The 57,671-nt window shown below is 42.1% G+C and carries 44 protein-coding genes and 4 pseudogenes (2 of these 48 cut by a window edge); 27 read left to right on the top strand and 21 right to left on the bottom strand.

The genetic code is table 11. The features are described from left to right. The 6 genes from G399_RS0102105 to proB form a co-directional block, all read right to left on the bottom strand. Nucleotides 1-373: the 5' end (the start) of a polyprenyl-phosphate transporter gene (locus G399_RS0102105; protein WP_006009215.1), read on the bottom strand. The gene continues 572 nt to the left of window position 1, outside the view; the window shows 373 of its 945 coding nt (coding positions 1-373); the start codon lies at nucleotides 371-373; the stop codon falls past the left edge of the window. 86 nt (nucleotides 374-459) lie between these two features. Beyond that, nucleotides 460-1,695: a multidrug effflux MFS transporter gene (locus tag G399_RS0102100; RefSeq protein ID WP_006009213.1), complete on the bottom strand. Its 1,236-nt coding sequence runs from the start codon at nucleotides 1,693-1,695 to the stop codon at nucleotides 460-462. 177 nt (nucleotides 1,696-1,872) lie between these two features. After that, entirely contained in the window at nucleotides 1,873-2,448 is a 576-nt protein-coding gene (can, locus tag G399_RS0102095; RefSeq protein ID WP_006009211.1) for a carbonate dehydratase, read from the bottom strand. A gap of 25 nt (nucleotides 2,449-2,473) precedes the next feature. Continuing rightward, a complete protein-coding gene (locus tag G399_RS0102090; RefSeq protein ID WP_226988915.1) occupies nucleotides 2,474-3,742 on the bottom strand; it encodes an energy transducer TonB family protein in 1,269 nt (422 codons plus the stop codon). Nucleotides 3,743-3,806: 64 nt separating this feature from the next. After that, the gene (locus G399_RS0102085) at nucleotides 3,807-5,057 is read right to left on the bottom strand and encodes a glutamate-5-semialdehyde dehydrogenase (RefSeq protein WP_006009207.1); all 1,251 of its coding nucleotides are present in this window, start codon (nucleotides 5,055-5,057) and stop codon (nucleotides 3,807-3,809) included. Between the two features lie 93 nt (nucleotides 5,058-5,150). Beyond that, nucleotides 5,151-6,263 carry a glutamate 5-kinase gene (proB, locus tag G399_RS0102080; RefSeq protein ID WP_006009205.1) on the bottom strand — a complete coding sequence of 371 codons (1,113 nt, stop codon included), beginning with the start codon at nucleotides 6,261-6,263 and terminating at the stop codon, nucleotides 5,151-5,153. 326 nt (nucleotides 6,264-6,589) lie between these two features. Here proB and G399_RS0102075 point away from each other — a divergent pair, with 326 nt between their 5' ends. From G399_RS0102075 to G399_RS0102055, 5 genes are all read left to right on the top strand, one after another. Continuing rightward, on the top strand, nucleotides 6,590-9,073 hold the full coding sequence (locus G399_RS0102075; RefSeq protein ID WP_006009201.1) for a M1 family metallopeptidase: 2,484 nt from the start codon (nucleotides 6,590-6,592) through the stop codon (nucleotides 9,071-9,073). A gap of 8 nt (nucleotides 9,074-9,081) precedes the next feature. Continuing rightward, a complete protein-coding gene (locus G399_RS19975) occupies nucleotides 9,082-9,699 on the top strand; it encodes a DUF6702 family protein (protein WP_006009199.1) in 618 nt (205 codons plus the stop codon). A 129-nt stretch (nucleotides 9,700-9,828) separates the two neighbouring features. Continuing rightward, nucleotides 9,829-10,110 carry a hypothetical protein gene (locus G399_RS0102065; RefSeq protein ID WP_006009196.1) on the top strand — a complete coding sequence of 94 codons (282 nt, stop codon included), beginning with the start codon at nucleotides 9,829-9,831 and terminating at the stop codon, nucleotides 10,108-10,110. A 169-nt stretch (nucleotides 10,111-10,279) separates the two neighbouring features. Further along, nucleotides 10,280-11,626 (top strand): ABC1 kinase family protein, encoded by a 1,347-nt coding sequence (locus G399_RS0102060; protein ID WP_006009194.1) that lies wholly within the window; start codon nucleotides 10,280-10,282, stop codon nucleotides 11,624-11,626. Beyond that, a complete protein-coding gene (locus G399_RS0102055) occupies nucleotides 11,623-12,093 on the top strand; it encodes an EVE domain-containing protein (protein WP_006009192.1) in 471 nt (156 codons plus the stop codon). The genes G399_RS0102060 and G399_RS0102055 overlap by 4 nt, the downstream gene beginning before the upstream one ends. Nucleotides 12,094-12,098: 5 nt before the next feature. Here G399_RS0102055 and G399_RS0102050 read toward each other — a convergent pair whose 3' ends face one another. Next, complete coding sequence (locus G399_RS0102050) at nucleotides 12,099-12,410, bottom strand: DUF6482 family protein (RefSeq protein WP_034895841.1); 312 nt, start codon at nucleotides 12,408-12,410, stop codon at nucleotides 12,099-12,101. Between the two features lie 185 nt (nucleotides 12,411-12,595). Here G399_RS0102050 and G399_RS0102045 point away from each other — a divergent pair, with 185 nt between their 5' ends. The 8 genes from G399_RS0102045 (at nucleotide 12,596) to G399_RS0102010 (ending at nucleotide 22,742) form a co-directional block, all read left to right on the top strand. Then, nucleotides 12,596-13,483 carry a DUF3014 domain-containing protein gene (locus G399_RS0102045; RefSeq protein ID WP_006009188.1) on the top strand — a complete coding sequence of 296 codons (888 nt, stop codon included), beginning with the start codon at nucleotides 12,596-12,598 and terminating at the stop codon, nucleotides 13,481-13,483. A gap of 1 nt (nucleotide 13,484) precedes the next feature. After that, on the top strand, nucleotides 13,485-14,048 hold the full coding sequence (locus tag G399_RS0102040; RefSeq protein WP_006009185.1) for a DUF1285 domain-containing protein: 564 nt from the start codon (nucleotides 13,485-13,487) through the stop codon (nucleotides 14,046-14,048). A 411-nt stretch (nucleotides 14,049-14,459) separates the two neighbouring features. Continuing rightward, the gene (locus G399_RS0102035) at nucleotides 14,460-15,770 is read left to right on the top strand and encodes a metal-dependent hydrolase family protein (protein ID WP_006014213.1); all 1,311 of its coding nucleotides are present in this window, start codon (nucleotides 14,460-14,462) and stop codon (nucleotides 15,768-15,770) included. Between the two features lie 323 nt (nucleotides 15,771-16,093). Then, nucleotides 16,094-16,639, top strand: coding sequence for a YqaA family protein (locus G399_RS0102030; RefSeq protein WP_051288461.1), 546 nt, complete (start codon nucleotides 16,094-16,096; stop codon nucleotides 16,637-16,639). Between the two features lie 165 nt (nucleotides 16,640-16,804). After that, the gene (locus tag G399_RS0102025; RefSeq protein ID WP_006014207.1) at nucleotides 16,805-17,563 is read left to right on the top strand and encodes a class I SAM-dependent methyltransferase; all 759 of its coding nucleotides are present in this window, start codon (nucleotides 16,805-16,807) and stop codon (nucleotides 17,561-17,563) included. A 281-nt stretch (nucleotides 17,564-17,844) separates the two neighbouring features. Next, nucleotides 17,845-20,196, top strand: coding sequence for a TonB-dependent receptor (locus G399_RS0102020; protein ID WP_006014204.1), 2,352 nt, complete (start codon nucleotides 17,845-17,847; stop codon nucleotides 20,194-20,196). Nucleotides 20,197-20,296: 100 nt separating this feature from the next. Further along, complete coding sequence (locus tag G399_RS0102015) at nucleotides 20,297-21,508, top strand: alkaline phosphatase family protein (protein ID WP_006014201.1); 1,212 nt, start codon at nucleotides 20,297-20,299, stop codon at nucleotides 21,506-21,508. Continuing rightward, nucleotides 21,501-22,742, top strand: coding sequence for an alkaline phosphatase D family protein (locus G399_RS0102010; protein WP_006014200.1), 1,242 nt, complete (start codon nucleotides 21,501-21,503; stop codon nucleotides 22,740-22,742). Before G399_RS0102015 ends, G399_RS0102010 begins: the two co-directional genes overlap by 8 nt. A 50-nt stretch (nucleotides 22,743-22,792) precedes the next feature. Here G399_RS0102010 and tusA read toward each other — a convergent pair whose 3' ends face one another. From tusA to rph, 3 genes are all read right to left on the bottom strand, one after another. Continuing rightward, nucleotides 22,793-23,044, bottom strand: a complete 252-nt coding sequence (gene tusA / locus G399_RS0102005) for a sulfurtransferase TusA (RefSeq protein ID WP_006014198.1) — start codon at nucleotides 23,042-23,044, stop codon at nucleotides 22,793-22,795. Between the two features lie 66 nt (nucleotides 23,045-23,110). Beyond that, nucleotides 23,111-23,767 carry an orotate phosphoribosyltransferase gene (pyrE, locus tag G399_RS0102000; RefSeq protein WP_006014197.1) on the bottom strand — a complete coding sequence of 219 codons (657 nt, stop codon included), beginning with the start codon at nucleotides 23,765-23,767 and terminating at the stop codon, nucleotides 23,111-23,113. A gap of 130 nt (nucleotides 23,768-23,897) precedes the next feature. Continuing rightward, on the bottom strand, nucleotides 23,898-24,611 hold the full coding sequence (gene rph, locus G399_RS0101995) for a ribonuclease PH (protein ID WP_006014195.1): 714 nt from the start codon (nucleotides 24,609-24,611) through the stop codon (nucleotides 23,898-23,900). Between the two features lie 269 nt (nucleotides 24,612-24,880). Between rph and G399_RS0101990 the strand changes: the two genes are divergently transcribed. The 3 genes from G399_RS0101990 to G399_RS0101980 all read left to right on the top strand — a co-directional run bounded on the left by G399_RS0101990 (nucleotide 24,881) and on the right by G399_RS0101980 (nucleotide 29,284). Further along, complete coding sequence (locus tag G399_RS0101990) at nucleotides 24,881-25,744, top strand: YicC/YloC family endoribonuclease (RefSeq protein ID WP_006014189.1); 864 nt, start codon at nucleotides 24,881-24,883, stop codon at nucleotides 25,742-25,744. 167 nt (nucleotides 25,745-25,911) lie between these two features. Then, entirely contained in the window at nucleotides 25,912-27,201 is a 1,290-nt protein-coding gene (locus G399_RS0101985; RefSeq protein WP_006014186.1) for a tyrosine-type recombinase/integrase, read from the top strand. Between the two features lie 334 nt (nucleotides 27,202-27,535). Continuing rightward, the gene (locus G399_RS0101980; protein ID WP_006014183.1) at nucleotides 27,536-29,284 is read left to right on the top strand and encodes a retron Ec67 family RNA-directed DNA polymerase/endonuclease; all 1,749 of its coding nucleotides are present in this window, start codon (nucleotides 27,536-27,538) and stop codon (nucleotides 29,282-29,284) included. 80 nt (nucleotides 29,285-29,364) lie between these two features. Here G399_RS0101980 and G399_RS19970 read toward each other — a convergent pair. Then, nucleotides 29,365-32,181: pseudogene (locus G399_RS19970) on the bottom strand (type I restriction endonuclease subunit R); the annotation flags it as partial. 546 nt (nucleotides 32,182-32,727) lie between these two features. Between G399_RS19970 and G399_RS19965 the strand changes: the two are divergent. Together G399_RS19965 and G399_RS21445 are read left to right on the top strand one after the other, a co-directional pair. Then, nucleotides 32,728-33,255 (top strand): annotated as a pseudogene (locus tag G399_RS19965) (IS6 family transposase); the annotation flags it as partial. A 6-nt stretch (nucleotides 33,256-33,261) separates the two neighbouring features. Beyond that, nucleotides 33,262-33,478, top strand: a pseudogene (locus tag G399_RS21445) (transposase); the annotation flags it as partial. A gap of 223 nt (nucleotides 33,479-33,701) precedes the next feature. Here G399_RS21445 and G399_RS0101965 read toward each other — a convergent pair. Genes G399_RS0101965 through G399_RS0101955 form a run of 3 tightly spaced genes read right to left on the bottom strand, consistent with a single transcriptional unit; the run spans nucleotide 33,702 to nucleotide 35,393 of the window. Beyond that, complete coding sequence (locus tag G399_RS0101965) at nucleotides 33,702-34,718, bottom strand: HipA domain-containing protein (RefSeq protein ID WP_006014175.1); 1,017 nt, start codon at nucleotides 34,716-34,718, stop codon at nucleotides 33,702-33,704. Next, complete coding sequence (locus G399_RS0101960; RefSeq protein WP_006014173.1) at nucleotides 34,715-35,071, bottom strand: HipA N-terminal domain-containing protein; 357 nt, start codon at nucleotides 35,069-35,071, stop codon at nucleotides 34,715-34,717. The genes G399_RS0101965 and G399_RS0101960 overlap by 4 nt, the downstream gene beginning before the upstream one ends. Beyond that, on the bottom strand, nucleotides 35,064-35,393 hold the full coding sequence (locus G399_RS0101955) for a hypothetical protein (RefSeq protein ID WP_006014171.1): 330 nt from the start codon (nucleotides 35,391-35,393) through the stop codon (nucleotides 35,064-35,066). Before G399_RS0101955 ends, G399_RS0101960 begins: the two co-directional genes overlap by 8 nt. Nucleotides 35,394-35,839: 446 nt before the next feature. Here G399_RS0101955 and G399_RS19960 point away from each other — a divergent pair. Both G399_RS19960 and G399_RS0101945 read left to right on the top strand, forming a co-directional pair. Next, a pseudogene (locus tag G399_RS19960) lies at nucleotides 35,840-36,424 on the top strand (IS6 family transposase); the annotation flags it as partial. 248 nt (nucleotides 36,425-36,672) lie between these two features. After that, a complete protein-coding gene (locus tag G399_RS0101945; RefSeq protein ID WP_006014165.1) occupies nucleotides 36,673-39,279 on the top strand; it encodes a TonB-dependent receptor plug domain-containing protein in 2,607 nt (868 codons plus the stop codon). 199 nt (nucleotides 39,280-39,478) lie between these two features. On the opposite strand, the gene G399_RS0101940 is transcribed toward G399_RS0101945, so the two are convergent. From G399_RS0101940 to G399_RS0101915, 6 genes are all read right to left on the bottom strand, one after another. Then, nucleotides 39,479-41,032, bottom strand: a complete 1,554-nt coding sequence (locus G399_RS0101940; protein WP_006014161.1) for a leucyl aminopeptidase family protein — start codon at nucleotides 41,030-41,032, stop codon at nucleotides 39,479-39,481. 253 nt (nucleotides 41,033-41,285) lie between these two features. After that, entirely contained in the window at nucleotides 41,286-42,287 is a 1,002-nt protein-coding gene (locus tag G399_RS0101935; RefSeq protein ID WP_006014159.1) for a YeiH family protein, read from the bottom strand. Nucleotides 42,288-42,291: 4 nt separating this feature from the next. Beyond that, the gene (locus G399_RS0101930; RefSeq protein WP_085949256.1) at nucleotides 42,292-43,281 is read right to left on the bottom strand and encodes a TauD/TfdA family dioxygenase; all 990 of its coding nucleotides are present in this window, start codon (nucleotides 43,279-43,281) and stop codon (nucleotides 42,292-42,294) included. Nucleotides 43,282-43,286: 5 nt separating this feature from the next. After that, nucleotides 43,287-44,252 (bottom strand): aldo/keto reductase, encoded by a 966-nt coding sequence (locus G399_RS0101925; protein ID WP_006014155.1) that lies wholly within the window; start codon nucleotides 44,250-44,252, stop codon nucleotides 43,287-43,289. A gap of 345 nt (nucleotides 44,253-44,597) precedes the next feature. Further along, complete coding sequence (locus G399_RS0101920; RefSeq protein WP_026843360.1) at nucleotides 44,598-45,866, bottom strand: serine hydrolase domain-containing protein; 1,269 nt, start codon at nucleotides 45,864-45,866, stop codon at nucleotides 44,598-44,600. A gap of 96 nt (nucleotides 45,867-45,962) precedes the next feature. After that, entirely contained in the window at nucleotides 45,963-46,712 is a 750-nt protein-coding gene (locus G399_RS0101915; protein WP_006014151.1) for a GntR family transcriptional regulator, read from the bottom strand. A 366-nt stretch (nucleotides 46,713-47,078) separates the two neighbouring features. On the opposite strand from G399_RS0101915, the gene G399_RS0101910 reads away from it, so the two are divergent. The 5 genes from G399_RS0101910 (at nucleotide 47,079) to G399_RS0101890 (ending at nucleotide 54,828) form a co-directional block, all read left to right on the top strand. After that, nucleotides 47,079-49,172 carry a glycoside hydrolase family 31 protein gene (locus G399_RS0101910; protein ID WP_006014149.1) on the top strand — a complete coding sequence of 698 codons (2,094 nt, stop codon included), beginning with the start codon at nucleotides 47,079-47,081 and terminating at the stop codon, nucleotides 49,170-49,172. Nucleotides 49,173-49,217: 45 nt separating this feature from the next. Beyond that, a complete protein-coding gene (locus G399_RS0101905) occupies nucleotides 49,218-49,772 on the top strand; it encodes a TRAP transporter small permease (RefSeq protein ID WP_006014147.1) in 555 nt (184 codons plus the stop codon). A gap of 1 nt (nucleotide 49,773) precedes the next feature. Next, nucleotides 49,774-51,060, top strand: a complete 1,287-nt coding sequence (locus tag G399_RS0101900) for a TRAP transporter large permease (RefSeq protein WP_006014145.1) — start codon at nucleotides 49,774-49,776, stop codon at nucleotides 51,058-51,060. A gap of 12 nt (nucleotides 51,061-51,072) precedes the next feature. Continuing rightward, nucleotides 51,073-52,110, top strand: a complete 1,038-nt coding sequence (locus tag G399_RS0101895; RefSeq protein ID WP_006014143.1) for a TRAP transporter substrate-binding protein — start codon at nucleotides 51,073-51,075, stop codon at nucleotides 52,108-52,110. A gap of 342 nt (nucleotides 52,111-52,452) precedes the next feature. Next, the gene (locus tag G399_RS0101890; RefSeq protein ID WP_006014141.1) at nucleotides 52,453-54,828 is read left to right on the top strand and encodes a TonB-dependent receptor; all 2,376 of its coding nucleotides are present in this window, start codon (nucleotides 52,453-52,455) and stop codon (nucleotides 54,826-54,828) included. Nucleotides 54,829-54,988: 160 nt separating this feature from the next. Here G399_RS0101890 and G399_RS0101885 read toward each other — a convergent pair whose 3' ends face one another. Beyond that, complete coding sequence (locus G399_RS0101885) at nucleotides 54,989-55,930, bottom strand: LysR substrate-binding domain-containing protein (RefSeq protein ID WP_006014139.1); 942 nt, start codon at nucleotides 55,928-55,930, stop codon at nucleotides 54,989-54,991. Nucleotides 55,931-56,185: 255 nt separating this feature from the next. On the opposite strand from G399_RS0101885, the gene G399_RS0101880 reads away from it, so the two are divergent. Both G399_RS0101880 and G399_RS0101875 read left to right on the top strand, forming a co-directional pair. Beyond that, nucleotides 56,186-57,094 (top strand): dimethylarginine dimethylaminohydrolase family protein, encoded by a 909-nt coding sequence (locus G399_RS0101880; RefSeq protein WP_006014137.1) that lies wholly within the window; start codon nucleotides 56,186-56,188, stop codon nucleotides 57,092-57,094. 10 nt (nucleotides 57,095-57,104) lie between these two features. Continuing rightward, nucleotides 57,105-57,671 carry the 5' end (the start) of a Zn-dependent hydrolase gene (locus tag G399_RS0101875; protein WP_006014135.1) on the top strand. It continues 663 nt past the right edge of the window, so 567 of the gene's 1,230 nt are visible here — the first part of the coding sequence; the start codon lies at nucleotides 57,105-57,107; its stop codon lies off the right edge, out of view.

Below are 57,671 nucleotides of genomic sequence, written 5' to 3'. Positions count from 1 at the left end.
CTATGTGCCTAACAAGCGACCAAATTGCCGCAAGAATGAGTCCAAAAAAGAAAGACCAAAGTAACTCGGGATAGGTGTCCAGAAAATAAACCACCACCCTGGACAGGGTAACGACACTGACCACTACGCCAGTAAACAACGTTAGCAGGAAATTACCGTTGATATGTGCCCACGCTGATACAAAACCTTGCTTAACTAAAATACTCAACGCCTGTGGGCCACACTGCTTCAAAGAATGGATTAACTCTTGGTAAATGCCAGTAATAAACGCAATAGTACCGCCTGATACGCCAGGCACTGCGTCAGCTGCGCCCATCATTATTCCTTTACCTGCTACGGCAAGATAATCGCGCCCAGTTCGCTGTGATTGCATGTTTACTCCAACTGCAATGTTGATAACCGATATTTTTGCCAGCAACCTTAGTAACTAAGCGAAGAGCTTGTCACTTTGGGTTAAGTTTACAGCTCTGGCGCTGGCGTCTTCTTCGCATACTGCACGGCAAAAAATGATAATACTGAAAATATTAAAAAACCAAAAGCAATGGGTGTTAGCTCGTCGCTTAAAAACAGATTGATGCCGGTAGCAATCGGCACCGCAATAACACTAGTAAGAGAGCCAATAAACGCAGCACCTAAACCGGCCATATGACCCACCGGCAGCATAGCTAAGGCATTCAAGTTACCAAACAACATACCAATAAAAAAGAAGCCAAAAAACATGATGCTAATAAATAACCACAGCGGCGGAATACCATCATAGTACAAAGTGATCGCCGTTAGTGCGACACCGAAAACCAAAGAGAAAAACAGTGCTCGGCCACAAATCGAGTGCATGCCCCATTTCATCACCATAAGGCCATTAAATAAAGAAGCCAGACCAATAGAAAACGCTAAGGTTGCAAATACTAACGGAAACCACTCACCGGTATCATAAATTTCTTGAAAAATGGTTTGCGAGCCACTGAGGTAGGCTAAAAAGGCACCAAATATACAACCCATGGCAATAGAGTATCCCATCACTTGTGGTTGTTTCAATAGCCATAAGCAAGAGCGAAAAAAATGATGCCAAGCGAATTTTTTGCGATTAGCTCTTATTAACGTTTCAGGTTGACGTAAGAAAAACCACCCGCCCGCAATAACCGCTACAATCCAAAAAACAGTGAATATTTCACGCCAATGAAAATACTGCATGACAGCTTGACCAACAAGGGGCGCAACCATGGGTACAAGTATGAATATAACGGTAATAAACGACATTACCCTCGCCATAGCATCACCTGCGTATTGATCGCGAATAACCGCCATTGAGGCGACTCTTGGTCCTGAAACACCAAACGCTTGTATCAGGCGACCAAACAATAAAACTTCTATCGATTGTGCAAAATAGCAAACGAAGGTACCCATAATAAATATAATCAGGCCAACTAATATAGTCAGTCGTCGGCCCCGCGCATCAGAAAATGGACCAAAGAATATTTGGCCCAAAGCCATACCACCAAAAAAAAGCGAAATAACCAGATAGGTTTGCTGCGTACTCTGGCTATTTAGGTCAGAACCAATTTGGTTTAAGGCAGGCAGCATTGCATCTATACTTAGCGCAACTAGCGAGGTTAATAGGGCCATTAATGCTATAAATTCCAATAACGGCAATGGAGGTTTAATAGCGATATTTGCCGTCGTTGTTGTTGTTGTCATGGAGAACTTAACCTAAACCGAGATGGACAAAAAATAGGCGCGGATTGTTCCATATTTCTTGCTCATGCGCAATTACAAGCAAGCGCCAAACCACAGTAGTTCATGACCAGTGGTGTCGCCTACTTTTTTATTTCGCGCAATAAGCTTAAATGGGTATTGCAGCTAGGCTTTGAATACTCATAACACTTTGATCTTGCCATTTCTCAAACTATAAATCCAACTGTGAATTTTAACGTCTTGTTCGCGTTTCATTGCATCGCGATAGACAGAAGTCCGACGGACATTTTCAGCTTGCTGCAGCACATTGAGTTCGCACAATTTGGCGGCTCTTTGTTCTGGTAAAAGCAAGTCTAATGCGGCTTTGTTCTGGTTTGCTGTATCTTTGATGTGAGCCAGCCAGTTATCAATTAATCCTAAGCTATCGTTACTCATTGCCGCTTCAACACCGCCACAACCATAGTGGCCACAAACAATAACATGCTTCACTTGCAACACATCAATCGCGTATTGCAATACCGACAAACAATTGAAATCAGTATGAATAACCATGTTGGCTACATTGCGGTGTACAAATATATCGCCGGGTAATAAGTCAACAATTTGATTGGCTGGAACGCGACTATCTGAACAACCAATCCACAAATATATCGGCTTCTGTTGTTCAGATAATTTATCAAAAAATTCAGGATCGAGTTTTTTGGTCTCTTCCGCCCAACGTAAATTATTATCTAACAGTTTCTTAATTTCTGGCATGTTAACTCGTTTCTGTGGGCATGGACTATTCTCTTAAAAAGTCGATCATAACGTCTAGGTCGGTTGCTACTGCAAATGCCCCATTGACAAATTTTGGCACGAAATACCATTGCTTTATATTTTTAATCGCGAACGCATTGAATTCAGAGTCCGTGCTGTCGGTAACCCTAATGTTAATAGGCTGCCCTTGCAGACTAATATCGCATGTTAGTGTGACAGAGGCTTCATTGGCATGCGTAATATTGGCTGGCGGAAATGTCGGAGGGACCTGGTATAAGGCCAATTGCTTAGGGTCCCAAGGTTTGATTTTGGCTATCGCTTGAGTATGAAAAATGGCGTTCTTTGTTTCTTTTTTACGTGCATACAGTGATACAAGATGGGCATGAGCAATCATCCCAAGTGGATGAGCGTCACTGTTTTGAGCTTGCAGTGACGTTAATACCTGTTCAAAAACACAACGCGCGTCTTTGTATTTTTTCATCCCAAAATACACTTTGCCAACATAAGCCAAAGACTCAATGTAAATCGATGAGTACTTACCTGCATTTTTGTTGGCATCCAAATTGTACTTTTTGGCCATATTGAGGAGTCGATTGTCCCTTTCAGCCCACTTATTAATGACGGCCGTTTTCACTGTGTGACCGCGAAACATTAAGCTATTTTCAGGCATTTTGACGATCAGCTCATCGGTCACTTTGAACAGTTTTACAATCGCTCTTTGACCACTAAATTGAGAAATACCCAATGCTTGAGCAGACAATTTCTTGGCTTTATTAGCGCTGTATATGACATTGATAATGTCGAGCAAGGCAAAATAATAAGCTTGGCTCTCGTCACCTTGCGTTTCTTCATAGTAATCAATAACCGATTCATAGTTAGTCGCAGACAATTTATATTCACCCGCTTCTAAATAAGCGTTAGCTAAGTTCTGCTGCAACATAAAGGTATTCTGGTGACGTGGACCGAACTTAGCTCGGCCTAATTGATAAGTTAGTTTTGCAACCCGCTCCAACTCATTTGCTGAGTACTTGCCGGATTTTATGCTTGATGTATATTCTTTATATGCTTGACTAAATGTGGGTACGGGCTCGCTTTCGTCAACCTCGACCTCTGCTTTTGTATTAGCGTGTTTTGTATTAGCGTGTTTTGCATTAACGTGTTTTGCATTGGCGTATTTTTCATTGGCGTGCCCTGAGCCAATAAACACCGTCGCTAGCGCCGCAGCCAGTATTTTATGACGCTGACTGAAGCTTGACATCAGCTCCTCATCTTCCATGGTATGAATATTTATCATAATTACGTTTACATCGTCGGACTTCAAAGTCCGTTATTATTATTATTTTACATTCAAAGGTGGATCAATGTCTTACTGAACCATCTCCGATGACTATAAATTTTTGCGTTGTTAACGACTCCGCACCCATCGGTCCGTAGGCGTGTAATTTACTTGTTGAAATGCCAATTTCAGCACCTAAACCAAGCTCACCGCCATCCGAAAACCGAGATGAAGCATTGACCATGACGACCGACGAATCAACTTCTCGCATAAATCTCTGAGCGAGAGAAAAGTCCTCTGTAACAATTACTTCCGTATGGCCTGACGCATATTCGCGAATATGCTCGAATGCGTGCTCTGCATCTTCAACTATTCTCACTGCAATTTCTAAGGCAAGATATTCAGCTGCCCAATCAGCTTCGTTGGCAAGTGTCGCGTGCTCAAAATAGGCCAGTGATTTAGCACAAGCATGCACCACAACTGACTTAGACTCAAACATTTTTGCCACTAAGGGCAAAAATTCAGCGGCGACACTCTCATGCACTAAGACTGTTTCCAGCGCATTGCATACCCCAGTACGCTGTGTTTTTCCATTTTCTAAAATTGCTAAGGCATTATCAAGTTTTGCTGCTTTATCGACATATAAATGACATACACCTTTGAAATGTTGGATCACCGGAATACGGCTATTTGCGGTTACATAGTTGATCAAACCTTCGCCACCGCGCGGAATAACTAAATCGATACTCTCACTCAAGGTCAACATTTTTGCCATTACGTCACGATCGGCGATGGGTATAACGGTCACAATATCTTCACTTAACTGCAGCGTTTTTAATGACGCCTTTAATACTTGCGCTAATGCTTGATTGCTATGCTGAGCTTCTTTTCCACCACGCAAAATAACCGCATTTCCAGACTTTAAACAAAGCACTGCAGCGTCAATCGTCACGTTCGGTCGTGACTCATAAATCATCGCTATAACACCCAATGGGATGCGCATTTTACCCACTTGAATACCAGAAGGCTGTGGTTGCATATGACTGATCTCACCTAAGAAGTCCGGTTGACCGGCAATCAGAAACACCGCATCGGCGATATTTTTGATGGCATTTTCATCCAGCATTAAGCGGTCTAGCATTGCTGCGCTTAGCCCCATCGTCGTCGCTTGCTCTAAATCAAGCTTGTTGGCATCTATGATGGCTGGCGTTGCAGCAATTAAGTTGTTTGCAATTTGCGTGAGCAAGTCTTTACGCTTGGCGTTACTCAAAGACGCTATTTGATGCTTTGCCTCAGATGCTCTTCTTGCGGTAACTTGAATATCAAATGTCATGCGTTTTAGTCTCCATTGTGTATCGTCAACACCCGTTTAGCGTTGATATGCTGTTAGGCCGCTAGGGTATTAAGGTATTAAGGTATTAAGGTATTAAGGTATTAGCGCCTTGATTAGGACTAAATCGTCGCGATGGACCGCCTCTTCTCCATGACTGAAGCCAAGTACATCCTCTATGCGATTGCTGTTTAGGCCCTTAATTGATTGCAATTCCGTGTGGGAGTATAAACTAATTCCTTTCGCAACGATGCATCCTTGATATGTAATATCCACCGCATCATTACTCTTGAAATTGCCACTTATCGCGCTAATACCTACCGCTAAAAGCGACGCGCCTTTTTCAGTAACGGCCATATACGCACCTAAATCAAGTGTCAGCGTGCCTTTTGATTTAACCGTATGCGACAACCATTGATGCCTTGCCGAGCGCTTAGTAGGTGCGGCATCAAACAATGTACCCGGGCATAAACCCTGCGCCAATAAATCAAAAACGCTCGATTGTTTGCCATTCACTAGCAATGTTTGTACACCACTCTCTGCACATTTTTGAGCCGCTTGCAGTTTTGTGATCATGCCGCCCGTGCCATCCGCCGTGCCGGCGCCACCCGCCAGTGCCCTTATTTGCGACGTAATAGTTTTTACGTTTGAGAGCAATTTTGCGTTCGGTTTTTGTCTGGGATCGGCATCAAATAAACCATCAACGTCAGTGCAGATTATGAGGGTATCCGCTTGCGCAACGAGTGCCGTATGTGCGGCCAAATTATCGTTATCACCGACTTTAATTTCATCTACCGCCACTGTGTCATTTTCATTTACGATGGGTAATGCGTTGTTAGCTAATAGTTCGCGTAAAGTATTTTTTACATTTACGTAACGACGACGGTCGTGAAGGTCGTCAAGTGTGAGCAAGATTTGGGCACAGGGAAAATCAAAAAATCGAGCCCAATTGGCCATCATTTGTGTCTGCCCAATAGCTGCCATTGCTTGTTTTTCAGCTATTGATGCTTGCAGACCAGTTTTTATTGAACTGCGCCCCGCCGCAATACTGCCGGAAGAAACAACGATGATGTCTTTGCCTTGTTGACGACTCACGGTTATAAATTTTGCGATCGATAAAAGATATTCGGCACTGCACCCATCGCCATTTGGCGAGATTAAGGCGCTGCCGACTTTTATTACGGCTCTTTGCCATGAAAAAGGAGTCATAATTGGTATTTTGTTACAAAATGTTTATATGCTTCAGAATACTTAAATTGGTCCAATAAACAAGCAAAAAACGCAATTTTTGCTGATAAAAACACACACTATTTATAAGGAATTACCTGCAACGGGTTTTATTTGTATTTTAAGCCCTTACAATGTCACTAACAGTAGCTTTAAAACATCAGTGGTAGCTTTTTGCATTTGCACAGCATTTGCACAGCATTTGCACAGAGCGTAAAGAGGATAAGGGATCTCATTAACGCTTGCGGCAAAGAAGCAATTTACCCATCGACACAAAACATCGACCAATCGGTAATAAGGAAAAATACATGTCATTAACGCGAGTCTCGCTTGTTGCACTTATATGTGCAGCCGGCTTTCTTTCTCTAAGTAGCAATGCAAGTTCCGCCATTCAACAAACCAAAGGTAATTTTGAAGACAAATTCCGTCAACTTGACGAAGTTCTGCCCACGCCGAATGTCTACCGCAATGCAGCAGGTGAACCCGGCCATATGTATTGGCAGCAAAAAGTTGATTACGTTATTGATGTGAAGCTTGATGAAGCAGAACGAAGAATAACTGCGTCACAGAGCATCACTTATAAAAATAACTCACCCGACACCCTTAAGTATTTGTGGATCCAATTAGACCAAAACAAATTTCGTGACGACTCCATGTCCGCGCTAACGAGTACCTTTGGCGGTATCGGCAATCGTGGGCCAGTATCCAAAGGCGCAAGCGGAGATTCACCCGCGCGTTTAAGCTTAGGTGCTTTGCGTCGTCAACAGTTTGTTGCTGATACTGAGTTGGGTTACGATCTACAAAAAGTCGCTGACGGTAATGGCAATGCCCTAAAACATGTGATTGTTGGCACGCTCATGAGAGTTGATCTTGCGTCACCACTTAAGCCAAACGCCAGTACTATACTCAAGCTTGATTTTGCGTTTAATATTGTTGAAGAAGACGCCGTATCAGCCCGTGCTGGATACGAACACTTTGCAGACGATGAGCGTGAAGGCGGTAATGATATATTCTTGCTTGCTCAATGGTTTCCCCGCTTAGCGGCCTACACTGACTATGAAGCTTGGACCAACAAAGAATTTATTGGTCGTGGCGAATTCACCTTAGAATTTGGTAACTATGACGTTAGTATCACGGTTCCTGCTGATCATATCGTGTCATCAACAGGCGAATTGGCAAACGCCAAAGATGTGTTAACAAACGCGCAGCGTAAACGCTTAGAGAAAGCCGAAACAGCCAAGCGTCCGGTATTTATTGTGACGGCTGAAGAAGCCTTAGAAAACGAGAAAGAAGGCACGTCAAAATCAAAAACCTGGCGTTTTATAGCACAAAACGTAAGGGATTTTGCTTGGGCTAGCTCACGTAAGTTTATATGGGATGCCAAAGGTTACAGCCAGGGCGGAGAAGAACGTCCATTAGTTATGGCAATGTCTTTCTATCCTAAAGAGGGTGGTGATTTATGGGAAAAGTACAGCACTGAATCAGTTATTCACACGATGGAAGTGTATAGCCGCTTTTCGTTTGATTATCCGTATCCTGTTGCGCAATCGGTGAATGGTCCAGTCGGCGGCATGGAATACCCTATGATCTCGTTCAATGGTCCACGCACTGAATTACAAGACGATGGCGAACGCACTTATTCTTTGGCGGAAAAGCGCTTCTTAATTGGCGTGGTTATTCATGAAGTTGGTCACAACTACTTTCCAATGATTGTTAACTCTGATGAACGCCAATGGACTTGGATGGACGAAGGTTTAAATAGCTTCTTAGACGGTGTTGCTGGTCGTGAGTGGGATCCAACAATCCCTTGGGGTGTTGAGCCACGGGATGTGACAGGCTACATGAAGTCAAGTACTCAGGTGCCGATCATGACGCAATCAGATTCTGTCTTGCGGTTGGGTCCTAATGCTTATACCAAACCAGCTGCTGCATTAAATATTTTGCGCGAAACCATTCTGGGCCGTGACTTGTTTGACTTCGCATTCAAAGAATATGCGCAGCGTTGGATGTTCAAACGCCCCACTCCGGCTGACTTTTTCCGGAGCATGGAAGAGGCCTCTGGTGTTGATCTCGATTGGTTCTGGCGAGGATGGTTCTACTCTACTGACCATGTTGATATCTCATTGGATCACGTTTACAAGTTACGTTTAGATACTGAGGATCCTGACATCGATTTTGCTCGCCAACGCGACGCTGAAATGGACAAACCAGTGTCTCTGACTGACCAGCGTAACAAAGCACAAGGCATTGATTTGTGGATTGATCGCAACGCGGATGTTAAGGATTTTTACGACCAAAACGATCGCTTCACTGTAACCAATAAGGAACGTAACACCTATCGTTCATTCGTCAGCGAGTTAGACCCTTGGGAGAAACGTGTCTTTGAACGCGCAATAAAAGAAGACAAAAATTACTATGTTTTGGACTTCTCAAACATAGGTGGTTTGGTTATGCCGATTATTCTTGAGCTCGAATTTGAAGATGGCAGCAAAGATAACATGTACATTCCAGCTGAAATTTGGCGTCGCAGTCCGAAGGCAGTTTCTAAGCTTGTGGTGACTGAGAAAGGTAAAGTATTGACGTCAGTGACTGTTGACCCCCATTGGGAAACAGCGGACGTCGATATTGAAAACAATCACTATCCTCGTCGCATCATTCCTTCACGCATAGAAGCTTACAAGGCTGATAGCAGCACATCAGGTGTGCGCCGTGATTTGATGCAAGACAGTAAAGCTAAACTTAAATCTGCTGAAGAATTGAAAAAAAAGCAAGACGAAGAAGATGAGAGTTAGTCACTAATATGAGTCTAAAAATTACTTCAAAAACTAAAGCGCAGGTGACAATTTTGTCACTTGTGCTTTCATTATTAGCACGTTTTACGCCAGTCACCGCAGTCGCAATTAGCTCGTTTGTTATCACTGGCTTTTTTACTGCGGCCATGGGTGTTGGCGTATTGAACGTTAATAACGCCATTGCTCATCAGCAAAAAATGGCAATCACTACCGTACTTTTCAATCCACGAACGAAAAACCTAGAAGTCACGCATCGATTCGATTTACATGATGCAGAGCATGCGGTAAAAGAAATTTTTGATGGTGACGCGGATATTATGAATAGTGAAAAAACCCAGTCTGATTTTGCTCAGTACGTGGTCAATCGGTTTGCCATCTACGATATGAACAAAACGCAATTGCCGCTGTCCTTTGTTGGCACAGAGTTGGAGGGAAAACACGTTTGGGTTTACCAAGAAACACCAGCGCCAGCCAATTTAGCCGGGCTATACATTCAGCACAATGCGCTAAGAGACATTTGGTATAAACAGACCAATACGATTAACGTTGAAGGCATGGGTGACATTCAAACATTAACTTTTACTGACAGTACTGAGCTATTAAGTGTAGAGTTTACGCATCATTAATGCTGTAATCGGACGCGCGGTGATAAAGCCGTCACGTTCGATGCCTCTCAATTTGCTGCCACAGCATCGTTTGCAGCCACAGCGTTAAAAACCGAGTCCGCCTAATATAAGTAAGAATAAGAGAAACCTATGTCAGATAAAAAATATAATCCCTTAGATGAGTTTAAGAACAAGAAAAACATAGTTTGGGTGATCATGTCAGCCTCGATGTGTATTTTCATTTTGTTCGCATTGTTTAGTGGTGCAGGTGTTGGGGTTATTGACTCAGTTTATAGTGTTATGCTTTGGTGTGGATTATTTGCCGGTATAGTTGCTCGTTACATCGGCAAAAATGGCTGGATTGGTTTTGGTATAGGCAGCGTGTTTGGCATGTTGTGTTTCGTACTCGCACCTCTAGTTACCTCGGTTTAAGTCTCTACAGTAGTGACACTCGCTGATATGCAAGCACATAAATCAAGCGTTTGAACAACACAAGAATGCATAATTTTTGCACACAGAAAACCCTCTGCAAACACCAAGAAAGCTGCGTTAAGCGCATCAAAGGTAACCGAGTTAACGTGCCCAACGGATTAATTTTACTATGACAGAAAAACGCAACGGGCGAAAAATACCATCAGGAAGACTGGCTCGTTTAGCTAAGTTTGGTGGTTTGGCCTCTGCTGTCGCTGGTAATATTGTTAAAGGCACTACCAAACAAATTCTTAGTGGCCAACGCCCATCATTAAGTCAGTCCTTACTCAATACCGACAACGCGGTATCTATTACCAAGCGTCTAGCACACATGCGCGGCGCTGCCATGAAACTTGGTCAATTACTCTCCATGGATGCAGGTGAATTGCTGCCTGCTGAATGGGAACCCATTCTTTCACGCCTGCGCCAAGAAGCCGACCCAATGCCTAAAGCACAGCTACTCAAAACACTGGAAGCGTCTTGGTCAAAAGACTGGCATAAGCAATTTAGTTATTTTTCATTTTCCCCCATCGCCTCCGCTAGCATCGGGCAGGTTCATCGAGCAACACTAAAAGATGGTCGTCAACTTGCTATTAAAGTTCAATATCCGGGCGTAAGAGAAAGCATTGACAGTGACATTGATAACGTCATGAGTTTACTAAAACTGAGCGCGGTATTACCTAAACATATCGACCTAAGTAGCTTACTCACTGAAGCAAAAGCACAACTTAAAAACGAAACTAATTATTTACAAGAGGCCAAATTTCTTAAGGCCTATCGCGCAAATCTGCGCAACCACCCTCATTTTATTGTGCCCTTTGTGGTTGATGAGCTAACTGACCAAAACATATTAGCGATGGAATACATCGAAGGTTCTGCGATCACCGATATCAGTGCCATGAGTACTGATATAGTGGATCTGGTATGTACCCAGTTAATGCACTTGACCTACCAAGAATTGTTCACACATAAACTCATGCAAAGTGACCCCAACTTTGCCAATTATTTGTATCAGAGCGACACTCAAAAAATAGTGTTACTCGATTTTGGAGCCTGCCGGCAAATTTCTCAACATACCTCAATGCATTATCTTGCGATGGCCGATGCTATGCAGCGCCAAGATAATAATGACATGCGCTCAGCCCTATATTCGCTTGGTTTAGTTGACCATAACATGAGTGCTGCGGCCATCGATACTGTCCTAAAGGCATGTTTTGAAGCCAGCGATTGCTTGCAAAGTAACACTGGCTACAACTTAAAAAAACAACAATTAATTAAACGGATTCAGCAAGTTAGCATGCCACTAATTATCGACAAGACAGCCGCAACATCTCCTATATTTGAGGTTGCCTTGGTAAATCGTAAAATTACAGGCATGATACTGCTAGTCAATAAATTAGGTGCAACGCTGGATTTTAAAGGCGTACTTGCTCCTTACTTAATGCAAAGCGCAAAGCAACCGAGCGATGAAACATGACACAATATTGGCTGTTCAAAACGGAACCCGATGCGTTTAGTATTCACGACTTGGCTAACCAACCAAACAAGCGTGAAGGGTGGGATGGCATTCGTAATTATCAAGCACGCAATTTTATGCGAGATACAATGAAGGTCGGCGATTTGGCATTTATTTATCACTCAAGTTGCCAACATATTGGTATTGCTGGATTAGCCCGAGTAAGTGACACAGGACTGACTGATCCAAGCCAATTCAATCCCGAAAGTCGTTATTTCGATCCTAAGTCAGCATCCGATAATCCGCGTTGGTGCATGGTTGAGCTAGAGCATGTCGAGACTTTTGAACGCATCTTGCCCTTGGCAAGTATCAAGCAGATGCCCAGTATCATCGACATTGGCTTAGTAAAGAAAGGAGGACGGTTGTCAGTCATGCCGGTTAACGCGTTAGAATTTGATATTTTGTTAGCTGCAGCAAGAAGCGCTTAGTCACGCTAGTAAGGTTGATCCATTGAAAAAGGCATCTCGGTCAAATCACTTTTTTTCATTGGGTTGCCAATCATTTCATCATACGGCGAGTCATGCGTCATCACGGCATTATCAATATTACAATGTTCGAACATATCTCTTACCATTTGCGAGTTGTGAAATCGCATTGGGCTATCGTTTTTGTCGGTTACAAAACCTGATTCACCTGCAATCGTCACCTTGACTAAATATACATTCATTTCAAACGATTGTACTTCTAAGCGTTCAATATGATGTTTTTTTCTTGCCAGCTTCGCCATTGCATATTTTACGTTCATATATAATTAGACTTTACTTTTTAGTATTATATAAATACCAATATAAGCGCTAAAAGTTCATTTCAAAATATATCATGAACCTTATAAATAAGCGTGTGTCATAACTGCTATGCTATAGGCACAAACGCTGGACTTGACTATACTAAGCAATAGTCATATTTTACGAAAAGCAAAGAGAGGCATAAATGTCAGATCAAGAAGCACAATCACCCAGTCAAATTGCGCAAATGAAGCCGTATCTTATTGCTGCGGGGGTCTTAATTGTAATCTTAGTGGTTGCGTTTTTATGGCCAAATTCCGAGCAAGAGCAACCGATTAATTTAATGCCTGTTGCCGCCGTACCAGTACTGCCCGCTGTTGATGAGCTTACAGACCCCGATGGTTCTGAAAATATGCCCCCTGAGCCAGACGTTTTCGAAGGAACACGTGAAATACAGTCACTTGAAATTGAGGCAGGACAAGACATTGAGCCACTGCCTGAAATCGTTACAGCTGAGCCGCTAGATGAAAGTGACGGAGCCGTAAAGAATGCATTTATGACTATGGCGACATCACCACTGGTTGGAAAATACCTAATAAACGAGGGCTTACTGCAGAAGTTTGTGATTAATGTAAACAGCATCGCTAATAAAGAGATGTCACCTAATCATAGTTTAGTCGTTGCACCCGAAGAAGAGTTCCGCGTTTATCAGCAGGCGGATCGTGAGTGGATAGACACCGCAAGTTACAAACGCTATAACACTTATATTGATGCGCTTGAATCGATGAGCACCGACGATTTAATTAATCTGATGGATACTTATCGTGAGACACTAGAAGCTAAGTTTGCGGAAATTTCGCCGCCCAATACGTCTTTTAACAGCGCGCTATTGACGGCTATCGATGAATTACTTGATACCCCAATTGTGCCTCTGCCTATTGAAGTTTATTCCGATAGCGTTATGTTTAAATTTAAAGATGAACAGATCGAGGCGTTATCTGGTCCACAAAAACAATTGATAAGAACAGGCCCGGAAAACACCCGGAGAATAAAAGACATATTGCGAGATTTACAAGACGCGTTGCAAAAGTAATATGGATTTAGGCAAGCTAACTCAGCAACTCAGCGATACATCGCCCACAAAGCAAATGCCGCCTGTGGAGAAGTGGGATCCGCCATTTTGCGGTGACATGAACTTAGTCATAAAAAGCAACGGTGAATGGTGGCATGAGGGTACGCCTTTCACTCGTGCTAGACTGGTTAGCTTGTTATCCAGCGTGCTCAAAAAAGAAGATGAGGCCTATTTTTTGGTCACGCCGGTGGAAAAAATTGGTATTCAAGTGGAAGATGTTCCCTTTATTGTGGTCGACTGGCGCTTTGAAAAAGGGGTATTGCTAGTAAAAACTCAAATTGGAGATGAAGTTAACGTCGGAGAAAACCACCCGATACAACTCAGACCTTTTACAGCAGAAGGTAACGATTTGGATAATACTGCAACACTCGTTCCTTATTGCTTAATTAGACGTAATTTATGGGCAAGACTGCACCAAAACGTCATGTATCAATGGGCTGAAATAGCTACCGAAACAAGCACTGATAAAGGCAAAGAGTTAATCATCAAAAGTAATCATTACGAATTTAGTTTAGGTGTATTCTAAGTGCCCATACTGACTAAATGATATGTATGCATTGCTCGTGATAGAAGGCTCGTGATAGAAGGCTCGTGATAGAAGGCTTGTGATAGAAGGCTCGTGATGAAAGGCTTCTGATTGAGAGCTTCTGATTGAGAGCTTCTGATTGAGAGCTTCTGATTGAGCGCTTCTGATTGAGAGCTTCTGATTGAGCGCTTCTGATTGAGTGCAAAGAAATCATCCAGTGAATGCAAACCGCAGTAACGGTGCATATAAGCAACCCTTGTTGATGTTAATCCCAAACCGTAAATCATTAGATATCATCTCGTTAACAACTATATTTGTGGCTAAATATCATAATCTTTTGATTTGCTCACAATTTTATCCTAATGTGTAGCTATTGAAGATCGCACACAAACTAGGACGAAAATAAATAGAATGAAAAAAAATCTATTCCATAGCTCACAGATTGCAAAAGTAGCATTGGTTGTTGCCGCTTTGCTAGTGACCGCTCAAGCACACGCAGCAACGCATATTTTTGCCAGTCAGCTCATCACCTCTGAAGATTCAAAAATGCAGAGTGATAAGACTGTTATCGTCGAAAACAACAAAATTATTAACATCGTTGATGGCAAAGACGAGGGTGGCGACGGTGATACTTTCATCGATTTGACTGGCAGCACGCTCATGCCGGGCCTAATGGACATGCATGTGCACTTATCGTCTCAAAATGAAGGCCCTAGCTCCTACTTAAAGCGCTTTACGTCCAATGAAGCTGATTATGCAATTGCCGCTGTCGATTATGCGCATAAAACCTTAATGGCTGGTTTTACAACCGTACGAAATCTTGGCGATGCTGACAACGAAACGGTGGCTTTGCGTAAATCGATTAACCAAGGGGTTAGTGTCGGACCGCGTATTTATACAGCAGCAAAATCGATTGCTACTACCGGCGGCCATGCCGACCCAACTAACGGTAGAAGTCATGATTTAATGGGCGATCCTGGGCCACGTGACGGTGTTATAAACGGTGTTGCAGAGGCCAGAAAAGCGGTTCGTCAACGCTATAAAGACGGTGCTGATTTAATTAAAATAACCGCAACAGGCGGTGTGTTGAGTGTTGCAAAAAGTGGACAAAACCCGCAGTTCATGACCGATGAGTTAGAAGCAATTGTGCAAACAGCAAAAGACTATGGCATGACAGTTGCGGTGCATGCGCATGGAAAGGAAGGCATGAGGCGTGCTATTTTAGCTGGCGTTGATTCCATTGAGCATGGTACCTACATGGACAAAGAAATCATTAAACTCATGCGCAAACATGACGTTTACTACGTACCCACTATATTGGCAGGTAACTTTGTTGCAGAGAAAGCTAAAATAGATGGTTATTTTCCTGACATTGTGCGCCCAAAGGCAGCTGCCATTGGTCCTTTGATCCAACAAACGTTTGCCCGAGCCCACGAAAACGGTGTATTAATTGCATTTGGTACTGATTCTGGTGTGTCTCCGCATGGCGACAATGCGCAAGAGTTTGCCCTTATGGTACAAGCGGGTATGTCAGAAATGGATGCGATATTGAGTGCCACAATTAACGCCGCAAAATTATTAAAAATCGACAAAGAACTTGGCACTATAACGCAAGGTAAGTTGGCCGATTTAGTGGCGGTAAAAGGTAATCCACTGGATGATATTTCGTTGATGGAAAAAATCCACTTTGTGATGAAAGACGGAACGGTATTTAAAAATTAGTCTTAGTAGTTATCAGGCCAAGGGGTTTTTATTAGCTCAAGGCTTTTTTATTAGCTCAAGGCTGTTTTATTAGCTCAAGGCTTTTTTTCTGGCTCAAGGCTTTTTTTCTGGCTCAAGGCTTTTTTTCTGGCTCAAGGCTTTTTTTCTGGCTCAAGGCTGTTTAAGCGTAAAATTAGCTCCGTATTAACTCAGGTTTTAACAGGCAGCCGATATAGGCTGCTTGTTTTATTTTGGGCTACCCATTCAGTTTTGAGGCCACTACTAAAGAAGCCTCCCTTTTAAAAAGCTAAGATGTCGTGTCCATAAAGAAAAAAATTCACGCAATGATGCACTCTAAACACATGCTGTCGAGTATAACTCTGGCATCATTATTAGAGTCAACGATCATGCCTATTCCGCTCGAAGCATTGTTAGTTCCGCTTATGCAGAAACGGCGTGAGAAGCTTTGGTTAATTGCACTAATGGCAACTATAGGTTGTCTAATTGGTGCATTATTGGGTTATTTGGTGGGTTATTTCCTGTTTGACCTAATGCGCGATTTCATCATGCAAAATATGACCACTGAAGCACAATTTGCTAGTTTTCAAAAACGCATGGAAACCGATGGATTTTGGTTTATATTTAGTACAGGTATAACACCAATACCACTGCAAATAGCTATGTTGGCCGCAGGTGTAACTGCTTATTCAATTCCATTGTTTTTATTAGCGACAGCAATGGGCAGAGTGATCCGCTACTTCGGGCTAGCGGTGTTGGTTTATTGCTTTGGTGACAAAGCCGAAAAGCTAATAAGAAGGTACAAGTGGCAAGCTGGAATATTGGCTTTGTGCATCGTTGGATTGGTCTGGTGGCTGATCCTTTTTAAATGAAAACGAAAGAGAAAGAGAAAGAGAAAAGTATCATTTCGACAAGTTTGAATTGATACAAAGCACAACAATCTTGTAATTCAAAAAATGATACCGGCAAACCAAAACAGTTCGCTGCTAAGTATTAATTATTAACAACAATAACTTAAAAACGATAAAGGAAAAATCATGAAAAAGTTAGTTTCACTTAGTTTAGCTTGTGCGCTATTGAGCGCTTCAGCATTGTCGATTGCGGCGCCCATTGGCGATAAAATTAAAACGGCAATGGCCTCAGATATTAGGACCCAAGCAGAACTCGAACGCGATAGAAACCGCAAGCCGGTTCAAACCTTAGAATTTTTTGGCCTTGAAGATAACATGAGCGTTGTAGAGCTAATTCCTGGCGGTGGTTGGTATACAAAATTACTGGTTCCTGCATTAAGCGAAAGTGGTGAATACTACGCGGCAATTGGTACTGGGAGAATTAAAGAGACTTTATCTGACGTCGCTGGTTTTGAAAAAATGAAAGTCATTGCTGAGGATGCGAGTAGCTTTCGTGAAGAAGGCGCTCGTAATTATTCGTTAAAAGCGACAACCTTAGGCGTAAAGGATGTTGATATGGTTCTTACCTTTCGTAACTATCATAACTTTGGTGAACAAGGTCGTAGAAAAATGAACGAACTTGCGTTTGAAGCCTTAAAGCCAGGTGGTATTTATGGTGTTGTCGACCACACTGCCCGTCACATGGAACCGTCAAACGACAGTAACCGCCGTCGTATTGACCCGGTAATGGCTATCAAAGAGATCCAAGAAGCCGGTTTCGTCATGGTTGACTACAGCAGCATGCACTATAAAGAAGATGACGAGTTGGAATATGAAGTAGGCGCTCGCTCTGTATCAGGTAACACTGATCGCTGGACAATCAAGTTCATTAAGCCTAAAAACTAGACTACAAAAAACTACAGACAAAACTATAAACAATAGAAGGAGTCAGGATACTGGATCGATATTAATTAATAATTCGATTTGCTAACCCAGACTCTTTTTTTTTAAACCCCATTAAGCCCCCGTAGTATCAAGCCTGTCATTTTTTGGTCATATTATTGCCACATCACTGTCATGTAAATGACTAAATTTGTTCATTTTTCTGTAAAGTAATTGCCATTAAAGCTCCCTACAGTAGTCGTGCATTTTAAACTTAATACACAAATTAGAACTGGGACGCTTTCATGAACACTAAATTCAGTTACATCACACTGGCTTGTTTAGCCGCCCTTAATACACAGGTAAAAGCAGCAGAAACCGCAGATCTAGATGATTCTGGCGTTGAGAAAATTCAGGTTATTGGTAAAAGCGTTTCGTATGCAAATAACGAAACAACGGAGTCAATGTTAAAGCAGCAAAGTAATCTTACTAGTGTGCTTGCCTCTATTGATAACTTGCCTGGCGTGTTAATCAACGAAGGTGATACGTTTGGATCAGATGACTGGTCAACCACAATCTCTATTCGTGGCTTTCAGGTAAGTTTAGATGAACAGCAGATTGGTATTACCGTTGATGGGATAGCCAACGGCAACTCTAACTACGGTGGTGGTGCCAAAGCTAACCGCTACATTGATACCGAAAACCTGTATCTAGTTGAAGTATCTCAAGGTACCGCAGATATAGCCTCGCGCTCAAATGAAGCTTTGGGTGGTACGCTCAATTTCACCACAATCGATCCAACGCAAGAAGAAGGCTTTTTAACCAGCTTGTCATTTGGTGATTTTCAAGCGCAAAAATACTTTTTACGCTACAACACGGGTGAAATAGCAAGAGACACATTTGCCTGGATTAGCGTATCGAGCAGCAGCAACACAGATTGGGTTAATCAATCGGCTGAAAATAAGAAAGACCATCTGGCGGCCAAACTCATATCTGACTTAAATGACAATTGGGGATTAACAGCTTACGCGTCTTATGACGATTCACACGAAGATAACTATCAACGTGTTAGCAAAGCTCAATTTGAAACCAACCCAGACTCGGATCGACTAACCTCAGAATGGACTGGCGTACCTTATGTTGATCAATTGTATCGCAAAGGTTGGTCTACATTACGTGAAAATTTCTTCGCTTACGTCGCCTTAGATTATGCTGGGGATAACCTCAGCTTTTCAAGTAACGTTTATTACCATGACAATGAAGGTCGTGGCGATTGGGTTCCTCCTTATCTGAATGATTTAACCGACGATACTGGCCGCGCAGAAACAGAGTTATCGTCGCAAACAACCGCAATGGGCGGCAGCTCAAGAGGCATCATTACATTCGTTGATCGTGATGGTCTTGCCTTATCACCAGCAGATGGTTGTGTAAGTTCGATTACATTCCCATACGGCGGTGCTAGCTCTGCCTATGACGCCGACTGTTTTGGTCCTGAAGCGATCCCAGTAGGCTCGTATCGCCATACGCATTATGGCAAGCAACGCTTTGGCCTAAACGCAGACATTGCATACACTATCCAAACGGGATCACTGGAGAACTCAACTCGTGCCGGTCTTTGGTATGAAGACTATAGCCGAGATGAGTATCGTGATTGGCATAAAATCATTGATTCAGCATCCAGTTTTGAATTCGATAACACACCTTACTGGATCCAGTACGACAACAGCTTTGCGGTTGACACGACAATGCTTTATATCGAAAACGAAACTGATTTTGATTGGATTAAAGCACGAATTGGCGCTAAGAAATTCATTGTTGAGTTAAGTAAGGATGATAACTTCAATGCAGCTAATAATATTGATAATGTCGATTCCGATTCGGACGTACTAATTTCTGGTGGATTTGTAGCAACTATGCCACTTGAAGGCTTAGAAGTATTTGCTGGTTATGCTGAAAACTTCGCTGCAATCAAAGACACAGTGCTTGAGAGAGATTCATCAACACTTACCGAAATTAAGCCTGAAACGGCGACAAATTTCGATATTGGTTTGCGTTACAACTCCGACGTTATCGACGCCAGCGTTACATTTTACAAAATAGATTTCGAAAACCGAGTTACCTTCCTGCCACCCGATTCACCTGTTTCAGGCATTGATTTTAATATTGGTACAAATGGCTCCTACATCAACGTTGGTGGTATTGAATCGCAAGGTATCGAAGCATCGGTTAGCGTACAGTTATCAGAATACTTCAGCTTTTATGGCTCATTTACTAGCAACGAATCGCTATACAAAGACGTACCTGATGAACTGGGTTTGAATATACAAGTGGGCAATACGGTATTCGGATCGGTTGAAGATATGTGGGTGACGTCATTGGATTACAACAAGGGTAATTACGGCGCCGGTTTATCCATTAAACATGTGGGTGACCGCTTTATTGATGCTGCAAACACCGTTGTCGCTGAGGCGTACACCGTGACTGATTTATATGCGGGTGTGAACGTTGATTTAGAAGTTCAAGGCATACAAAATATGCAAGTTCGATTTACCCTGAATAACCTCACTGACGAGAGTTATCTAAGCGGTATTGCAGGGCAATCTGCATGGATTGGCGCACCGAGAACAGCGGCAGTCAATTTACAATTTAGCTTTTAATTAAGCATTTAACGGGTTGTTTCCTTGTCTCCTCGCTGAGGCATTTTATATACCCTGACCACATTGGTCAGGGCTTTTTTGTTTATTTAAAGGAATGACAATGCGCCCGAATGTAAGTGTAGTTTGTTTGAAAAGTGTCACTTGCGTGATCTTAATTTCCCTGTTGTTTAGTTTAGCACCTGTGGCCAAGGCAACTGCATTGGAAAACACGAAAACAGCAAAGTTGGTTATTGTCACTATCGATGGCTTACGCTGGCAGGAAGCGTTTGGCGGCGCTGATGAAAAGCTGCTTAATAATAAAGATTTGGTAAATAATGTTGATGCGCTAAGCGCTCGCTTTTGGCACCCCGATAAACAAGAGCGTAAAAACCGCTTGATGCCCTTTTTGACCAACGAGATAGGTAAAAACGGCGTATTAATTGGCGACCGTAATAATCAGTCAAAGATGTCATTAACTAATAATCAGCACTTTTCTTTCCCTGGCTATAACGAAATATTTACCGGCAAAGTTGACGACAATTTGACATCAAATGCAAAAGTTTTAAATCCAAATGTCACCTTTTTGGAATGGTTGAACAAGCAAGCCAGTTTCAAAAATCAAATTGCCATCTTCTCAGGTTGGGATGTATTTCCGTTTATCTACAATAGAGAGCGCAGCGGCCTGTTTATTAATGCTGGATTTGAGGACATGTCGTCCATACAAAGCACTCCAAAAAGTTCACAAGACAAGCATACAGCAACTAAAATACAGTTGATGAACCAGTTACAAGCTGAGATACCCAGCCCCTGGGCGACGGTAAGACACGACGCCTTCACTTATGGCTTCGCCAAGCTTTATTTACAAGCAATGCAGCCTAAAGTGTTGGTCATCAATTTAGGGGAAACTGACGATTTTGCGCATAATGGAAAATATGATGCGTATTTAGATAGCGCCAAACAAACTGATGATTATCTGCGTGACTTATGGGCAACAATGCAAAACATGCCTGCATATAAAAATAACACCAACATGATCATTATTACCGATCACGGTCGCGGCAACGACGCGAGTGACTGGCAACACCATGCTTCAAAACAAGCAGTACAAAACTACATGACCACATTATCCCGCTTCAAAGATGGTATTGTTGGTTCGGAGCATATTTGGTTTGCCGCAATGGGTCCTGATATTAAAAGCCAAGGACTGTTAACCACCACCAGTGAATTAACACAAACTCAATTTGCAGCCACCGCATTGGCTTTACTCGGCATTGACGTCAGCCAATACGATATTGCCGCAGCAGCGCCATTAAAAGGAGTTATGCATGAATAGTATTCGCCAACTAGCAGCAAAAGCCTTATTGATATCGAGCTTTTTTGTATTCTTATTTGTCAGTGGATTTATTGGTTCAATGGTCGCCGCTCAAGAACTGCCCACAGCGCCACCAATTTCTATACAAGCAAGCAAGGTGACACATATTCTATTTGGTTCGTGTTCACATCAAGATAAAGCCATGCCGATTTTTGATGCTATTTTACGAGAACCTGCAGACGCGTTTATTTTCCTCGGGGACAACATTTATGGCGACACCGAGGATATGCAGGAGCTTGCGCAAAAATATAACAAACTGGGGCAGGACCCAGGCGTCAAGGCCTTAAAAAGTAGGGTAGCGGTTTATGCCATTTGGGATGACCACGATTTTGGTGAAAACGATGCTGGAAAACACTATCCGTTCAAAGCAGAGTCTAAAGAAGTCATGCTCGACTTCTGGAATGTAGCCAAAGACAGTCCGCGCAGAAGCAGAGAAGATGGCATTTACGGTAGTTACCTTATTTCCTCAGACAATGCTGATCTTAGAGAAGCTGGTATTAGAGATGCTGGTGTCAGAGAAACTGGTGTTAGAGAAGCTGGTATGAAAGAAACTGGCATGCAGGAAGCGGGTATTCAGGAAGCTGATGTTACCGATTTAAACGCCATTCGATTGATTTTACCTGATTTAAGATATATGCGAGATGACCTAGAATCGGTCGGTCCTGTTGGCTATGAAACGGATCGCAAACTTAAAGATATGGGGCCTTACAAGCACTCCAAAGGGTCGATGTTAAGCGAGCAACAATGGCAATGGTTAGAGATTGAGTTACAGCAACCTGAACGGATCAAAATAATTGGTTCAAGCTTGCAACTCATCGCCGACTTCACTGGATGGGAGTCATGGGCTAATTTTGATGATCGTCAGCGCCTTTTCGATCTGATAAAAAAGCACAAAGTTAATGGCGTGTTCATTATTAGTGGCGACACCCACTGGGGCGAAATATCAAAATTTGATACCAGCATGGATTATCCGCTTTGGGACATAACCAGCTCTGGTTTGACCGAAGAATGGAAGCAAGTAAGTCCTAACCAACATCGGGTTTCAGGTTACACGGATAAAGTGAACTATGGCTTTTTTACGGTTAACTGGGATTTAACAGACCCCAGTATTCATTTCGGCTTAAAGGACGTTAACGGCGCTGTTGTGATGCAACAAAACATCGCATTATCCAGCTTATCGCCTTATCAACCTTAAAAACCTTAAAAACCTTAAAAACAAATTTCCGCTACAAAACCAATCAAGGCTTAAGCACTTAAGCCTTTTTTAATTAAATATCGATATGGCGCTGCAGCAACTTCGCTGGCAATCAAGGTATGCTGCATAAAGCGACAAAAACTCGGTACATCACGGGTTGTTGAGTGGTCATCAGCATAAATAGACAGGGTGTCACCGTCCTGCATGTTGCGGATTTGTAGACGGATCATCATTACCGGCTCAGGGCATCTGAGGCCTATCGCGTCGAGTTGATGGTCGGCTTGTTCAAATATATCTGTCATAGCACCTTATTAACGGCATAGCAGTTTGTTAACGGCATAGCGCTTTGTTAACGCCATAGCACTGGGCTAAATGCCGTATTTCTCACGGTAATGATTAATACTTGCCACAGCGTCAGCGTTAGTTTCTTTGGCCGACAAATATGCCACCACATCCGCTAAGGTGACAATAGAAATCACGTGAGTATCGAAGTCACGTTCGACTTCTTGAATGGCCGACAATTCGCCTTGTCCGCGTTCCTGACGGTCAAGTGCGATCAGCACACCGGCCAAACTCGCATCATGTTGTGCAATTAGCTGCATAGACTCACGGATCGCGGTGCCGGCAGTAATAACATCATCCACCAGCATAATTTTGCCAAGCAGCGGACTTCCGACTAAATTGCCACCTTCACCATGCAGTTTTGCTTCTTTGCGATTAAAACAATAAGGCACGTCAAGGTTATAATCATTTGCTAGAGCGACCGCTGTGGTGGTCGCAATAGGAATGCCCTTATAAGCAGGACCAAACAAGACATCAAAATCAACATTAGCGGCTTGCAACGCCGCTGCGTAGTATCGACCCAGCTTGGCTAAGTCGCCGCCCGTGTTGAACAAGCCAGCATTGAAAAAGTAAGGACTTAACCGCCCAGACTTCAACGTGAACTCACCAAAACGCAGTACCTTGCGTTCAATTGCAAATTCGATAAATTCTTTTTTGTAATCTTGAAGTTGAGTTGTTTGCATTCTTTACGCCTTTGTTATCAACCCAGAAAAGGTGAGCCATAATAGTGGCATTTCAAATTCTGTATAAGTGAAAGGCCTCATATGAGACCTTTCATTTTTCTTCACTTGTCTGTATTGACGACAAAGAAACTTACGCTAGCGCACTTTTCTGAGCATCAAATAATTCCATGATGCCGTCTTTGGCTAAACTCAACATTTCGTTCATTTCGTCAAAACTAAACGGTTCAGCTTCAGCAGTGCCTTGCACTTCAATAAGCTTGCCGGTGTCGGTCATTACCACGTTCATGTCAGTTTCAGCAGCAGAGTCTTCAAGATACTCAAGATCAGCAATCGGGCTACCTTTGTATATGCCAACCGAAACAGCAGCAATCATATGCTTCATTGGGTTAGCTTTCAAAATGCCTTTAGCTCGCATCCACGTTAGTGCATCAACCAATGCCACACAGGCACCGGTGATAGACGCTGTACGTGTGCCTCCATCGGCTTGAATAACATCGCAATCAAGTGTAATGGTGTTTTCGCCTAGTAACTTTAAATCAACAGCAGCGCGCAATGAACGCGCAATTAAGCGTTGAATTTCGAGTGTACGACCACCTTGTTTACCACGCGCGGCTTCACGATCAGAACGCGTGTGCGTCGCTCGTGGCAACATGCTGTATTCAGCAGTAATCCAACCTTTGCCTTGGCCTTTCATAAAACGAGGCACCCCTTCAACAACTGAGGCATTGCAAAGCACTTTGGTATTACCAAACTCGATCAGTACAGACCCTTCTGCATGACAAGTAAAATTACGGGTAATTGTGACGGGACGGATTTGACTAGCAGTTCTGCCGCTTGGACGCATGTTTATCTCCTTAAAATTCAGGCAAGAATTATAGCGTAGTTAAACGGTGATCGGGAGGTGTAAAGTAAAGTTATCGGAAAAAACTTAAAAACTGCGCAAGATTCGCCAATTTAATAAAGCCTGTTACACTAACAATGGCTTGTTGCTGGTTATTGAACGTTGAAACATCACTATTCAACCAGTCGAGCATACCACTCAATTTATGCCACTTGTGATCGCCTCGTATTGATTAACGACGACGATGCTGCAAGAGCTTTTAAGGAACACCTATGATTTACAGTATGACTGGATTTGCACGCCACGAAATTAAAGCCGAATGGGGCAGTGCCGTTTGGGAAATTCGCTCGGTTAACCAACGCTACCTAGAAACCTTCTTCAGACTACCTGAGCAATTTCGCAGCCTTGAACCGATCTTACGTGAACGTTTTCGTAAAGGCCTGCAGCGCGGCAAAGTAGAATGTGCATTGCGCTTTACTATGAATGATGAAAATGTGAGCGCCATTAACGTTAACAAGGACTTAGCCAAACAAGTTATCGCTGCAGCGGCATGGGTTCAGCAGCAAGGTGATGTTGCCCCCGCTAACCCGATCGAGATTTTACGCTGGCCTGGCGTTATCGCCGCACAAGAGGCTGACATGGACACCATTCAAGCTGACATGTTAAAAGCGTTTGATGCAACATTTACAGAGTTTGTGGCGTCGCGCGCAAGTGAAGGCGACAATATGAAAGTACTCATTCAACAGCGTTTAGAAGCCATCCAGAGCGAATCCAATAAGGTGACTGCGCATATGCCGACTGTTATTGAATGGCAAAAAGACCGCATTCGCACCAAGTTCAACGACGCACAAATTGAATTAGACGCCACGCGGGTCGAGCAAGAAATGGTGCTGCTTGCACAAAAAATGGATGTTGCAGAAGAACTGGATCGTTTGAATTCGCACGTGACTGAAACCCTGTCTATATTGAAAAAAGGCGGCGCTGTCGGTCGTCGTTTGGACTTTATGATGCAGGAATTCAATCGTGAAGCAAACACGTTGGGCTCGAAATCAATTAATACTGAAGTAACGCAATCGGCGGTTGAATTGAAGGTGTTGATTGAGCAGATGCGTGAACAGATCCAGAATATAGAATAAACATTAATCTGCGTTAATTAATTCAATATTTTCATACCCTTAATTGAAATTAGCATTAAATTGAATTTATTTAAATATGACAGAATTAAACTTTTTATATGACAGAAATTGTGACAGAAATAATAATGTATGTATAATCACAAAATCTGTCATATTTTTGGGTTTATATGGATACAAAAGAAAAGCACCATCAATTAGTTAATAAAATAAAAGCAGGCAAAGCTACTGATGCGGCGATCAAAGCAATCGTCAACAACGGATATGAAAGCTTGACCCGCCTCGAAACAGGATTATTTTTAAGAATTAGCGCTGAAGGTACAGGTTTTTTTTCTTACCAATTTACTTACTTGGGTAAAACTCGACGAATGACTTTGGGTACTTATGGCAAGCAATCTGATCGCATGACGTTAGCCGATGCGCGTATTGCATTGGCGGAAGCTAGAGCTTTAGTTAAAAATGGTCATAACCCTTTGGTAGAAAGACAGCGCTCCAAAGTTAGTCAATTTCAAACCGTTGATGATCTCGCTCAAAGTTGGCTGGAAAAAGCCAGGGTGAAAATTAGACACTCTAATATACCTATCCGCATCTATGAACAAGAGATCAAATCAATATTAGGTGGATTGCGCCTCGACAGTATTACCGGTTTAGACATAAAGGATGCATTGGATTTTGTAAAGGAACGCAAAACTGAACAGAGGCCAACAATCGTAAACGACACGCTTACCCACTTGAAACAACTATTCAAACATGGCGTGAAACTTGGTGTTATTAACCATAACCTTGCATTAGCATTTGATAACAGCGATGCAGGCGGCACTGAGAAATCGCGAACTAGAAATCCGACCATAGAAGAATGGGAAATAATATTTTCAGTCATGCGGACTTACCAAGCGCACTTTACTCGTGAGAATTATCTAGCCGTAGCGCTTCTTTTGATCCTAGGAGTCAGGAAGGGAGAGCTTATTTCTCTTCAATGGAACCATATGAACTTTGATAAACAGACATGGTTTTTGGAAGCGGAAAATTCAAAAAATGGTTACGCGCTAGATATACCTTTGCCACCTTTAGCAATTGAGTTATTTGAGGAGCTTAAAATCAGAGCAAATGGTTCTGCATACGTATTTCCCTCTCGTCGTGCAAGCAAGCGAAGGGGATATATTAGCGATGATACATTAAACCATGCATTAACAAATTTGTTCGGAAAGAAAACGGGGAAGTTAGCCAGTAGCACTGGTGATGTTTTAGGTGAGGCCGGAATTGAGTATTTTGTTATACACGATATAAGACGTTCTACTCGAACCATAATGTCAGACAATAATGTTGCTGATAAAGTAGCAGAAAAAGCTATTAATCACCTTAAAAAAGGCGTTGAAGGTATATATAATCGCGATTCATATTTTAAGAAACGTTTTAAAGCTCACAAAATTATGGCTAAGTTGGTAAAGAAAATAGTTTAATCTTCTTTAGATTGAGAAGACGGATTTTCCAGGGCCAAACTAGTGTCCGAAGAACTAGGGAGCCATGGTTTTTGTTTGAAAATTGTGACAGGTTTTTGAGTTAGATTAAAATAGTAGGTGGTAAATAAACTTTCAATTCGGTTGCCTTTTGCAAAAAAATGAGTACTGTCACTGATGCTCACATGCAGATTTGTTGGTTGCGTTTCGCAATCTGTGATGACATTGTCAATTTGACTCGCCTTCTCGGAATAGTCTTTGAGCTATCCTGAAGTACTTGCCAGCCGCGCGTAAGAGTGCATGTGAGCACTTTTACAATAAATGAAATGAGTAAAATGTGATTCATAGAAGAAACTACTTATTACTTAAAAAGGCCCAAACGAAACCTGAATTAGCATCAATTTTGGGTATTCCTGCAGCCTTTCTTACAAGAGTTGTATACAAGCCAGGTGTAAGTACACACTATCATCAATTCAAAATACCAAAAAAATCAGGGGGAGCTAGAAGTATTTCCGCGCCCTCTAGTGAATTAAAAGATATACAGCGTAGATTGTCGGATTTACTTTTAGATTGCAAAGCGGTCATACATGTCGATAACAAGGTCGAATGTACGCTTTCTCATGGCTTTGAACGCGAAAGATCTATCATTACTAACGCTCGAGTCCATAGCAATAAGAAAAATATTTTAAATTTAGATTTAGAAGACTTTTTTGGTAGTTTCAATTTCGGTAGAGTCCGTGGCTATTTCATTGCTAATAAACACTTCAAGCTACATCCTCACATTGCCACAGTGTTAGCGCAAATAGCATGTTTTGAAAATAAACTCCCTCAAGGCAGTCCCTGTTCACCTGCTATAGCGAATTTAATTACTAGTAGTCTTGATATAAAACTGTCAACTTTAGCTAAAAGAAGTGGTTGCTCATATACCCGATATGCAGACGACATAACATTTTCTACCAGAAAAAGTGCTTTTCCTGTTGCTATAATAAAAGACGACGAAAACCTAACGTTGGGGTCAAAGTTACTAGGGGAGATAAGGCGTGCAGGGTTTTCAGTAAATCCTAGAAAGACTAGGTTACAATTTAAAGATTCTAGGCAAGAAGCAACGGGATTGGTCGTAAATAAAAAAGTAAGTGTTAAATCTGAGTATTGGCGATTGACGAGAGCAATGGCTCATTCGTTATTCAAGAATGGAAAATTCCATATTCCACAACAAGACGGAACACATAGAGATGGATTAGTTTCAGAGCTAGAGGGCAGGTTAACTTTTATCGATTCGGTTGATTTTTTTAATAACCTCGCAAATAAGAAACATCCCGCGTCAAAATTTGAACCTAGGGTGCACAGCGGTTTGAATGGTTTTCGTGGGAAGCTAAATTCACGAGAAGTAGTCTACGGTAGATTTCTACACTATAAACATTTTTTTGCAAATGAGTACCCAACAATCTTAACTGAAGGTAAGACCGATAACGTATACTTAAAAAGCGCACTTAGCATACTTCAAGGAACCTATCCCAATTTAGTCACCGCAAAAACTGCGACGGGTCCTTATAAGCCAAAGCTTAAGTTTCCACATTTAAATCGTAAAACGATGTACCTACTAGACATAGGTGACGGCGCAACACCTTTTGTCAGATTTGTTCAAAGGTATGCGAATGATTTAAAACAATTTGAAGACAAAAAAGCTATAAATCCAGTAATTTTAATACTTGATAATGATGACGGCCCTAATGTGCTATTAAATCACCTAGTAAATAAGGTTAAATCATGTCCTAATGACAAAGCAACGTTAAAAAATAGTGGTTTTATTCATATATTCCACAACCTGTATCTAATTTTGACACCCCTTAAGGCTGGAGGAAAAGACTCGGCGATGGAAGATTTATTTGATAAGGCAACGTTAGCTAGAAAAGTTGGTGGAAAAACATTCTCGACAGCTGAACATTTTGACAACGCTAAACACTATGGAAAACATATATTTTCTACCAAGATTGTTCGTTCAGATAAAAACAATATCAACTTTGATAAATTTAATCATTTGTTTGAAGAAGTAGAGAAGGTAATACAACACTATGAAACTTTATGATTTGCGCTTGTACAAGTAAAGCTAAGTTTTAAAATTCCCAACTCGTAGCGTATTTAGCCGGTTATCTTGACAAGCTATGTTCAGCTACCATTACTCCAATGCTCACTCAACGCCTCAGCTTGCTTCAAACACAACTCAATCGCTTCATCGGCCTTGTCTGGTGGATACTTCCACTTGCGCAGTGCACGGCGCACTAGGTTTCGTAGTTTTGCTCTAACGCTGTCTCTTACTTGCCAGTCTATAGTCGTGCTTTTACGCAACTGTGTTGTTACATGTTTGGCCAATTCACGAAGGTTGTTGTCACCAAGCTCTCTAACGGCCGATTCGTTTTGAATTAATGCACGATAAAAAGCAATTTCATCCGCGTCTAAGCCAGAATTAGCCGCGAGCTCTTCGTCTTCAGCCATTTCTTTGGCCATTTTGATGAGTTCTTCGATAACCTGAGCCGTTTCAATCGCACGGTTATGATATTTGCGCAGTGTTTCTTGAATGCGTTCCGAATATTTCTTTTCAGATACTACATCGGTCTTCATACGAGCTTTAATCTCGTCACGCAGCAGTCGCTCTAGCAAATCGACGGCTAAATTTTTTTCCTTCAGATTGGCTACGTCTTCCATAAATTCAGGAGACAATAAGCCTATATTGGGTTTGTCTAGACCAACTAAATTAAATATATCGTCCACACCATCAGCAATAATCGCATTGTCTATGATCTGCTTAAGCGCTGAGTTCTTTTCTTCATCGGTTCGACGTTTATCGATAGTGGTAAATTTACTAATCGCATTCTTCACCGCACCAAGAAAGGCTATCTCCTTTTTATATGATTCTACTTCATCCATTGTTCCGCAAAGTGTGTAGGCTTTGCTAATAGCAGCCATTACGTCAAGAAAACGCTTCTTGCCATCGAGTTCACCGTTTTGACCTTTTAAACCCAAAACATGGTTCATTGCGCCGGGTAAAAGCTGTAATGCATTCTCCTCGTAGCCGCTGTAATCGAAACCTGAACCGTTAGCTCCCGGTGAAGAGAACATGCTTCTAACCACATCTATTTTCTCAAGTAAAATGGCATAAGCCTCATGAGTATTGTGAGTCGGCTTACCTTTACCATTTGAACCAGTATAGGTTTTTAATGCTTGTTTCAATTCATTGGCGATGCCTATGTAATCTACTACCAAACCGCCGGGCTTATCTTTAAACACCCGATTTACCCTTGCAATCGCTTGCATTAGGTTATGACCTTTCATTGGCTTATCGATATACATAGTATGACAATTAGGCGCATCAAATCCGGTTAGCCACATGTCGCGAACAATTACCACTTGCAGCGGATCGTTTACATCCTTAAAGCGTTTTTCAAAAAGTTTCTTAGTTTCTTTGTTGTATATGTGCGGTTGTAACTTAGCTTTATCTGAGGCTGCGCCTGTCATTACTACCTTGATAGCACCCTTTGTTGGATCTAGGTCATGCCAGTCAGGCTTAATAGCCACTATTGCATTGTATAAATCGACGCATATTTCACGACTCATACATACGGCCATCGCCTTGCCAGGCATCGTTTCAATTCGGCTTTCAAAATGCTGAACCAGATCACTTCCCACCAGCGTGACACGAGGCTCACTGCCAACTAGCTTTTCTAAGGCCGCCCATTTCGATTTAGTACTTTCTCTAACTGCGGTATTTTCTTCATCTTCGATGACTTCATCAATTTCATCATTCAGCGCTTCTAGTTCCGCTTCGTTAATATCCAACTTAGCTAAGCGCGACTCATAATAAATAGGCACGGTTGCGCCATCATCAACGGCATCCTGAATATCGTAAATGGAAACGTAATCACCAAATACTGCTCGGGTATCTTTATCCGCCGAATCTATTGGAGTACCGGTGAAACCGATGAAAGAGGCAGCGGGCAATGCATCACGCATATGTTTAGAGTAACCAAAGGTATATTTACCTGTTTTGGTATTAAACTTGGCTTTATCACCATACTGACTGCGGTGTGCTTCATCGCTGACTACCACAATGTTTTTACGTTTACTTAAAACAGGATGAGCGGTTTCATCCCCCAGCAATGCGAACTTTTGAACTGTGGTGAAAACAATACCTCCTGATTGACGTGAGGATAAAATTTCGCGCAAATCATCCCTGTCTTCAGCTTGAACAGGAATTTGTTTGAGTGTTTCCGCTGCCATTCCAAAGGTATCAAAAAGCTGTCCATCCAAATCATTACGACCGGTTACAACCACAATCGTCGGGTTATTCATTTCCGATTGAGCAAGTAATTTGCCTGCATAACACACCATAGAGATAGATTTACCTGAACCCTGTGTATGCCAAACAACCCCTGCTTTACCTGAGCCTGGAACAACTTTGTTGGCATAGTTTGCTCGCGGTTCTGATAAGCTGCTCTCGCCTTGTGAGGCAATTACAGTCGCTCTTACTGCTTCACGCACTGCATGAAACTGGTGATAACCAGCAATCTTCTTGATCGTCGCATCACCCGCTTGCTCAAACAAAATAAAGTGATGAATGTAATCTAAAAATAATTCTGGTTTATAAAAACCTTTGACTAAAGTTTCTAGCGCATATTCAAACAACGGCCTGTCATGTTCATCGTTAACGGTTCGCCATGCCATAAAGCGTTCTTTATTCGCTGTTAATGAGCCCACACGGGCATTTAGGCCATCGCTTACTACCAATGCTTGGTTAAACGCAAAGAGGTCAGGAATTTGCTCTTTATAAGTTTGTATTTGTTGATAGGCCGACCATATATCCGCTTTGCTGTCGGCTGGATTTTTGAGCTCTAGTAGTGAAACTGGCAAGCCATTGATGAAAACAAGCACATCAGGACGGCGATTGCCTTTATTTCCAATAAGGGTGAACTGGTTTACCACCAAGAATTAATATCCACAATGTTTGGATCGCGGCTGCCAAAAATTTTGTGGCCCGCGGCGTTAGGACGACTAAAACAAGCAGTCATTTTTATTTCATAGTGGCTCCGTTTTCATTCGTTTTGCATAAATAATGCCAAGGCAAGTAAGCATTTAATAAATTCTTAAGATATTGATAATGTTAATTATTTTTATCAGCCAGTCAGTGTACTTGTCACAATTAAAGCGAGTAGCCCTATAATTTTTACACGCAAATGGGAATTTTTGACCTGCACTGTGTTACATGTAGGTAATGTGTTTGCACAATTTTTGATTACGTATTGTACCTGCGCGAGTTACGCGCTTTTATCAATTAAGATGCTGAGCGTAGCAGCCTCCACATAGCTTAATTGGCTATCACGTTGTTGTGGTAAACGACTCATTAAGGTCTGTAACGCCCCCGATCCGTGCAGGTCGTTGAGGCGTTGCAGCGGTATTGTCAAGTTTACGCAGACACCAGTAACTGTGAGACAATTAGGGCATGAAAAATACCAAAGTGTATGCGGGTTATCGCTACATTGTAGTCAGATCAGGAAGAAGCGCGGCCAACTGAGTGGCACGTGGTACTTGGATGAAGTATTTGTAAAGATAAATGGTGACCTACATTATCTTTGGCGAGCAGTCGATCAAGATGAAGATGAGCTGGATATTCGCGTTCAAAAACATCGCAACAAAAAGGCTGCCATAAAGTTCTTTAGAAAGTTATTGAAGGGCCAGCAGGCAACGCCGTTGAAGATCGTCACCGATAAATTGAGAAGTTATTCGGCTGCGAAAAGTGAAATTATACCCAGTATAGCTCTTTGTACAGAGCAATATGAAAACAACCGCTGTGAATTGTCTCATCAGCCTGGTAGGCGACAAGAGCGGAAAATGCGACGGTTCAAATCACCAGGGCAAGCTCAACGATTTTTAGCGTGTCATGGCATTGTAAGTAATCTGTTTAGGCTTGGCCGTCATCACATGAAAGCTCGTAATTACAGGATACTCCGTGAACGGGCATTTTGTGAATGGACTAGGGTTAGTTGCGTCCACAATTTGGCATAAGCTATTGCAGAGTTATTCAAGTCACTGCCAGGCACAGGCCCATGTTTAGCACCCAGGCTATTAGCCGCCATTGGTGAAGACAGAAGCCGATTTAACAGTGCTCAAGAGATACAGAAATACGCTGGACTATTCCCCGTGACCGAACGAAATGGCCAAAGGTAAGTCTCACCAGACTGCGGTTAGGGCATTAGCCTACAAATGGGTGCGTATAGTTTATAAATGTTAGAAGACTCGGACACCTTATTGAGTAGTCTTGGTTAAAATCAAAAATTTCCTGATAGCTGACTTTTAGTCAATAGCCGGTTTTCAAGTGTTCTGCCCCCTTGATTCGGCAGTCATATATGGATAAAGGGCTTGATTTGAATGCAGCCATTGATGGCATGATTGCGGATGAACAGCGTAGCGTTAGAGAGCTCTAACACGCAAATAAATCCTGGGGGAAACGCCTATACCAAATTCACAGGGTATGGGCGTGACAACCGCCCAAGCTTCTCTGCTATGTGTAATTTTATCACGCGCTTCATATCATCAGGGCATTGCGATGCATTGATGATGTATTCATATGCATTCTCTACTTTGCTACAAAGCTGCTTGATTAGCTTTTTCGTTGCGGAATTAGAAAGTCCTATTTGTTGACCAAATTTAATAAAGTCATAGCCGGTATAGTAACCGTATTGTTCGTATGCCTCAGAAAACACCGCTTCCAATTCACTATTAAGTAAACTTAACGACAAGTCATCGCCATAGTACTTCGGGTAGGGGGCGACTGATAACACATCGTAAACAGGCGTAAAATTTGTCATGTAATGCGACTGTGAATTTGGTTTCCTGAATAAAGAAAGATTCTTTAGGTGTAAGTCATTGTTGCCCACGATATAAGCGAATAGCACTTGCCTAAAGCCATTTAATGTCACGCCACGATTTTGACCGCTAACTGTGAACAGCGTATTGAGCGTAAATTCATAAGACAATGCATCACTGCCTTTATTGACAGGCGCGACCAAACATAGACTGGCCGCATCTTCGATGAAAAGACGCTTTGCGTCCTTTAATCTGTCAAAGCGTTTGGTTAAATAGGCCAACTCACCATTTTCAAAGGGTACAAGTGCATTTTGCGCAACATCAAAGCCAATAACCTTGGCAAGTTGCATAATACAATGTTCGTTTTCCGGTAGATGAGGAAAATCATCTGGAGCGGGTTTAACAATGAATTGCCCGTTTTTCTTAACTGGCACCAGCACCCCATTCACCAACGACATTAATAATTTTTTTTGAGCACCAGACACGGAATTGCCCTCTGTATATTCAGGCGCTAAATCATTAAACGTTTGTGCGTCACCTTGCACGCGAAGGCCATTCTTAGGAAGTTGGCTAATACCAAACATGGTTTTGAGGAAGTAGCTGCTATAAGGCGACTCATTCCCTTTTGGGCTTAAAGATATCGTGCCCAGTCGTTGGCTCATTGCTGCATATCCTTGTTGTTGGGCTGAACTGATATTGCGCCAATCAGATCGCCACCATTGGCCAGTAGCAATCCAAAATCATCGCGTTTATCTAATCGTGCTTTGCTTGCTTGAAAGACCCTTACCCAACCTTCAGAGACTAAGTTGGTGAAAAATGGGGACAGCACATCATGCACATAAGGCTCATTCGTTAGGGGAAAGTGATAGCCTATAGGCGTGCCACTTTGAATGATATAATCACCGTCGTACTCAAACGTATAACTTTGTGCGCCGGTTGTTTCTTTGTATTCAGTTAATAGACCTGCCAGCTTGCCATTGGCAAAGACACGCCCTTGTCGACTTATATTACTCATCAGCAGATTTACGTGAAATAGTCAGTGTCATGCCCATGATATCAAGTAGTGCAAGGACAGTGGATACCTTTGAGTTAGTTGGGTCACTCGTCATGGTTGATATGGTATTGGAAGTCACACCACTAAGTAAGGCGAGCGTTTCATTGCTCGATTTATTAGTTTGTTTGTATCCTTTCGCTATTTTACCGATCTGGTGGATATCACCTAGCGTGTCACGCTGATCCATTGCAGCGATGAGTTTGCGCTGAAGCTCAGACAAGGCGCTAAATGTTTGAGCCTCATAGTTTGCTAGCAATCTTTTAACATTGTTATCTGTCGACATAATTCACTCTGCGTTTGGGTAAAGTCTTATTAAATACAACAATAACTAAATGTAGCGTGGCATGCAATATGTAATAACAAATATGTTTGTAGAATGCCGCACATTGTTACACAAAAGCAACCTGCACTTGGTTATTCAGCGCAATAGACGAATGGACCATTCATTCTAAAACAGTCGCTGGTATCACACTGTTGGCATTTAAAGTCGTCAAATTTATCTCATTTGACCAATTCATCATATTTTCTCTGTGACAATCTTTTTCTAGGCAATGTGCCAGTTTCACCTCTAAACCTACGGCGTATCGCGTGGCCACTTCTTCGATCTTTTAGTCTACGATTTCTTTTATTTTGTTCATTTATCTTGGCTTTAATTACGCCCTCAATTTCGTTTTTTTGTTTTTCGGGATCAACAAAAAATGACTTGCCCGTATTTTCATCTAGTGTGAATTGGCCGCCAGAGGGACCAGCGTAAGTTACGAGACCGTTAGAAATTGGTGCATAAAGTTCGGCAATCAATATTGTAGTCAGATCAGGAAGAAGCGCGGTCAACTCGGTGATATGTGGTACTTGGATGAGGTATTTATTAAGATCAATGGTGTTTTGCATTACCTTTGGCGAGCTGTCGATCAAGATGGTGATGAGCTTGATATTTTGGTTCAAAAACGCAGAAACAAAAAGACCGCAATGAAGTTCTTTAAAAAGTTATTGAAGGGCCAGCAGGCAACGCCATTAAAGATAGTCACCGATAAATTGCGCAGTTATTCGGCTGTGAGAAGGGAAGTTATGCCCAGCGTTGCTCATTCAACCCAACAATACAAAAACAATCGCTGTGAATTGTCTCACCAGCCGGGTAGACAACAAGAACCGCAAATGCGGCGGTTTAAATCACAAGGCCAAGCACAACGATTTTTAACGTGTCATGGCATTGTAAATAATCTGTTTAGGCTTGGCCGCCATAAAATGCAAGCCGATAATGACAGGATACTCCGTGAACGAGCATTTAGTGAATGGACTAGGGTTAGTTGCGTCTAGAATTTGGCATGAGCTACTGAAAAGTTGTTATTATCATCTTAATTCGATAAGTTAATAGTGCCCTTTCATTCGGTAGACGCGTTTTTTTACGAGCAACTAATATTGATTTTTTAATTGATTTTTTAATTTAATTACAGTAATTTTCATCTGCAACACATAATTAACGGCTCGACTTTAGAGGGATTGAAGTAGCTGTTATAGCAGACTTCAATTCCTGATTAAAATAAAAATCTATCAGGGAAAAAAGCATGAAACACAGTAAAATCAAACTCACACTCTTAGCTGCTGCTATTTCAAGCAGTATGTCTACTCATGCTCAAATCGACGAAAGTCCAATTGAACGCATCAAAGTAACTGGTTCGCATATTAAAAGAACTGATATGGAAGGGCCGTCACCGGTTACTTCGTTAACTTCTCAGGATATTGCTAACGCGGGCGTAACCGATTTAATCGGCTTATTCACGAAACTGCCCGCTGCCGGGCAAGGCACATTTTCAACTCAGGGTAACAGTAGCGATGGAACGGCTAACGGTGGTTCAAGCGTATCATTACGAGGCTTGGGTGCAGATTCAACCCTCATTCTTGTGAATGGTCGTCGTATTTCTGTTTCCCCTTTCGCGAACGCAATAGACACCGCCTTTGTTGATATCAATAACATCCCAATAGCTGCCATTAAACGGGTAGATATATTGAAAGACGGTGCATCGGCTACCTATGGTTCTGACGCAATTGCAGGCGTTATTAATATCATATTAAAAGATGACTATGACGGCTTAGAACTTTCTACAAAAGTTGGCGATACCGCTGATGGTGGCGGTAAAGAGACGAATACCAGCCTATTGTTTGGTAGTAGCTCAGAAAAAGCCAGTCATACTTTTGTTGTAGATTATTTCGATCGTGAAGAAATACTTGGCGCAGACAGATATTATACTAGCTCTGCCAATCAAACCGCGTTGAGACCTAATGACCCATACGCAGGAGACGGCAGAAGCTCTTCAGGTTTTCCAGGCACTATCGCACTTGAATCAAACAACTCTATTCGGGTGCCCGATACCTTTGGCAATGACGTTTGTCCTGCAGAAGATATAACAGGCACGTTGTGTCGTTACGATTTTGCACCGATGAGTTCAGAGGTGCCTGCATCGGAACGGGTAAGTTTCATGTACATGGGTAATTTTGAAATTAACGGCACGCTGCGCGCATTCATTGAATTAAACGGACAAAATTCAAAAACCACCATTAGAGGGGCAGCCAGCCCAAGCTTTAATGAGCTGTTGATGTCGGCTGATAATGTAAACCATCCATTTGCCGATGACGAACAAAGTGAATTTTATCAGCAAGATTTGACCATGCGTCGTCGTTTAGTCGAAATTGGTGACCGTGAAAAACGGGTCGATTCAGATTATTATCGCAGCGTTTTTGGCTTCCAAGGTGAATTTAACAATTGGGACTATGAAGCCGCTTACAGCTACATAAAAAGTGATTCGATTGAACGTGGGGTAAATGGTTTTCCAAACTCTCGTCGAACGCAAGAAGCCATAGACAGTGGGTTGTGGAATCCCTTTGAGCCCTCTTCGAACAGTCAAGAAGCGCTTGATTATATAGAAACTCAAACCACTCGATATGGTAAGTCTACCAGTAAGTCTTTTGATGGCATGGTATCGGGTCCTGTCATGGAAATGTCATCAGGCCAAGTAATGCTGGCGGTTGGCGCTGAGTATCGTGAAGAAACCATTAGTGATAATCCAGACGATCAGTTCATTCGTGGTGATGTATTTGGTACAGAAGCAACACAGGCAAACGGTGAACGTGACAATACGTCTATTTTCGCTGAGCTTGCAATCCCTGTCACTGAAACACTCAATGTTCAAGTGGCCGTGCGTCACGAAGACTACAGTGATTTTGGCACCACTACCGACCCTAAAGTGGCTTTTATTTGGACACCTATGGATGAGTTATCTATCCGAGGCTCATATGGAACCGCATTTCGCGCGCCTTCTTTGAGTCAAATTGGCTTAGGTCGAACAGACGAATCACCAAACTTAGTGGATACCGTACGATGTGATGCGATAGGCAACGTTGATCAAGCCTGTGAACTTTTTGAATACACGGCGCAATTGGCTGGTAACCCGGATTTAGGGCCAGAAGAGTCTAAAAGTTATAATCTGGGTGTTATTTATGAAGTTACCGAAGATATTGACTTTTCTTTAGATTATTACAGTTACGACATTGAAAATGTTATTGGTAAAGACACTCAGTTCGTATTTACCACGCAGGGGAGTAATCAATCGGTTGTTCAACGTATACCAACAGGGCTAGCAAACGATCCAGGTCAAGTCGTGGTTATTTTTGACCGTTTTGAGAATTTATTCGATCTTAAAACGTCGGGTTTAGACCTTGATATAATGTACAGAATGTCATCTGATATGGGCGACTTCAAATTCAATTATGTCTTGAACTACGTATTGAACTATGAAGATATTCGTACTGGCGATCGTCTCTTTGCAGAGGAAGGAGGGTTTGAACAACCAGAAGTTCGCTGGACAGCATCTACCCTATGGATAAAAGACGATTGGAGTGCAAACTTTGCGATTAACTATGTGGGTGAATTTAAAGAAGATCAACCTGTGCGAACTCGAACCGACGGTTCAATAGCGCCCGATATTGACGCCTTTGTTTCAGTTGATACAACGGTTAATTATGCGGGTATAAAAAATACTATACTAACGCTAGGTGCGACCAATCTGTTAAACGAAGAACCACCGTTTTCTTATAGCTCTTCTGCAGGTTATGTATCATCGGTGCATAATGCACAGGGAAGATTTGCGTATGTCCAGGCTACTTATAAGTTTTAAGTAGTCAAAGGTAGAATTTGCACTGTAGCGACAGCTGTGTGCAATGAATATTTACTAGAAACTTTTGCCGAAAGTATATGCAATAAATAAAAAGGCGTCATTATGACGCCTTTTTTATTGACCGCTAAGTAAGGAAAATAGCGTCCATCACGAATATGTTTCAATACCCGTGATACTCTAGCCTACATTCGAAATACGTCTATTCAGCATGATCTCTAACTAACTGATCCATAAATCGAACACCCCAACCTTGGCTGCCTTTTGGTGCAACATCAATATCAGCTTCCAGCCAATCGACACTAGCAATATCTAGATGCACCCACGGCAAGTCTTCATCAATAAAAGTAGCCACAACAGCAGCGCCGATGCTTGCACCCGGGTTACCCGCACCTGAATTTTTAATATCAGCAATGGGTGATTCTATCTGTTTAAAATGGTTAGCATGCAAAGGTAAGGGCCATACCAATTCTCCTGAGCGCTCACCAACGTCCATCATTTGTTTGGATAACTCAAAATCTCTGGTAATGACCGCAGCGTATTCATCACCCAATGCTCTACCGGCAGAGCCTGTTAATGTGGCTATATTCAACAACATTTTAGGTTTATATTTTTGCTGAGCATAATAGACTGCATCAGCTAGGATTAAACGCCCTTCTGCATCGGTACTGATAACTTCAATACTCACGCCTTTCATGGTTTCTAGCACATCCCCGGGGCGAATTGCATCTTGGCTTGGCATATTTTCAGCCAGTGGCATAAACCCAATCAAGTTGATGTTTTCGCCACGTTGAGCACTAGCATAAAGGGTGCCTGCAACTGCTGCAGCTCCCGACAAATCTGACTTCATGGCCCACATGCCAGTATTCGGCTTTATACTGATACCACCTGTATCAAATGTAATTCCTTTACCAACAAGTGCGATAGGAGCGTCTGTCTTTTGTGAGCCACGATAATTGATCACTAATAAACGAGGATCATTAATAGAGCCTAACCCTACACCTTCTAAAGCGCCCATTTTTAACTTTTTAATATCGCGCATATCAAGCACATCTATATCTACATTTTTGATCCCTTTGAATTTAGCTTTCACTACGTCAACAAAGGCCTGGGGATACATGTTTTTACCCGGTTCAGTTGCCAAGTCACGAGTTAAATGCACACCTTTTGCTATGAATGCCAAATCAGAGTGATATAAATTTGCGGCATTCGTAGCATCATCAGCACTGCCATTGACTAGCAACACGTCGGACTTACCTTCACTCTTTTTTGTTTTATAGCGGTCGAAACTATAATGTCTTAGATGATAACCGTAAGCGATGTGTGCACTTGGAAGCGTTTCAGTGGTTTCTAAATTTTGAACATGCACAGCTATATCAAGCATTTCTTCCGTTGAATTTAACGAGCTGGCTATTTTACCCCCTAAATCTTGCAGCTCCGGTGCACTTAATCCGTCTTTGTCATAAGTGCCAACAAGCAACAGCGATTCTGCTGCACCAATCATCTGCAAATGCAGTGTGTTACCTTTTTCCGCGGTAAATTTATTGAGCTCTATCAGTTTACTTAATTGATCAACTGAGCCTTGGGCTAAAATTTGTGATATGCCATCCAAATTGTTAACGTCATTGATAAATACCACATGACTTTTTTTATCCGCAGAAGCTGAAGTGGCAAAGTCAAAGGAAGAGGTTGCCAAGAGAGGAGTGCTAAATCCGACCATGGCGATTGAAAGCAGTGCTAAGTGTTTAAATTTCATGTTGCGTTATATACCTATTTATCAAAATAAAATTAATCTTATAGGTTTATAGTCAGTAATTAAATACTGTTAAAGTTACACTAAACATCGTTTTTCTCGATGATATTAAATATTATTTGTTTATTTTATGCTAACTACTGTTGTGGAATGATATGAGAGAGTTAGCTTAGTTAAAGGAGGAGGAGTCCACTCGTTTGTTGACGTATTTTAGGCGCAGGGACGAATGAGCATGTCTTTAACGACAAGCACTTATTCAAAGATAAGGTAGACATAGTAATATAAGGGCGGCAATCCACAGCGTTTCGATAACGAGTAACAATATAGGTTTAATACCAACAACCAGTATCTTACGTAGATTTGATTTCATCCCAATTGCAGCGATAGAAATAACTAAAGAAAAACGCGAAATATCAGTCGCTGAGTCGGTGATCACTTGCGGCAAACTCACCAAGCTGTTGATAGCCATAAGCACGGTAAACGCGAGTAAAAAAGCGGGGACCCCAGGCGGCTTTGCATTTCTATCACTGTCAAGATTGAGCTTAAGCACAAGTAAGATACACATTACCACGGGCATTAAAAATGCCACTCGCACTAGCTTTGTTAGGGTAGCTAGATCCCCTGTTTGTTCTGAAACTGAGTAGCCGGCACCGACCACTTGCGCGACGTCATGTATGGTTGCCCCCAAAAAAATACTGGTTTGGGTTTCGTTTAGTTGCAAATATGCGGCGACAATGGGATATACCACCATGGCGATAGTAGAAAGTGAGGTTACGCCAATTATCGTTAACAGCGTATCGCGGTCGTTTTCTGGGCTTTGAGGAAGCACAGCCGAAATAGCCATGGCGGCAGACGCGCCACAAATTCCGACCGACCCACCCGTTAGTAAACCAAAACGTTTATTTAAGCCAAAAACCTTTGCTAGCAATATGCCGACAAAAATGGTGCTTACCACTGCTACAACAAGCAAAATTCCGGTTTTCCAGCCCATTGCGGCAAGATCACCAAAAGCGATCCGCAAGCCTAATAGCGCGACGCCAATACGCAGTATATGGCAGGCAGTAAATTCAATACCTGCTTTGCACTTAGAGTCCTCATAAATAAAGGACATAGCGATACCCAAGAGCAAGGCAAACAGCATCGCTGGAGCGCCATAGTGACTGCTTAAAAAAAGCGCGGCCAAACCGACTACGACAGAAATAACGATACCCGGCAGAAGAACAGTTATGGCTTCAAATTTACTGACTTTAATAGACAATTGACTAATTCATCGCAAGTGCAACAAGTACTTCTCGCTTACGCTCACCTGAATAAGGTTTACGGCCATGCATGGCCATGTAATTGTCGACCAAAGCGACGTCGCCATCCTGCCAAGGTAAGTCAAAAGTAAATTGTTCTGCGATAGAAGTAACGAGCTCTAATGCTGCGACTGGAATATGACTACCATCGCCAAACGTTATAGCGCTCGCTGGGTTTTCTTTTACGCCTTTCCACCCCATATAAGCAGCAATAAGTTGGTTATAAAAAACCTTAACACCGTTGCCTAAATCAACAACGGCAGGCAGCACCGGTGTTGTCGCTTTTAAACTGCCATCAGGCATCCATTTCCAGCTATATTTAAGTTCCGCGAGTTTGTGCTCAGCCTGCTCTTTTGATTCTACACTAAGCGTACTCATCCAACTCCGTCCTTGACCACTACGAAGATCGTCTTCAGCAGGCATATGTGTTGTATACTTTAGCCCTTTTGATGCGAATTCTTGAGCAACCTCGGGGGCTCGCTTGAGTAGCTCTGCAAATAACATGTCTGAACGACAAAGAGGTGTAGCACCCCCTTCATTGGCTGCACTTTTACAAAAGAAGAAGATCTTACTAGGCGATATGGGCGTTTGCGCCATTTCGTGATGTAAATATATTTCAACTTCCTTTGGCGCCTCATTAGCGGTAAAAACGCGTTCCGTAAAGTTGATCCTCACGGCATTTGATAAGGACTCTTTATATGTAAAGTTAGGGTAAGCAAACGCATTTGAAAAAGTATCGAAGGTTTCTGCCGAATTTACTGGGAAACCACGAAACAATATTGCACCAGAACTTTTTAACGCACCCTCTAAGACGTCAATATTGTCATTAATCCAACGTTCACATTCACTTAAGTTGGTGACACTACCATCGTTCACAATCACTCTTGGGAAAACAGAATCTCCGCACTGGAGTTGATGGGGTACTTCTGCATAGTTTATTGCTGTTTTCATCAGTTTTCCTAATCGTAAATGGGATTAAAAGTATTAAAGGCTGCTTCGCAAAAGTCGCCAGGGTCGTTAAAACGACGATTAATATTCAATGCAGAAATAGCAGTCATTTCTTCTTCGTTTAGCTCAAAGTCAAAAATATCAATATTTTCAATTAACCTTTCGGGCTGTGTCGTTTTTGAAATAATCGCTGTGCCGCGCTGCACACCCCATCGTAATACAACCTGCGCAGCTGTTTTCCCTGTACGTAGGGCTGCTTTTTTCACAATTTTTTGCTCGATCACCGACTCTGCCGCACCTGCCATATCTAGTTCTAAATATGAAAGCGCGCCTAAGGGTGAAAATGCCGTCACTGCCATATTGTATTGTTTAGCTAAACGGATCAGTTTTTCTTGGGTTAAATACGGGTGTGATTCAATCTGTAACATGCTGGGTTTTATTTTGGCATACGACATTAGGTCATGCAGTAAGCCGCTATTGTAATTACAAACACCAATTTGTTTTGCTAACCCTTTCTCGTAAACCGCTTCCATTGCTTGCCAAGTTTCCATAAGAGGCACTGGCGCTAATTCAAGACGTGGATTTGGCCCATCTGGATCGGCTATCCACTCTGGTGGATAACGAGTTTCAATAGGTATGAACTTAGAGGCAATAGGAAAATGAATTAAATAAAGATCTAGATAATCTAGCTGTAAATCGTCCAAACTTTTTTGCAATGCCAGCTCGACATGCTCTTTAGCATGAAACGAATTCCACAGCTTAGACGTTACCCATAAATCTTCGCGCGAACATAAACCATCTTCAATAGCGAGCTTAATGCCCTCTCCTACTTGCTTTTCGTTACCGTAGTCAGATGCGCTATCCAAATGGCGATAACCTTCTTTTATTGCATTATAAACCGCTGTTGCGCAGTCATCTTGAGAAATTTTCCACAATCCGAAACCCATACTTGGGATAACTTTATTGCCTGATATCATCTTAAATACCCCCTTACTTTCTTTCGTTAGGTCTTATATAAGATATAAGTTAAGGTACTGTTCAAATTTTGTCAATACGAACGCTTAAATGAGTCACTAAATTTAATTTACTGACTTACGGCTAAAAACAATTGGATCTGATGAATTTCCGGCTAAGTAATCGTAACTATATGATAGACTGCTGGAGGAAAACGCAGGCTACGCTGTACTTAAAGGACTTCACCATACGTCGCTAAAAACAGTTTTCGCGTGACTAAACAACCTTGAAAATAGCCAGGCACTGGCAGACTGACTTGGGTGGCGCCACGCCTGTGAAAATATCGTCAATTTAAAAAAATGAACACCTTACTGCTCATCTATCAATGACTGATAAACCGTATTTTTAAAGTCGTGCCTAATAGGATAAAAAGCAGAAGGGACGAACTGTGACATCATGATCACAATCATATTTTCTTTAGGATCTATTCTAAAATAAGTTGATGCTGCACCGCCCCATCCGTAATCACCGTCTGAACCCATAAGCAATGCGTCGCCGCTATCAACGGTAACCGACATGGCCAAAGCATAACCTTCTCCATGAGAAGTAGGTGAAAAGGGAATTAAGTTTGCAGGTAAATGATTAGAGCTTAAGTAGTCGACCGTTTTGCGGCCTAATATTCTTTGCCCTCTATACTCGCCGCCATTTAACAACATTTGCGTAAATATGTAGTAGTCACTAATAGTCGACACCAAACCACCACCACCATTATGCACAGAAGGATCTGATAAAAAATCACCTACTGGCGGTGAATCAAGCACGCTTATTTCGCCATTTTTTCCGGGACCATATATTTGAGCGAGCCTGTCAACTTTATTGGGAGGAACATAAAAAGCTGTATCCGTCATTTTTAAGGGGGTAAAAATCACTTTCTGCATATATTCGCCAAGCTTCATACCGCTAATACGCTCAATCAAAAAACCAATAATATCGGTATTTATACCATAGTGCCATTGAGTGCCGGGTTGGTGATTTAACGGTAATGTGGCAATGCGTTTTAACACAGTATCTAAGCTGTCTGCGTTGGACAAAGGGGGTAACGCTTTGTATAGTTTGTCAACGGCACTGTTTGTGAACCCGTATGAAAACCCAGCAGTGTGTAAAAATAAATCAATGATACGTATCGGACTTTTAGCGGCTTCTAGTTGAATGTTCTCGGCCTCACCACCGGCATAGACTTTGAGCCCAGCTAATTCTGGTAAGTATTTTTCAATAGGATCATACATGTGGAATTTACCTTGTTCCCATAAGGTAAGGGCCGCGACCGCAGTAATTGGCTTCGTCATAGAATATATGCGAAAGATAGTATCCGTGGTCATCTCTTCTCCACGTTCAAGATCTCGCTTACCATTTGCCGACAAATGGACAATTTTTTGATCCCGAGCAACAAGCGTTACGGTACCGGCGAGCTTGCCAGTTTTCGTATACTTTTGCATCGCGCTATCAATTTTACCAAGACGCTGTTGCGATAAACCTTGGATATTTACGTTGTTATCCATCGTAGATGTTTGTTCTTTTTGCACCGTAGAACACGCGGTCAATAAAATGCTGCTTACTAGTAAGACATATAATTTCATTCTGATCTCTCTGCAACGATGATGTTGATAAGGTCAACAATAGCTGCTTTTTTAACTAATATTATAAAATATGGCATTATTACTTAGCTCGACAACTCACGTCGACTCTACTAAATAATGATAATTGTCACTTCTACAACGGCTAATTCTAAACTCAATAGCTTTTCCATCAAGCGAATGTGCTATGCGCTGCACTTCTAAAAGAGCATCGCCTTTTTTGACCCCCAGTAATCTTGCATCTTCTGCGGTAGCAATATCCGCTTTAATTCTGTCAGTCGTTGCTTGAACTGTAAGGTTAAATTGAGTTTGATAGAAATGATAAAGGGTATGGGGCAGCTCTTGGGTTCCCTCTAATGCTTTAAAATAGGTATGTGGTAAGTATATTTTTTCAAATATACAAAATTCATTATTTAGGATCCTGCGCCTCAACACCTCAAATACCTTCATATTCCCTTCAGTGCCAAATGCAGCAAGTACATTTTTAGGTACCTTTATCAATTCCAATGACAAAAGCTCAGCTTTAGGAAGCTCTGGTGCTTTGCCGTCACAAATAATCGGATAATAACGATACAAACTATCCTGATTTGTGTGCTCTGACACAAACGTTCCCACCCCTTGGCGTCTGCTGAGTATTTTGGCGCTAGTTAATCCATTTAACGCCTTACGCACGGTTCCTTGACTCACTCCAAGTTCTTCAGCCAATTGAAATTCATTGGGCAACATTTCACCGGGCTTCCAGCGCTGCTCAACAATTAGCTGCTTAACGTGGTTTTCAACTTGCGTGTACAGAGGCTGAAATACGACTCCGGTTTGACTGAGCTTATTATCAAATCTATTGTTCTTCATAAATTCACTAAAAAAATGAAATTATTGATGAGAATAATATTAATAGTACATAAATATCAAGCTTTCTTATGTTAATACTGCCTTAGAGGGCATATTAGATGGCCTAATATCGTCGCACAATGTCGTTGCAAAACCTCATCGTTATCGCATCTAATAAATGTAATCATTATTTTAAACACAGAACGTAATTGACAACAATTTAACATTATAATAACTTATGTCTTATATAAGACAGGGAAAGTTAACTCATTAGATAAGTAATGAGGCAACACAATCGTCGTTTAAATATTCTATTTTCATGTCACATAACAACTGACTAATACTAAACTTACTTATTCATCATTTACTACAAAGGATTTGAACAACATGTTTGAACTTTCTACTCCCGACTGGAACAGTGTTGCACAAACTGAAATTACCGGTAAATGTCAATTATTACCCAGCGGAGAGGTATTGATCCAGACCAATCACGGTGAGCTAACATTAAGTATTAGCGAAATGGGTGTCAGAATTCAAAATGAACATCAATTTACGGTCAACGATTACGGCATACTGGTAAATCAGCCGTCGGTTTTTGCAGCCTCGATTACATCAAGTTCAACACATACTCAAATTATCGCTCAAAATCATAGCATTGAAATACAACATAGACCTTTCGCATTCGAATGGAAAAAATCGGGTGAAATCAAACAAAAAACACCTAACGACGGTCACTTTGTGCGCCAATTCAGATTACCCCCCATGGCAAAAACACCGCAAGGCTGGCTATTTAGTATTGATTTGGGTGCGGAAGAAGCCGTTTATGGTTTAGGTGAAAAGTGGTCTGGATTAAATAAACGTGGGCAATTAATTAGGTCTTATAACCACGATGCTTTGGGCGTGAATGCTGAAATTTCATATAAAAACACACCGTTTGCGTGGAGCCCTAAAGGCTGGGGGCTTTTTGTGCATACACCCTCACCAGTAACGCATGCTGTTGGTTATGCTGCTTGGTCGCAGCGCGGTTACTCCGTGCTAATTGAAGATCAAGCCCTTGATATTTTTCTACTAGACGGTGAAAACGGTGCACAAATTATTGAGCAATATACCCATTTAACGGGTCGCTCGCCCGTACCGCCATTATGGAGTCTGGGCCTAATCCTTTCCAAAGCCTATTACAAAGACGTTCCTGAATTATTGGCAACAGCCAAAGCGGTGCGCGACAATCACCTGCCTTGTGATGTGATCACCTTAGATGGCAGAGCTTGGCAAGACACCGATACTCGATTTGCATTTGAATGGGATCCCAAACGCTTTGATAATCCCGCCGCCGTTATAGATGCATTAAAAGAACAAAACTTTAAGGTGTGTATTTGGGAATACCCATTGGTTTCTGTACAAAACAAATTGTTTGATGAAATGGCGCGTAAAGGTTGGTTACTGAAAGACAAGAGAACCGGCGAAGCTTATCGTTACAAATGGGATACGAGTGCGTTTGCGGAGGTGTTAACACCTCTCCCTGAATCAGGAATAGTTGATTTTACTCACCCTGAGGCGTATCAATTTTGGCTTACATCGCACAAGCCTTTGTTTGATTTAGGCGTTGACATGATAAAAGCCGATTTTGGAGAGCAAGTTGAAGACGACAACATGCTTGCGCATAATGGAGATAGTGGCAATAGACTACACAATGTCTATAGTTTGCTTTACAACCGTTGTGTTTATGAGGCAGCAGAAAAATATAGTAAAACCGGTCCATTTTTATTCAGCCGCTCAGCATGGACCGGCTCACAACGTTTTCCCAGCCAATGGGGCGGAGATCCTCAGGCAGATTGGGGTGGATTGATAGGCAGTATTCGAGGCGCGTTGTCATGGGGTATGTCTGGTGCACCTTTCTTTGCCACCGACGTGGGCGGATTTTACAAAGATACACGCGACTCGATCTTGTTCGCTCGATGGACTCAAGCTGCTGTGTTTTCAGCACACATAAGATTACACGGTATTGGTCAGCGCGAGCCGTGGAGTTATGCCACCGATGCTGAAAATGCAGCCAATAAAGCGATCAAACTACGCTACCAACTCATGCCGTACATTTATAACACGATGAAGCAGTCGAGCAAATCAGGCTTACCTGTTATGCGAGCAATGGCACTCGCATTTCCAGACCAACGCCTTGCCCATTCGTTCGAGTTACAATTTATGTTTGGGGATAGCCTGTTGGTCGCCCCCTGCACTAATCCAGAGGGAAGAGTAGACGTTTATTTACCTCAAGGTAATTGGACACGTTTTCCAAATAAACAAAAATACGCGGGCCATCAGGTGCTCGAACTCACACTTGAGCTGGATGAGATAGCGGTATTTGTTCCTGAGCATCATTCCATCCCGATTGGTGTAAACGTAGAAAACGTTGAAATGCTTACCGTCGACTACGAACATACTGACAACCTACCGCATTGGCCAGATCATGATATTAACCAGTAGGTCAGAATATATTAATAATACGATGCCAACAGGAATAAGCGTTTCATGATGTCATTTATCATACAGTTGAATACCGTTTTAGGTGTTCTTAATTTCCACATTGCAAGAAGTGCTAAGTACCTTGCCGGTTTTTTATTAGCGCTAATGGTGGTCATGATTTTAGCACAAGTTGTTTTTCGCTATGTGTTAAACGACTCATTAACCTGGACCGAAGAGCTTTCTAAATTTGCGATGGTATGGATTGCCTGTTTGGTCTCCCCTTGGGCTTATAGAGAGCATTTAAATGTGTCTATTGAAATGTTCCACGATGCTTTACCCGTATTACCAAAACGAATTGCTGAAATAATAATTACGATCCTCATTATGCTTATTAGCGCAATATTTTTTGTGCAGAGCATCAGTTTTGTTGCCGGAGGCATGACTATCACAGCCGCTTCTGTGCAGGTTAAATTATGGTTTTTTTACCTTTGTATGCCCTTTGCTTTTGGCTCGCTGTTTTTAGTAGGCGTTGAAAGGATCATTCAACAACTCAGTTCACCACTGATCCCTCATCATGGCGGCACACCCAATAGTGCAGACTCAAAGCAGGGAGCACAATAGTATGTCGTTAAGTTATATTTGGATATTCATTCTCTTACTTACTGCCGGAACGCCCGTTGTGTTTGCTCTACTGGTAGGCCCCGGCGTGAGCTTAATGATTGATGGCAACGAGGTGTTTTTCTCTGCCCTGTTAAACCGATTATTTTCAGGAATGAATTCCTTTCCTCTAATGGCAGTGCCCTTTTTTATACTTGCTGGTGAGTTGATGAATCAAGGCGGGATCACGCAATCTATTGTGCGCTTTTGCCAAAGTCTTATTGGACACTACCGCGGTGGCTTAGCACAAGTTAATATACTCTCGTCAGTGCTGTTTGCGGGTTTGTCGGGCTCTGCAGTAGCAGATACATCAGCGCTAGGAAAAATGTTGATCCCCGCAATGGAACAAAATGGCTATAGCCGCCGGTTTGCCGCTGCTGTTACGGCGGCATCTTCCGTAATAGGACCTATTATTCCGCCCTCCGGAATTATGATTTTATATGCATTTATTATGAATGTATCCGTTGCAGGCATGTTCTTGGCAGGTATATTACCCGGACTAATGATATGTGTTGGCTTAATGATAGTAACCAATCGTATAGCCAAAAAACGTAATTACCCAATCGCTAACAAAAAAGCGTCATGGGCCGAGCGCGGGTCTGCTTTTAAGGTATCTTTTTTACCATTATTAACGCCTATCATCTTATTAGGTGGAATTATTGCTGGCGTATTTACCCCCACCGAAGCCGCTGCTGTGGCGGTAGGCTATGCATTTATTGTTACTTTATTTATCACCAACACACTGCGCATTAGCCAGTTACCTGCAATTTTAGTCAATGCCGCAGTTCAGTCTGGCACTATTTTATTATTGGTCGGCTCCGCTGTAACCTTTGCTTGGATCATCACTGTCTCAGGCTTAGCCGATTCATTAGCTGCAAATATAATAGGTATCACCTCAAACGTGTTGTTGCTGCTTCTAATCATCAATCTATTCTTGTTCGCTATTGGCATGTTTCTCGACGCTGGTCCAGCCATTCTAATTTTAGGGCCGGTGCTTGCGCCTATCTTTATCTCACTAGGCATCGATCCCCTGCATTTTGCGGTTATAATGTGCGTAAACTTAACGGTGGGCTTAGCCACACCACCAATGGGGTTAGTGTTATTTGTGGCCGCTTCGGTATCGGGCGAAAAAACCGAGAATATCGCCTTAGAAATGCTCCCATTTTTAGCTGTTGAGGCCATTGTTATATTCATTATCACGTATTTTCCTGCGGTCACTATGACCCTTCCTCGCTTATTTGGATTTGCCTAAGGATCTATCATTATGAACACTAAACGTAAGGTACTTTTGGGAATTTATGCACTGGTGTTTGTAATGAGTATTACTGGCATAATGCGCTCCACCAGCTCGCAAGCAGAATTCACCATAAAGGCAGCTATTCAAGCCTCAACACAAGATGAAGATTACGTCGGCTTGGTTGCCTTTAAAGAGTATGTAGAAACCAAAAGTGAGGGCCGCGTCAAGGTTGATATTTATACCTCCGGTCAGTTTTGTGGAAGTGTGCCTGAGTGCATTAGCAACTTGCAGCAAGGCGTACTAGAAATGTTTCCAAGCACAGCTGGCGGCACCGGTAATTTTTTCGCACCTGCTCAGGTCCTAGATTTACCTTATGTATTTACAAGTGACAAACAAGCGATATGTGTACTGAATGGTCCAATGCTAGACAAAATAAGACAAAGCGTATTGGAGCGCTCATTGAAAATTCGACTTATCGGTATTGCCAACACGGGTGGCTGGCGTAATTTTGCCACCACTAAAAAACCGATACACACACCGGATGATTTGAAAGGCCAGAAAATTAGAACCACACCAGCAGAGATCCAACAACAATTGGTTAAACAATTGGGGGCAAACCCTACGCCAATTTCATGGGCTGAACTCTATACTGCATTGGCAACAGGCGTAGTAGAGGGCAGTAAAAATGGAATACAAGATATCATCGGGGCCAAGCTGCAAGAGCATTTGAAGTACATTATACTCGATGGCCACTCATACATGGCAACGTTATGGTGGTTTTCAGAACCGGTTTGGCAAACGCTACCAAGCGATATTCAATCGATTATTCAAGACGGCTTTAAGAAACAACAGGCTGCAGCAAACAATCTGGTTGCAACTGAGGAAGAGAATTCTTACAAAATCTTTGAACAGGCAGGCGGTACTATTTATCGCCCTTCGGTAGCTGAAAAACAAGCCTTTAAAAATGCTGCTAGTAACATGCGAGGATGGTTCATTAGTGAATTCGGTAGTGAATGGCTTAACTTATTAGAAAGCTCTGTGGCAGCCTGTGACGCTCAACAGTAATCCTGTAATCCTGTAATCCTGTAATCCTGTAATCCTGTAATCCTGCACAAAGCGTATTTCACAACTATAACGATATAAACTTATATTTACATATTTAAATCACAAGTTAATAACAAAACAGTTGCATCTCGTTAACTTATTGGGTAAATTTTAATTACATCTTCTATCTTATATAAGACAGACCTAAAATAGTCTTAATAAAAATAAGCCGTTTGCAGATAGAAGTTGCCAAGTTGAGCCTCTCAACTTGCTATACATCAATAAATGCTGCGCCGAATTATTTGCTTAATTGAGTGAATGGTGACTGGCAAAATAAGACATACTGGAAAATTGGAGAACACAATGAAATTTAAACCAAGCTCTTTGCAACAAAGTATTGCAAAAGCCTTAGCGCTGACAACCTGTTTGTCGTTGGGCATGACAGTTAACGCACAAGAAGAATCGAAAGACACTGACAAAGGATTCGAAACTATTACCGTTACTTCACAAAAACGTGTTGAAAATTTAAATGAAGTTCCTCTTGCTGTTACTGTTTTGCGTGAAAACCAAATCAACGCCGCGTTCTCTACCAACATAGAAGGACTGCAAGCACTCGTCCCGTCCGTTAGCTTTAGAAAAGGTAACACCACCCGAAATTCTGCAATTACCATTCGTGGTATTGGGACTATATCCTTTAGTGTGGCTGCAGAACCAAGTGTTTCCACGGTAGTGGATGGCGTTGTGCTTGGTCGTTCAGGGCAAGCCTTTGTTGACTTATATGACCTAGAAAGAATTGAAGTACTGCGCGGCCCACAAGGCACACTCTTTGGTAAAAATGCATCTGCCGGTGTTATTAACATGACCTCTAAACGCCCGAGTGACGAATTTGAGGGCGTGTTTGAAACGACGCTTATGCAAGATAATGAGTATCGTATTAAAGGCAGAGTATCAGGTGCACTCAATGACAACGTAAACGGCAGTTTAACGGTATTAAAATCACAGTTTGATGGCTATATAAAGAACGTATACAACAATGAAACTACCAGTGGATATGATAAAGAAGGTGTTCGCGCGATGCTGGATATTGAAGCATCAGGTGACACGGACATTTTGTTTATTTTTGAAACCGTTAGTTCTAACGATTCCTGTTGTGCCGATCTTGAACTAACACCCAGTGGTAGACATAACTCTGAAGCATCACCAAATAGCACAGGTGTGGGAGACTTAGATTTAAATCAACGTCAAATTGATCATGACTTTGAAACTCGTACTATTGACGATCATACTGCGTTTTCGGTTCAAATCGATAAACCTATTGGCGATCATGAGTTCACCTCTATTACCGCTTATAGAAGTTGGAATAATACAGAGTTTCGTGAAGGTGACTTTACTTCAACAGCAGGCGACCTGCCTTTCCCAGTATTTGGTGTGCCTTTCCAACTGCATGATATTGGACCACAAGAATGGGATCAAGTATCACAAGAGTTCAGAATAGCCTCACCTTTAGGCGGTGATTTTGATTACCAAGCTGGATTTTTCTGGTGGAATCAAACTTCTGAAAGAAACTTTACACGAGATGCTTCGTGTCAAAATAATAACGGTCAATTCCCTGCTGCTATTGGTGCATACCTGAGCGACACGCTTGGTGTTGCAAATCCGAGTGAGACAGATATTAACGACTTCATCGCGGAGCAGGGGCTTAATTGTAATTCAAACGACATAGTAGGTGCCACGGCTTATATGGAAACTGAGTTTGATAACTGGGCTGTGTTTGCAGACGCTAAGTATCATATTAACGAAAATTTACGCCTCCTCTTCGGCATTCGTTACACCGACGATGAAGTTAGCTTTTCACATAACAGAAAAAGTAATGATCAGTATAAGAGAACAGGTGTTGGTGTGCGTGGATTCGAGACTGACTATAGCGGTGGTACTGATAAAAGTAATACGTCATCGAAGCTTGGTGTGCAGTATGATATCAATGACGACAGCATGGTGTATGCCACATTCTCACAGGGCTACAAAGGTCCTGCGTTCAACGTGTTCTACAATATGGCAGACAACGACACCTTACCCATTGGCCCCGAAACTTCGGACGCTTACGAACTCGGATATAAATATGCGACAAACAATTTAATTGTTAATATAGCAGCATTTAGAACCGACATAGATGGATTTCAAGCAAACAACTCCGAACTTTTGGACGCTGTAGTTATCACTCGTTTAACTAATGCGGGTTCTGTTACCACTGAAGGGTTTGAAGTTGACTTTATGTGGCAAGCCACAGAGAACTTTGTACTAACTGGAGGTGTTTCTAGCGTAGACGCCGTTGTTGACGAATTCAGTTGCCCGGTTGGATTAACCACTTGTGATGGGCGCTCAGGTGCCGATTTACCCTTCTCTCCAGACTTAAAGTATTCAGTTACCGGTGAATATGTAATGGAAATGGATGGTATGGATGTTTATTTTAACTCATCTTACGTATACACCGACGATATTTTTGCGGGCGCGCCGGGCAGCACAGCACAAACTAACCCAGAAGCGTTTTTACCTGAATACAGCATCGTTAATGCGAGTGTTGCATTTTCGTTTGATGACGACGCTTACAGAATTTCGCTTATTGCTAAAAACCTCACCGATGAGAAATTTGTGACTACCTATAGTGGTGATAACTTCCGTTACCAAATACCGCGTGATGCAGATCGTCACTTTGGTATTCAGTTGCGAGTGAAATTCTAAAAATCAACAAGACTTAACTCGGTAGGGCGCCTCTTAAGGCGCCTTTTTTATAAGATATTTTTACTATGCGGATGTATTTGTTAGTCGTGAACAATTTAGTGAATAGTCGTATTTAGCTAGTTCAACTGCAACAATTCCAGACCTATTCGTCCTTTATTCATTAAGTAAGCAAGTTGAAATTTTTCTCTAATCTTGCGCCTTTTTGTGCAAGATTTTCTAACACACTACGCAATACCAACTGGGTGCGGTAATTCATGTGTTTTTCCTCATGAGTGGCTAAATAAACCGATTGTCCTTCATTGTGATCTGAATCAACCGCGAGCATTAACTTACCTTGTTTAATATCATCTGCTACCTCAACAGTGTCAGCTAATGCTATACCCATGCCAAGTCGAGCGGCTTCGATGGCTTGGTAAGCGTATTCAAAATAGGTGTGTTGTGATGCATTTTGCCCATCTAATTTGTGATGATTAAACCACTTAAACCATTGCGCCAATCCGTCGTGTAATAGTGGATAAGCGAGGAGTTCTTTAACTGTTTTTATCGCCTGTCCTTTTAGTAGTGAGGGATTACACACGGGCACATAATATTCATTATACAGTTTAGTAATTGTTCTGCTTGGATCCTCAGGTAAGCCTAAGCATAAGGCGATGTCGAGATCAGGCGGCAAGGATTTTTGATGCGGTTCCAGCGTTTTTAACTTAAATGAAATCTCCGGAAATTGGCGCTGTACATTTGCCAGTACTGGCAATAACCAATTGAGCATGATGGTGGCTGTCGTGCCTATGACTATTTCACCCGCCACTAAGGTTGGGTCAAGCATATGCAAACCTTTGTTCAATTCAGCGAAAGCAATTTGAATGGACGATAGTAATCGGCTGCCCGGCGCAGTCAATCGTAGCTTGTTATTTTTTCGCTCAAAAAGTTGTGTACCTAATCGTGCTTCTAATAGTTTTATGTGCCGACTTAGTGCTGAATGTGACACGAACATTTCCTGTGCCGCTTGACGCATATGACAATGTCGACCGGCAGCTTCAAAGGCATGTAAGGAATTTAGCGGAATTTGCCGTAAATCCAAATAAGGGCTTTGTTTCTGTTTCATTGATATTGCTTCCTTCAAAACCATGTGTTTTTGTAAAAAAATAACAGTTGCAGTGCGATCACTCCTTTTGGGCTGTATTGCAGACCCTGGTTGTATCCGACGAGTTTTTACTCATTATCATCATCTAGGGTTAGTGAATATAGTCAACAGCCAGCCTGGTCTCATTATGTGACCAATTTGGTCAATAACCTTTGCTTGATTATTAATTAGGTAACCATAAACTAAGTTGATAAATTCTGATAGAGTAATTTAAGCATGCAAGACCCTTTTTTCCGTCGTAACGAGCAAGGAGCCACATCTCGCCTAGATTATTGGAGCATGGACTCTGAATATGGTGAGCTGCAAGATGTATTGATTGGACCCATGGAGCATTATTCATGGCAAAAAGGTAATGCCATGTCGCGGCGTTCAATTCGATTGGGACGGGAATTTGACAAGCATATAGCGCAACAGCAATACCAAGAAATGTTAGACGTTTATCAACATTGCGGGGTAAAAACTCATTTTCTTAAGGCGGATGAAAACCTGCCTTATCAAATATATGCTCGCGATTCTTCGGTATTAACCCCTTGGGGTCCTATGATCACCCAAATGTATAGCCCATGGCGACGAGGTGAGTGGGTAGCGGTATCTAAATTCTATCAGGAAAACAACATTCCGGTTTACGAGGCTGTTACCGCAGGTGCTTTTGAAGGCGGCGACTTCATGGTTTTAGAGCCAGGGGTTATATTGTGTGGTTATACTGACGAACGTACAAGCGAAGCCGGACTTAAGCAAGTCCGTAGCTGGGTTGAAAAAGAAGGATGGGAGTTCAAATCTTATCAATTTGACCCGTACTTTTTACATTTAGATGTAAAATTTGCCATGTTGTCAGAGAAGTTAGCCGCCGTTTGTACTCAAGCCGTAGAAGATGAATTACTCGATTGGCTGAAAAGTAGAGGTATTGACATTATTGATATTTCTTATCGGTCGGTATTAGAGCTTGGGGTTAATGTTGTCGCTTTAGGTAATGATAGAGTATTAATACCCCAAGCGAGTACAGAGCTAGTGGGCAAAGCAAAAGCCCATGGATTGGAAGTATATCAGCCAGATATGTCAATGTTCACTTCTGGTGGTGGCGGTGTGCACTGTATGTGCCAACCTTTAAGTCGAAAAGACGCATAGGAGAATTAATATGACACTAAAAATCAATAGCGAAAGATTATGGTCTAGTTTAATGGTCATGGCTGAGATTGGCGCAACGCCAAAAGGCGGTTGTAATCGTCAAGCCTTAACTGACTTGGATAAAGCCGGTAGAGATTTATTTGTAAGCTGGTGTAAAGAAATAGGCTGTGAGCTTAGAGTCGATCAGATGGGCAATTTATTTTTGCGCCAAAAAGGGGCTGATAATAACTTGCCTCCCGTCATTATAGGGAGTCATTTAGACTCGCAACCGACAGGTGGCAGATTTGATGGCGTATATGGCGTTTTAGCTGGCTTAGAAGTATTACGCACCTTAAATGATGCTAATCAACAAACCTTGCATCCCATTGAAGTAGTGGTATGGACTAATGAGGAAGGGGCTCGTTTTTCTCCGGCCATGATTGGCTCAGGTGTTTGGAGTGGGGAGTTTTCTATCGACTATGGTTGGCAGCGTGCCGATAAACAAGGAGCTACAATCAAACAGGAGCTCGAACGTATAGGTTATTTAGGCGAGACTCCCTGTGCACCATTCCCTATAAAAGCGGCATTCGAATTACAT

It is taken from the genome of Brumicola pallidula DSM 14239 = ACAM 615, assembly GCF_000428905.1.
GTDB lineage: Bacteria > Pseudomonadota > Gammaproteobacteria > Enterobacterales > Alteromonadaceae > Glaciecola > Glaciecola pallidula.
The sequence above is the reverse complement of the archived record's forward strand: the minus strand, read 5'-3'. Positions and strand labels throughout refer to the sequence as shown.

Coding starts and splice junctions, on each gene's coding strand:
- G399_RS0102040 (WP_006009185.1), top strand. CDS start 13,485: ATGGATTTAGGCAAGCTAACTCAGCAACTCAGCGATACATCGCCCACA.
- G399_RS0101990 (WP_006014189.1), top strand. CDS start 24,881: ATGATTTACAGTATGACTGGATTTGCACGCCACGAAATTAAAGCCGAA.
- G399_RS0102100 (WP_006009213.1), bottom strand. CDS start 1,695: ATGACAACAACAACAACGACGGCAAATATCGCTATTAAACCTCCATTG.
- G399_RS19975 (WP_006009199.1), top strand. CDS start 9,082: ATGAGTCTAAAAATTACTTCAAAAACTAAAGCGCAGGTGACAATTTTG.
- proB (WP_006009205.1), bottom strand. CDS start 6,263: ATGACTCCTTTTTCATGGCAAAGAGCCGTAATAAAAGTCGGCAGCGCC.
- G399_RS0102020 (WP_006014204.1), top strand. CDS start 17,845: ATGAACACTAAATTCAGTTACATCACACTGGCTTGTTTAGCCGCCCTT.
- can (WP_006009211.1), bottom strand. CDS start 2,448: ATGCCAGAAATTAAGAAACTGTTAGATAATAATTTACGTTGGGCGGAA.
- rph (WP_006014195.1), bottom strand. CDS start 24,611: ATGCGTCCAAGCGGCAGAACTGCTAGTCAAATCCGTCCCGTCACAATT.
- G399_RS0101920 (WP_026843360.1), bottom strand. CDS start 45,866: ATGAAATTATATGTCTTACTAGTAAGCAGCATTTTATTGACCGCGTGT.
- G399_RS0101885 (WP_006014139.1), bottom strand. CDS start 55,930: ATGAAACAGAAACAAAGCCCTTATTTGGATTTACGGCAAATTCCGCTA.
- G399_RS0102055 (WP_006009192.1), top strand. CDS start 11,623: ATGACACAATATTGGCTGTTCAAAACGGAACCCGATGCGTTTAGTATT.
- G399_RS0102015 (WP_006014201.1), top strand. CDS start 20,297: ATGCGCCCGAATGTAAGTGTAGTTTGTTTGAAAAGTGTCACTTGCGTG.
- tusA (WP_006014198.1), bottom strand. CDS start 23,044: ATGACAGATATATTTGAACAAGCCGACCATCAACTCGACGCGATAGGC.
- G399_RS0101880 (WP_006014137.1), top strand. CDS start 56,186: ATGCAAGACCCTTTTTTCCGTCGTAACGAGCAAGGAGCCACATCTCGC.
- G399_RS0102085 (WP_006009207.1), bottom strand. CDS start 5,057: ATGACATTTGATATTCAAGTTACCGCAAGAAGAGCATCTGAGGCAAAG.
- G399_RS0102035 (WP_006014213.1), top strand. CDS start 14,460: ATGAAAAAAAATCTATTCCATAGCTCACAGATTGCAAAAGTAGCATTG.
- G399_RS0101890 (WP_006014141.1), top strand. CDS start 52,453: ATGAAATTTAAACCAAGCTCTTTGCAACAAAGTATTGCAAAAGCCTTA.
- G399_RS0101945 (WP_006014165.1), top strand. CDS start 36,673: ATGAAACACAGTAAAATCAAACTCACACTCTTAGCTGCTGCTATTTCA.
- G399_RS0102060 (WP_006009194.1), top strand. CDS start 10,280: ATGACAGAAAAACGCAACGGGCGAAAAATACCATCAGGAAGACTGGCT.
- G399_RS0102075 (WP_006009201.1), top strand. CDS start 6,590: ATGTCATTAACGCGAGTCTCGCTTGTTGCACTTATATGTGCAGCCGGC.
- G399_RS0101915 (WP_006014151.1), bottom strand. CDS start 46,712: ATGAAGAACAATAGATTTGATAATAAGCTCAGTCAAACCGGAGTCGTA.
- G399_RS0101925 (WP_006014155.1), bottom strand. CDS start 44,252: ATGATATCAGGCAATAAAGTTATCCCAAGTATGGGTTTCGGATTGTGG.
- pyrE (WP_006014197.1), bottom strand. CDS start 23,767: ATGCAAACAACTCAACTTCAAGATTACAAAAAAGAATTTATCGAATTT.
- G399_RS0101965 (WP_006014175.1), bottom strand. CDS start 34,718: ATGAGCCAACGACTGGGCACGATATCTTTAAGCCCAAAAGGGAATGAG.
- G399_RS0101910 (WP_006014149.1), top strand. CDS start 47,079: ATGTTTGAACTTTCTACTCCCGACTGGAACAGTGTTGCACAAACTGAA.
- G399_RS0102045 (WP_006009188.1), top strand. CDS start 12,596: ATGTCAGATCAAGAAGCACAATCACCCAGTCAAATTGCGCAAATGAAG.
- G399_RS0102050 (WP_034895841.1), bottom strand. CDS start 12,410: ATGAACGTAAAATATGCAATGGCGAAGCTGGCAAGAAAAAAACATCAT.
- G399_RS0102025 (WP_006014207.1), top strand. CDS start 16,805: ATGAAAAAGTTAGTTTCACTTAGTTTAGCTTGTGCGCTATTGAGCGCT.
- G399_RS0101905 (WP_006014147.1), top strand. CDS start 49,218: ATGATGTCATTTATCATACAGTTGAATACCGTTTTAGGTGTTCTTAAT.
- G399_RS0101900 (WP_006014145.1), top strand. CDS start 49,774: ATGTCGTTAAGTTATATTTGGATATTCATTCTCTTACTTACTGCCGGA.
- G399_RS0101985 (WP_006014186.1), top strand. CDS start 25,912: ATGGATACAAAAGAAAAGCACCATCAATTAGTTAATAAAATAAAAGCA.
- G399_RS0102030 (WP_051288461.1), top strand. CDS start 16,094: ATGATGCACTCTAAACACATGCTGTCGAGTATAACTCTGGCATCATTA.
- G399_RS0102090 (WP_226988915.1), bottom strand. CDS start 3,742: ATGATAAATATTCATACCATGGAAGATGAGGAGCTGATGTCAAGCTTC.
- G399_RS0101955 (WP_006014171.1), bottom strand. CDS start 35,393: ATGTCGACAGATAACAATGTTAAAAGATTGCTAGCAAACTATGAGGCT.
- G399_RS0102010 (WP_006014200.1), top strand. CDS start 21,501: ATGAATAGTATTCGCCAACTAGCAGCAAAAGCCTTATTGATATCGAGC.
- G399_RS0101960 (WP_006014173.1), bottom strand. CDS start 35,071: ATGAGTAATATAAGTCGACAAGGGCGTGTCTTTGCCAATGGCAAGCTG.
- G399_RS0101940 (WP_006014161.1), bottom strand. CDS start 41,032: ATGAAATTTAAACACTTAGCACTGCTTTCAATCGCCATGGTCGGATTT.
- G399_RS0101895 (WP_006014143.1), top strand. CDS start 51,073: ATGAACACTAAACGTAAGGTACTTTTGGGAATTTATGCACTGGTGTTT.
- G399_RS0102065 (WP_006009196.1), top strand. CDS start 9,829: ATGTCAGATAAAAAATATAATCCCTTAGATGAGTTTAAGAACAAGAAA.